Raw genomic sequence first — 57,671 nt, forward strand, 5'->3', positions numbered from 1 at the left:
GATTTGCAAATCGTTTATTGTGTTGTCTCTCGTAACGAAATGCAGCAAATGAAGAAACTCATCAATGACATCGATCCATTTGCCTTTACAACTATTTCAGAAGCCCATGAAATCTTAGGAGAAGGCTTTACTCTAGACTCTAATAAACAGCCTATCGTCAAATAAATTAATCCTAGACAAAAAGACTTCAGAATGAATAATCATTCTGAAGTCTTTTTTTACTCTAAGTTATTCAATAATTGAATCAGAGTTTTAGCTGAGCGCTTGCCTGCTTCTAGGATGAATTCATCAAAAGTGATATTGGCATCATGGCTGGCTGTATCGCTCATTGCGCGAATGACCATAAAAGGCAATCCAAGAGAATGCGCGGCTTGAGCAATGGCTGCTCCCTCCATCTCTACTGCCAAAACATCAGGAAAATGTTGTTTAATTTGGTCAATCTTGTCCTGTCCAGCGATAAAGCTATCTCCCGTCGCAATCAAGCCAACTCGGCTCGTCTGCTGGGTCTTTTCCAGCACTTCTTTCATCTCCTCAACTAAGTAGCGACTGGCTTCATAGTAGAGGGGTTGCCGTGCCATTTGACCGTAGTCATAGCCAAAAGCTGTCACATCTACATCATGGTAGACCAAACGATCTGCCACCACTACATCTCCAATTTCTAGACCTGGAGCCACTGCTCCAGCGGAACCCGTATTGATGACCGCAGTTACCTCAAAGTCATTGGCTAACACAGCCACACTCATGGCTGACATGACTTTGCCGATTCCACTTTCCACTAGGACAACCTCATGATGGCCAATCCGACCAGTATGGTAGACATGCCCTAGGAGCTGGTGTTTCTTTGCCATCTCCAGATGCTCTACCAGCAGCTTCAACTCCTCAGGCATAGCCGCGATAATTCCGATTTTCATGATTCATTCTTTCCTTCTTTACATTAAAAAGAGGGAGAGGAAGCAGAGTTTCATCTTCTCGTTTCCCTCACTCCCCTCTTTATCATAGCCAAATAATGGCCGCAATTAATCCAATCAAGAGAAGCACAATCCAGAATAGGATTTTGTTTAATTTAGCCTGAAAAATACTTCGTTTTTGATTTTCGATTCGACGACTTTTGATAACTGTCGGTTCAACTTCAATCTGTAGAGTATCTTGATTGACAGCTTGCCGTGGAGCAGCATAGCCGAAAGTTCCTTTTCTAGCAATAGAAATGACCTTAGTTTCTTCATCGTCCATCAGCAAGGGACCATCAATATGTTCTCCACGATTGGCCCGCTCAATGATTTCATCTGTTAATAAAGCTTTTCCCATTGATCTACGTTCCTATTTATTCAGATTTTTTTGTTGCCAGTACTGAAGAGCCATGATGGTCTTGGCATCGCAGATGTCACCGCTTTTCAGCAACTGCTCCGCCTCTTCCAGACTGACCTCAAAAAGTTCCAATGTTTCATCTTCGTCTTGGGGACGAGGATTTTCGACCTTTGTTAAATGGCTGGCGCTGTAGAGCTTGATTTTTTCATTGCAAAAACCGATGGCAGAGTAGAAATCATAGACCAACTCCAACTGCCCAGTGTAGCCCGTCTCTTCTTCTAATTCTCGGAGGGCAGCCGCTTGCGGATCTGCATTTTCTCCTAGCTCCAACTTCCCAGCTGGGATCTCATAAGAAGTCGCTTCGATCGCCTTGCGGTACTGCTTGACTAAAATCATCTTATTTTCCGGAGTGATGGCAATCACAGCCACCGCGCCATTATGGAAAATCAAATCCCTTTGGGCTTGACCTTTGCCATCTGGCAGCTCTACCTGGTCCTGAACCACTTTAAAAATCGGTCCCTGATAAATCTCCGTCCGTTGGACGGTTTTTTCTTCAAATTCCATGACTGAACCTACTTATTTTGAGGATGATGAGGAAGTCGCTTAGCGTAATCTTCCTTGTTGATCTGACGGCCACGACCCAAAGCAATGGCATCTGCTGGTACGTCCTTCGTGATGGTAGAACCTGCACCGACCAAGGAATTGTCACCCAGCTCAACTGGAGCAATAATAGTCGAGTTTGAACCAACAAAGACATTGTCACCGATGATAGTCTTGTACTTCTTCTGGCCATCATAATTGACCGTAATCGTTCCCGCACCAAAGTTGACATTAGTACCGACTTCAGAGTTGCCAATGTAGGTCAAATGACCAGCCTTGGTATTTTCGCCGATAGAAGAACCCTTAACTTCAACAAAGTTGCCGACATGGACGTCCTTAGCCAGGCTAGAACCTGGACGAATGTGAGCGTAAGGCCCGACCGTCACTCCATCTGCAACACTAGATTCTTCAATCATAGAGCTGGTGATAACAGCTCTCTCTCCAATTTCTGAATCTACAATATAAGTCCCATTGGTCAGGATCGTCTCTGCCCCAATCTTGGTTTGACCTTTCAGGGTCACATTTGCTTCAATTTGCACTTCAGGTGCGATTTCTACATCTACATCAATATAGGTCGTATCTGGATTGACAAAGCTAACACCGTTAATCATGTGCTGCTGATTAATTCGGCGACGCATAATGCTTTCAGCTGTCGCCAAAGCCACTCGGTCATTGACGCCGAGGCTTTCATCAAAGTCTTTCAGCGTATAAGCACCGACTTTTTCTCCATTTTCACGGAAAATTCCAATCACATCTGTGATATAGTATTCTCCCTGCGCATTGTTGGTATTGATATTCTTGAGGGCCTCAAAGAGACGGGCATTGTCAAAGACATAGGTCCCTGTATTGATTTCCTTGATTTGCTGCTCAAAATCAGAAGCATCTTTTTGCTCAACGATTTTGATCACTTCTCCGTGCTGGTTGCGCACGATCCGGCCATAGCCAAAAGGATTGTCCGCTTCAGCAGTCAGGATTGTCGCAACATTCTTGTGATTGATATGAAAATCAATCAGATTTTTCAGGCTTTCTCCCGTAATCAGGGGAGTGTCACCAGCAATGACTAGCGTCTGACCAGCCAGATTTTCCAAAATAGGCTCAGCCATCATGACCGCATGGCCCGTTCCCAGCTGCTCGGTCTGACGGACAAACTCGGTCTGATCTGCCAAAACTTGCTCGACCAGTTCCGCCTTGTGCCCGATAACAGTGACAGTCTTCTCAGGCTCAATCGCACTAACACTACGGAAAACGTGCTCTAGCATGGAAATTCCTGCCACCTTGTGCAATACTTTTGGTAAATCTGATTTCATGCGAGTACCCTTACCCGCAGCCAAAATAACGGCATAATTTGTCATAAATGAACTCTTTTCTCTAAGATATTACCCTTATTATACCACTAAAAGAGAATTTTTTAAAATGCTAATTGCAGAAGCAAGGAATCGCACTTAGAGAAAAAGGTGAAAGCCATTGACCGAAGCACTGTCCTCAATCCGCAATCCGCTCCATCCAGACCAATTCTTTAAAATCTTCTTGTGGAGCTTAAAAACGTTTTTTCCTTCGTTTATACCAGCTTTTGATAGCGACGAATGACCAGCAAATTGTTCTTCTTAAATACTATATGTCTATTACTTCTATTGTCAAAATTTTGATAGCGATTATACACTTAAAATTGATATACAAAGAGATATTTGCTATAATGACCTAAGGATGAATGTTCACTCCTACCTTATGAAGTGCAGAAAACTCTATAAAGCTACTAGGACAATACTATTATTAGGTGATCCACTTTGGGATGATGCAATCCAAGGACTGTGAGCTCCATTTTATAGTTTTATTGTTTTTAACTAGCCAATTTATAATTTAAAGTTGTAAGGAGATGTTGGTTATGATATTTACTAAAAATCGCAAGAAGAGAGATGAATACTACCAACAGATTGATAGGATCTATAATAACGATAGTATCATCATTAGCTCAAAGTTACGGGAAGAGCTCTTAAGTAGTGCCAAAGGACTACAGAAGGGGGACCAAATTAGTTATTTGGCATTTAAGTTGTACCCTTTTGTATGTGACGAGGTGCTCAAGAATAAGTCCGATGAATTGATCGCATTCAAAAAATACCTTGAAAAAACAAGATGGAAATATTATTGGGGAAGTGTGGTTAGGGCATAAGTTGCAACTGGCACTTTTGAAAGCATTCAAGATGAATATGCAAAACTCTCCCAATATGATAAGACGATAAAACTCATAGATCTCAAAGTAGGGCTGTTAGTCTAGTGACTTACAGTTCACACTAGTTGAGGCTCTGTGAGTTTTTTTCTTGCATAATATTTACAAGCTAGGCATAAAAAAGAGGCTGGGACTCTTTTGTCCCAACCTCCTAAATGTAGGTACTGCTAGCTCACTAAAGTAGGCTAAAACTCCATATAAATTGTTTTGTAACCAGCTATAATCTAAGCTCTCACAGAGATAAATGGTGAACCTTCTGTATTATCTTCAGGCGCTCCGCTCTTTGAACCAAAGATATAATCAACTGAGTACCAACCGTTATTATTAGCATTATAAGGATCATAGACCTGTGTTTGGCCATTTTGATAGCCTCTTAAGACTATCTCATGGGTAACAAAATGGCTGGCAAAGACACTGCTACCAACGGCTGCCATGACATGATGGCCTGCTGCCAAAGCTTCTTTAAGTGCTGCTGATGAATGTAAGACATCTGTTGTCAGTCCCCAGTTCTGTGCCCCTTGGACAATACCCTTACTTGACGTTCCAAATAGACCATTTTTGTTAAAGGAGTCTGTGTGATGATAAAGGAAGTCCGCTACGGTTGTTGGTAAAACAGTTTGACCTGTAATACCAGAAATAGTCATTGCTAATGTGGTAGGAACACAGCCAGTAGCTGCTAAATTATATTTTCCATAATATAAACCAGCCCATCTAGGATCACGTTGTGAATAATATGGCGTATCATAAACTCCTCTGCTGACTGTTGTAGTCGTTCCACCAACGCCTACCAAACTACCATCATTTTGAACATAATAGAGGTGAATATTATATTCTCCCGTAGAATATTTATGGCTAGAGGTGCGTACTAGGGCCTTATAACTACCATCCGCTTGCCTTTGAGCCCGATACCAAACAATGTCATCCTGACCATTGACACTTGACCAAGTTGGCAATTTGACTTCCTTGACTCCTTTTGGACTATAAACATTGGTCACTACAACTTCGAACGTGCCTAATCGAGGATTATTATTTTTAATGGTGATTTGACCCGTTGGCTTAATGTGCTCTGAAGCTACATTCGCTGTTGTCTTCGTGCCTCCGACCCCGACCATACGGCCATCATTCTGAACATAGTAGAGGTGGATATTGTATTCGCCTGTAGAATACTTGTGGTCACGTAGATTGACCTGTGCCTTGTAAGTACCATCGGCTTGCTTGACTGCTGTGTACCAAATAATGTCGTCCTGACCGTTAGCACTTGACCAGGTTGGCAATTTAACTTCCTTGACACCATAAGCATTCTCAACTTCAGAAACCACCACTTCAAAGGTGCCTGTCTGTTGATTGTTGTTCTGGATGGTCAACTTACCTTTTGGGGTGCCTAGAGATACGGTCGTCTTGGTTCCTCCAACTCCGACCAACTGGCCATTATTCCCTACATAATAGAGATGAACATTGTACTCACCTGTAGAATATTTATGGTCGCTCGCCTTAATATTCATCTTGTAGGTACCATCAGCCTGCTTGGCAGCTCGATACCAGATAATATCATCTTGACCATTAGTGCTAGACCAAGTTGGCAGAAGCACTTCACGAACTCCCTCTGGACTGCTCACTCCGCTCACGACAACATCAAAACTACCTGTTGTTGAATTATTATTGGCAATCGTGAGAGTTCCTTTTGGTTTAGCGACAGAAACAGTAGTTGTTGTGCCACTAACCCCAATCATCTGACCATTATCTTGAAGGTAGTAAAGGTGGATATGATACTCACCAGTGGACATCTTATGGTTGCGGGCTTGAATGCTAGCCCTGTATGTGCCATCGGACTGCTTGGTGGCTGTATACCAAACAATATCATCTTGGCCTTTATCACTAGACCAAATCGGCAGATGCACGCTCTTGACGCCAAAAGGACTGACAACATCAGACACAACAACATCGAAGCTGCCCGTATCCGGATTATTGTTCTCAATTTTCAAAGTCCCTTTAGGCTTGGCTGCTAAACTGAACTGGGTGCCTGCTACACCGACTAATTGACCGTCATCTTGGATATAGTAAAGATGAACAGTGTAGTCTCCCAAAGAATATTTGTGATCCCGAGCCTGGATACGAGCCCGATAGGTGCCATCGGACTGCTTGATTGCTGTGTGCCAGACTAGATCATCTTGACCTTTATCGTTAGACCAAGTCGGCAGTTTGACTTCCTTAACACCAAAAGGATTGGAAACGTTAGAGACAACGACATCAAAGCTACCAGTAGCTGGATCGTTGTTTTCAATTTTCAAGGTTCCTTTAGGTTGAGATAGGCTAACTGTTGTTCGAGTACCACCTACACCAACCAGCTGACCATCATCTTGAATATAGTAGAGATGGACATTGTATTCGCCTGTTGATTTCTTATGATTTACTGCTTTGACGGTTGCCCGATAAGTACCATCAGCCTGCTTGACTGCTGTGTACCATATCAGGTCATCACCACCTTTGTCGGTGGACCAGGTTGGTAGCTTGACTTCCTTGACGCCATAAGGACTGGAAACACCAGAAACAACAACATCGAAACTACCTGTATCTGGATTATTGTTTTCAATTTTCAGCGTTCCTTTAGGCTGAGCCTTAGAAACTGTAGTCGTTGTACCACCTACACCGACCAACTGGCCATTATCCTGAACATAATAGAGGTGGATATTGTACTCACCTAGAGAGTTCTTGTGGTGAGAAGCTTTTACTGTGACAGTGTAATTACCATTGGTCTGGTGCTGCGCCTCGTACCAAACTAGATCGTCTTGACCATTGACACTAGACCAAACAGGAACAACAACTTTTTTCACACCATAAGGATTAGAAACCCCTGAGACAACTACATCGAAACTACCTGTGTCTGGATTATTATTGACAATATCAATTTTTCCTTGTGGTTTGCCGATGGTAACAGTTGTTTTTGTACCGCCTACACCGACCAACTGATTATCTTCCAAGAGATAATAGAGATGAACATTGTACTCACCTGTAGAATACTTGTGGTCACGAGCTGTAACGCTAATTTTATAGGTGCCATCCACTTGTCGTTTAGCATCGTACCAGATAATATCATCCTGACCATTCACGCTAGACCAAGTTGGTAGAGCGACTTTTTTGATAGGCTTAGGGGATGAAATGTTGGTTACATGCACATCGAAGGTACCAGCATTTGGATCGACATTTGTAATATTGATAGTTCCTTGAGGCTTGTCATCAACTGCACGAGAAACTCTCGCTTTTGGATCAGATTCTGGCTTTGTTTCTGCCTCTTGTGGCTTATCAGAAGCAGCTGTCACAGATCTAAATGAAGCTCTCCCTGAAGAAATGTTTTCAGAAGGGACTGATGCCAAATCGTTCTTAGGCTGTTCAATTGACGAGTTACCCTCCTTTTCAGAGGAACTTGAAGCGACTTTTTCGTCTTTGCCTAAAGAAGCCTCAGATACACCACTATCTTTCTTTGTCTCAGAATCTACTTCTAAAGGCTTGCTAGCTAGATCAGACTGTTTGCCAGCATCTCGATTGGTCACAGCAACCGAAGGCTCCGTTTGCTGTCTATCATTTGCTGCTTGATTTGTTTCGTCAGCAAAAACGCTATTAGCACTGGCTGCTAATAAAATAGCTGTACTAGCTAGATAAACTAATCCTTTTGTTTTCATACGCTTTCTCCATCCTTTTTAGAGTTGCACACCTTTATTGTAGCATAATAGGACAATGATTACAAATTGGTAACAAATTTGTATCGTTTAACCCGGAACTGATTTGAAACCTATTCTTTCTATTATGTAATTCGTAAACAAAAATAAAAAAGAGCTAGGAAAGACCAAAAAATGATTCATTTTTGATCTTATTCCCATCTCTTCCTCTTTAATGCTCTGTGATGTATTTATAAACTTCTTGGCCTGCTACTGCTCCGTCTCCAACGGCTGTGGTGATTTGGCGTAGGTCTTTCTGACGAACATCACCAATGGCATAAATGCCAGCAATAGCCGTTTTCATATGTTGATCCGTCACAATCCAGCCAGCTTCATCGCAAATACCCAGATCTTTGACAAAGTCGCTAACAGGATCTAAGCCGACATAAACAAAGACGCCACCAAAGTCTGACTCGCTGATTTGTCCCGTTTTTACATTTTCAAAAACCACACTGGTTACCCTACGGTCGTCTCCTTTGATTTCTTTTACAACGGAATCCCAGATAAAGCTGATTTTTTCATTGGCAAAGGCCCGCTCCTGCAAGAGCTTTTGCGCCCGCAATTGGTCACGACGGTGAACAATGGTCACAGACTTTGCAAAGCGCGTGAGGAAAATCGCTTCTTCAACGGCAGAATCGCCGCCTCCGACCACTAAGAGATCTTCATCACGGAAAAAGGCACCATCGCAGACCGCACAGTAGGAAACGCCGCGGCTATTGTATTCTTCCTCGCCAGGAACTCCTAGATGACGATGGTTGGCACCAGGAGCCAAAATCACTGCCTTGGTCTCAAATACTTCATCCTCAGTAATGATTTTCTTATAGTCGCCATGGTCTTCAATTTTTTCAACTTGACCAAACAAATGCTCTACGCCTAGATTTTCTAAGGGTTCAAACATCTTTTCAGCCAGCTCTGGTCCGCTGATACGAGCATAACCGGGATAATTTTCAATCTCCGCAGTATTATTCATCTGGCCGCCGTAAATACCGCGTTCCAGCAAGGCCACTTTTAAATTGCTTCTAGCTGCATAGAGGGCTGCTGTCATTCCCGCAGGACCAGCTCCAATAATCATTGTATCGTACATCATCTTTTTCCTTCCTCTTTGTTGTAACTACTGTTATTCTAACAAACTAGCGCATCTTTTACAAGTATTTAAGCTTTAAGAACAACCAGTAAACCAAAAATCGCAAAAGACAAAATTGGAATCGTCATAATTGTAATCAAAAGAAGATCGTAAATTTGGCTTTGACCTACCGCAAGCGTCCGATCCTTGCGACCGAGCCGCTGCAATAAAAGCCACAAACCATCGGCAAGTCCTACCAGAATCGTCGTATAGATGAGACTTTGGATATAGAGAGAAAAAATCTTAATTAACATGTCAGCTCCTCAATAATCAGTTGCCTTAAAAAGGTTCTAGTCGAAAACAAACCCAGCTGGTCTAGCCAACTGAGCTTTCACTTTTTCTATTATATCAAATATAAGTCCGTTTGTAACTAGCAAAGAATTCTTTGGTTCTAGCTTCCTTGGGATGATTGATAATTTCCTCTGGACTACCTGACTCGATAATATGCCCCTTATCCAAGAAAAGCACCCGATCTGCTACCTGAGAAACAAAAGATATATCGTGGCTGACTAGAATCATGGTTTGTCCTGCTTTAGCGGCGTCGGCAATGGATTTCTCTACCTCACCGACTAGCTCTGGATCAAGGGCTGAGGTTGGCTCATCTAGCAAGAGAACATCTGGCTTCATGGCCAAGGCCCGCGCTAAAGCCACCCGCTGTTTTTGACCGCCTGATAAATGCTTGGGATAATGATTCTCACGATCAGACAGACCCACCTTTGCCAACTCTTCCTTGGCGATTTTAGTCGCTTCTTGGTCAGACAAATTTTTAACTACCAGCAAACCTTCCTTGACATTTTCCAGAGCTGTCCGACGGGAAAATAAATTGAACTGTTGGAAAACCATGGCCAATTTTCGACGCAGAGTCAAGATTTCATCTGGTGAAATAGTTGAAAAATCCACCTTGAAGTTATCAATTTCAATCCTTCCGCTATCTGGTTGCTCCAGATAATTAAGGCTGCGCAGGAAGGTTGATTTACCAGCACCTGAGGAGCCTATTAGAGCAATGACTTCTCCTTTTTGAATTTCCAAACTTAGATTATCCAAGACCTTTTGGCCAGAAAATTCCTTACTTAACTGGGAAATTTTAATCATCAAATCCTACCTCCTTGCGCTTGCTCCATTTTTTCCAGCTTGGCTGGCGCCTTGATATCCATAGCTTTTTCAATCGCACGACCGATTTGCTCAATCACGATATTGACAATCCAGTAAATAATCGAAACGGAAATGAAGCGCTCAAAATAACGATAATCCGACCCACCGATAGCCTGAGCCTTGGCAAAGACTTCTACGACGCCCGCACTAAAGGCCAGAGATGTTCCCTTGGTCAAGCCGATGAGGGAGTTGATCAGAGTCGGTGTTGCCACAACTGCTGCATTAGGAATGATGACCCGCAGATAAACTTGGCGATTGGTCATTCCCAGACTACGAGCTGCTTCGATCTCACCCGGATCTACCGAAAGAATGGCTGCCCGAATCGTCTCGCTGGCATAGGCTGCTTCATTGAAAGCAAAGGCAATAATTGCAAAGACTGAGGCAGGAATAGCATTGATATTAAAAGTCGTCCCATATTTTTGATTGATAGCTTTCAGCAGGAGCGGAATCCCAAAATAAGTCAACATGAGCTGAACTAAAAGGGGCGTCCCACGGAGGAAGCTCACAAAGACAGACTGAATAGGATACAGGATTCTCGTGCGGTTAATCTTGACCACTGCGAAAATCATGGCCAAGATGATGCCGAAAACTGCTCCACCCAGCGTCAACAAAAGTGTAACAGGCAAGGTTTTCAGAATCGCTGGAATGGCATCAAAAACAGCCCGTAGACTAAACAGTTTGCCATCTGGAAGGAGCTTCAAAAGTTCTTCATACCAGTTTGCAGCTAGGATATAAGTTGTAAACATTTTAATTACTTCTCTTTCTCGATAATGCATTATTCTATCATAATTTGGCCCAGATGAAAACTATTTGGCACCAAGAATAGATAATCTTTAAACCTTTAATAGCTAAGTAGAAAATGACAATAAAATAGACCAGTAATCCTAGTCTATCATAGTTTCACTGGTCTTTAAAATATAATTTTTCTATATCTGCCATAGAAAGAATTTATGGCTAAAAAGTCTGGCGCTTAGCCTTGCGTTCTGCTCGACCACGTGCACGATTTTCAGCTCGCTTGGTCTTGCGGCGTTTTTCATTAACTGCCCACTGAATTTTCTTCTTATAGCCTGGTTTGATTTTTTTCTTTTTCTTCTTGACCAGACCAAGCATTTCTGTGTCCAGCTTTTCCTTGGTCTTCTCCCGATTAGCACGGCGATCTCGGTCGTAGGTATCTTGAAATTCGCCATTTTTGATCATCTTAGGAGTAAACTTGATGCCCAATTTTTCTAACTCACGAATATCGGAATCGTCGCTTGGTTGATAAAGGGTAATGGCTGTGCCGGGAAGACCATTTCGTCCAGTCCGACCAACGCGATGGACAAAGAAAGACAAATCCTGCGGAATGGCATCATTGATGACATGGCTGACCCCCTCGATGTCAATCCCCCGAGCCGCCAAGTCCGTCGCTACGATGTATTCAAAGTCTAGATTCTTGACCTGATTCATGATACGCTTGCGCTCCCGCGGTGGGATATCACCGTGAATCTTGGCTACTTTTAGCCCTTGCGCAGTCAGATAGGCCTGCAATTCATCCGCCCGAGTCTTGGTATTGACAAAAATCATCGCCAGATAAGGCTGGAGGAGCTGACTGATCTCATAAATCTGGGCATTCTTATCCCGCCCTTTAGTTGACAGGAGCCAATTATCAATGGTATCGGCAATCACCGTCTTGGTCTTAATCTGTTCCATGACCGGATTAGACAGGTATTTTTTCAAGAAAGGTTGGAGCTTCTGCGGAATAGTGGCCGAGAAAACCAAAAACTGCAGGTCTTTCGGCAAGCGAGCCGCAATCCGGTCGACCGTCTCCAAAAAGCCCATGTCAAGCGTCATATCAGCCTCGTCCACGACAAAGGTATGAGCCTTATGGATAGCCAAATCACCTGACTCAACCAAGTCATAAATCCGCCCCGGTGTTCCAATGACGATATGGGGCTGGCTGGACTCTAGTTTGCCGATTTGGCGAGCCTTGTCAGTCCCGCCGACATAGTTGGCCACTCGAATCTCTTGCTCTGAAAAGCTAGCCAGCTGACGGGCAGCCTGATAGATCTGAGTTGCTAATTCTCGGCTGGGTGCTGTAATCACCGCTTGAACACTGTCAGCCTCTTCGTCCAGCTCTTGGAAGATGGGCAGCAAGAAGGTATGCGTCTTGCCTGATCCTGTCTTAGATTCACCGACCAAGTCTCGGCCAGATAACACCACCGGAATCAGCTTTTCTTGAACCTCTGTCGCCTCCACAAAGTTCAGATCCTTGAGGGCTTCCTGAATATAATCTTTAAAGTTAAATTCTGTAAATTTCATTTTTTCCTCTGTTTACTCTTAATCTTATCTAATTATACCAGAAAAATATCTTTTCTGCTCGGCTCAGGACAAGAAAAGGCGGGCTTACACCCACCTTTCATATCACGAATATAGAATGGCCAAAGTCAGCAAGCTAGCTAAGAGACCTACGCCCCAGAAGAAGAAGTCAACCTTCCATTCGCTCCAAGGCTGACCATGCCCAGAAAAGCCACCCAGTTCAAAGTGGTGATGGACTGGCGTCATACGGAAAATCCGCTTGCCACCCGTTAACTTAAAATAAGTCACCTGCATCATAACAGAAGTTGTCTCAAAGACATAGACGATTCCGATGAGAAGCAAGGTCCACTCTTGGTGCAAGGCAATGGAGAGGGCTGCAAGCATACCACCCAAGGCAAGACTACCCACGTCCCCCATAAAGATTTTAGCTGGCTTATGGTTAAAGACAAAGAAGCCTAGCAAACCACCAATCATGCTGATAATGACAATCAGAAGGTCAAAGCGCTTCTGCTCCAGAGCAATGACTCCGTAAGCCACCAAGCTGATCGCAACGGAGATACTAGCCAAGCCATCAATTCCATCGGTCAGATTGACAGCGTTGGAGAAACCAACCAGCCAAAAGAGGACGAAGAAGATATAGAGGAAGCCCAGCTGCACTGGAATCGTAAAGACATTGAGAGAGTCACCTGCCCCGTGCTGATTGTAGAAGAAGTAAAAGATAACTCCCCCTACCAGCTGTAGAGCTAGTTTCTGCTTAGGATTCAGGCCTTCGTTGATCTTACGGAAGACCTTGAGGAAATCATCCAAAAAGCCAACAATGCCGTAAAGAACCAAGATAAAGAGAATCATAATCAAGCCGTTGGACAGTTGTTGGGAAAGCAAAGCTGTCACAAAACTAGCCAAAACAGAAGCAACCAGAAAGACGGTTCCCCCCATCGTCGGCGTTCCAGCCTTAGCCTGATGCTGCTTGACATCCTCGTGCATTTGCTGGCCTGAAATATGAGCCTTGTGATAAAAACGGATAAAGGCAGGAATCCCAACAAGCGTTAGGATAAAGGTCAGAATTCCTGCAATAATTGCTGTTAACATGCTAGTCTCCCAATGTAACGGTTATTTTTTTCAGTTTTTTCAGGTCTGTATTGACCTTCTCCTTCTGCTTGACAACTTTTGAGCCTTTGCCTTTAAAATTGACTTCCAGCCCTTGCCATTCAGCAAATTGCTCCACATTTTCCTTGGTCCAGCCATACATATCCGGCAAATCTTCAAAGTTATCACTTAAAATCAAAATCTGTTGATTGGCTTTCAATTCTTGTCCTTCTTTTACAGAAACCTTCTTGATTTCACTGCCTGTTCCTAAGATGACTGGCTGTACTAGATTGCGGCGAAGCTCATCAGCCAAGCCTCCTGGGCTGATTTGATTTTTTAACTTCAGTTGCTTGGTCAAACCATCGATAGATGGCATTTTGTAGGTTGTTTCTTTTTCAACCAGTTCCAAAGCAGGGCTATCGCCAGTTAGATTCAAGCTATCTTTAAGTGCCACAGCTTCTTCCAAGACTGGATTAACAACTTCCTGCCAGAAAAGTGGTGAAAATTTCACTTCAGGCTGCTGAACAGTAACATACATAATGAAATCTGGACTTTCAGCCGGCGTCATGGCTACTACGGAGTAAATGTTATTATTCTCCCCTTCCAAATAGCCCTTATCTGTCGCAATTTGGGCTGTTCCGGATTTCACGGCCACATCTTGCCCAGAAACCTTGATAACCGGTTCTCCGCCGATATTCAGTGTTCCATAATAAGGGACCGTTCCAACCTGAATCATATAGTCCCGAGTCGTTTTCGCTGCTTTTCCTGAAACTGGATGACCAACGATTTCTGGCTGGGATTTACGGGCACTACCCGTTCGTGAATCATAAATAGCAGAGATAAATTTCGGCTCTAACATAACACCATCATTTGAAATAGCCGAAAAGGCACGTAACATCTGCACTTGGGTTACCCCAATCCCTTGTCCAAAGGAACTCATAGCAATGGTTACAGCATTGTCTGTAGGCAAGGCACCATATTCTTCATAGCCCATACCAAAACGAGTCGGTAAGCCAAATTTGAACTTCGATAGATAATCGATCCACTTGGCATTGCCCATATCCTGCTCAATGCGTGTCATACCAACGTTACTTGAGAAAATAAAGCCTTGAGCATAGGTCAGGACTTGTCCTGTTGATAACCCCATGTTCACATCCCAGTCGCGGATGGTAGCATCTGCAATCTTATATTCTGAGTTATCGTATGTTCCATTTGGGTTAAAGCTTCCATTATCAATCGCTGAAGCCAAGGTCATAACTTTCATCGTTGAACCAGGCTCATACTGTGTCTGATAGAGGAGGGTATTCCAAGTTTTCAAATGCTCAGCATTCAATCCATCTTTGGTATCCGCATTATAAGTCGGACGCTGGGTCGTTGCTAAAATTTCACCTGTCTTAGCACTGACCAAAGTCGCACTGACAAATTTACCCTTAGCTTTTTCTTGGAAGGCATCCATTCGCGTTTCCAAGTAGGTCTGCAGCTGGGCAGAAAGAGTTGTATAAACATCTTTTCCATCCTCTGTCTTGACAGACACTTCCTCTGAGCCTGGTATGATGTTCCCATTGCGGTCTTTTTCGTAAGTAACAATACCATTCTGACCACCCAAGATACGGTCTAGCGACTCCTCCATACCAGATTTCCCTACAAGCGTTTTATTGCCGTCCTTATCCTCTTGCATCTGAGCTTGACCGATGAATTGCGAAGCAAAGATTCCGTTATTGTAGCTACGGTTGGGGCTGGTTGTGAAGCCGATTCCCTCTATCTTCGCTTCCTCCATGGCCTGACGGATAGAACTCATGGTGCTGTAAGTAATCCCGTTCCCTTGAGAACCAAAAGAAACCTGTTTTAGATCCTTTTGCGAAAGTTGCTGTTTAACATAATCCTTATCCATTTCCAGATATTGGTTGAAAATATCAGCCACCTTATCATACTGGGATTCTTCTACATAGAGGACTTTACCAGAGGCAGACTTATAATTCTTGTCAATGATAGCATAAACGTTATAAGTTGTCGCATCTTCCGCAATAGGTACACCATTTCGGTCATAGATGGTTCCCCGCTTGGCAGCGACGACGACTGTCTTTTGGTGCACTTGCTTGGCACCTTTTGACAAATTAACACCAAATTTCTGATCTGTCCCGATAATGGTCGCAAAATTAATTAAGAAAATGAAAAAAAGAAAGACGGCTAAGGCACTCATGCTTTTTCCCACTCTTCTTCGATTGTATTCGGGTGTCTGTCTGTTTTTTAAAGCATATCGCTGAATGTTTTTTAAAAATCTATTACTCATTGGTTGTACTCACTGTCTTACGATTTCCCTTTTGGAGTTTCATATCCTGAGAGCTAGCCAACTGGGACAGCCTTTCATAACGTGTTAATTCATTCACTTCTTGCTTAATATTATCCAATTCAGCCTGCTCTGACTCAATCTGAGCATTAACTTCAGTCAAATCATGATTGACCTGCAGCAGCTTGGTCTGCATAAACACAATACTGACTGCAAGGATAATCGCTGTTAAAATAATGGAGCCATAGAAGGCTTTTTCGACTCGAGAAAATTTCCGAATCCGTTTTTGAATAGGGTGTTGCTTTCTTTCTGCCATGAAACTTACTCATGCACCTTCCTAGCCACGCGCAACTTCGCAGAATGGGCGCGATTATTGGCTTCTAATTCTTCTTTGCTTGGTAAAATGGGGTTGCGTGAAACTAACTCCAGCTTGGGCTGCAAATCATCTGGAATGAAGGGTAGACCTTTGGGAACATCTACGGTTGAGGCCTCTTTAAACAGTTGCTTGGTCAGGCGATCTTCCAGCGAATGAAAGGTAATCACTGAAATACGACCACCTACAGCCAGCAAGTCAATAGCCTGCTGAATGGATTCATCGGCCGCCCCCAACTCGTCATTTACTTCAATCCGAATGGCCTGAAAAATCTGTTTAGCTGGATGACCTTTTTTCTTCAGTTCCTTAGCAGGTTTAGCCGATTTGATAATCTCCGCCAGCTCTGTCGTCGTTTCGATTGGCTTAATTTCTCTCGCCTGCTCGATCTTACGGGCAATCTGCTTGGAAAACTTATCTTCGCCATATTTGAAAAAAATACGGACTAGGTCGTTATAAGGATAGTGATTCACAACTTGGTAAGCTGTCAAGGCAGCTTCTTGATTCATCCGCATATCCAACGGAGCGTCCTGTTTATATGAAAAACCGCGCTCCCGCTCATCCAGCTGCGGACTAGATACGCCCAAATCATAACAAATTCCATCAATCTTCTCGACCCCTACTTCATTCAAACGAGTCTTGAGATTGCGGAAATTATCCTTGATAAAGGTCACCATGCCCCGCTCAATATAGGGAGCTAGACGTTTTTTTGCATTGTCAATCGCAGTCTGATCCTGGTCAAAGGCATACAAATGTCCCTTGTCTCCCAGCTTACTCAAAAGATACTCGCTATGCCCAGCTCCGCCCAAGGTCGCATCAACATAGAGGCCATCTGGCTGAACATCAAGCTGGTCAATCGTTTCGTGAAGAAGTACAGTAATGTGATGAAATTCTTTTGTCATATCCTATCTATTATATCACATTCATGTATAAAAAAAAATCTAAAAGAATATATCAGCTTTTGATAGGCTACCTTATAGCCTTTGCAAGTCACTTTTAGAAATCTACCACTTAGCTTACCAGCTTCTACCAGTCAGCGAAAAGGCCTTGCGGGCATACCATATTCTGCTATAATCATAACTACCAATGCATTGCGAGTTGGAATTCCTTCACATTCCGAAATTGATTCGTCCCCAAAGGAGATTTATTATGAAACTTGCTTTAAAAAATAGACTATTTGCCTTCATCAGTCTGTCACGGATCTTTAATATCCTAGGCTCTTCTATCTATAATATCGTTTTTATCGTATTTGCTTCTAGCATGCCCCAGCCCAAGTTTGCAGTCGGTATTGCCAACTTTATCGTTCTTGTTCCTACCTTTTTCACAGTCTTTGTCGGTATGCAAGCTGACAAAACCCATCAAAAGGCTCGCTGGCTTATTCATCTAGGTTATTTGCAGGCCTTCCTCTTCATCTTAGTCGCCCTCCTAACCAAGTCTGCCTCCTACCTAGCCTTTGCTACCGTCTGCTTTCTCAATATCTTTTCCGACATTATCAGCGACTATCGCAGTGGCTTACAGATGCCTATCTTACAGAAAAATATAGAAGAGAAAGATTTGATGGAAGCTTACTCTTTCACTCAACTTCTCACTTTTTTGGGAAATTTTGCTGGGCAAGCTCTAGGAGTCTGGCTGCTGAGTATCAGCCAGCAAAATTTCGCTATGGTCGCCCTCATCAACGCCCTCTGCTTCCTACTCTCCTCAAGCACTCTCTATCTGATTCGCCAAAAACTCACCCATGATGCTCCTGCTGTTGCAGAGCAAAAACTTCCTTTCAAGGCTCAGATGAAAGACCTTTACCAGAATGTCCAAATGATTTTTGAACAAGAAAAAATCGGAAACTTCCTGCTAGTGCTGCTTCAAGTCCTCCTCTTAAATGCACTGGCTGGCTCCATCATGGGACTCTACAATCTCTATTTATTGGATCACCCATTTTGGGGGCTGAATCTGAGCCAGTCTCTGCTAGTCATCGAGTCCTGCACAGTGATTGGGATTATCTCTGCCAGTGCCTTCTCAAATGATTATTTTTCCAAGCTCTCTCTGATGAGACTCGTCGTTTGGTGCTCGCTAGCTCTGCTCCTCCTAGGACTCAGCAATTTACTCCAAGCTCCTGCTCTCTTGGGAATTTTCTTTCTTACCTTTCTCATGTATATCTCTGGAAAAATCAATCCTAAAATCAACAGCATGCTGCTGAGTAAACTTCCTCCAGAAGTATTAGCCCAAACCTCCAACTTTCTCACCATGCTCTTTACCTTTTCCATTCCGCTGGGAAGCATGATTTTTACCAGCCTCGGCCTTTGGAATATGGGAAGCGCTTGGTTGGTCTTCTCTCTGCTTGGTGGTGTCTGCCTTCTACTCAGCCTCAAAAATAACTAGAGTAAAAATCGTCACAATTCCATACAAAAAAGAGGCTGGGACAAAAGTCCTAGTCTCTCAATTGTCTTTGGATTGTCAAGCAAGACGCAGTGGTTGAGTGGGCTCTACTACGCTGATTTCATCAGCTTTTACAGCCCTACTCAACTGTGCGGAGGTGGGACGACGAAATCGAATTCTAACGAATGACCGATTTCTGTCCCACTCTCATTACATATTTTTCAATCTTTCTATCCGATCAGAAATTGGTGGGTGAGTGTAAAAGAGCTTTTGCAAGCCACCCTTCTTCTTAGGATCATTGATATAGAGGGCTGCGCTGGCGTCATCTACATGGTGCTCCATGGGCTGGCTATTGTCTAACTTCAGCAGGGCATTGATCATGCCCTTAGGATTGCGGGTCAGCTCAACACTGGAAGCGTCTGCCAGATACTCACGTTGACGGGAAATAGCCAACTGCACCAATGTTGCAGCAAGCGGCGCCAAGAGAAGAGCCAGCAGAGAGACAATCATCAAAACAATTCCTAAGCCATTGTCATTGTCCCGATCGTTTCTTCGACGGCCACCACCGCCAAACCACATCATGCGCCCAGCCATGCTAGACAGCATCGTGACAGCACTTGTGAGTGCCACTGCGATCGTCGAAATGCGAATATCATAATTACGAATGTGACTGACTTCATGCCCCATTACACCTTCAAGCTCTTCACGATTCATGAGGGCAAGCAAGCCAGTTGTTGCAGCCACGGCCGCATTCTCAGGCTTTGAGCCAGTCGCAAAGGCATTGGGCGAGGCATCTTCTACGATGAAGACCCGAGGCATAGGAATCTGTGCCACCATGGCCATATCCTGCACAACGTGATAGAGTTCAGGCGCTTCCTGCTCGGACACTTCCCTCGCACCATTCATCGACATGACAATCTCTGTGGACTGAAAAATCATACTGACAGCATAAATACCACCGATGATAAAGGCGATGGCCATCCCACCAAAGGGAGAATCGAGCCAAAGATAGCCGACAGCTGCCCCAATCAAAGCTAAAAGAGCAAAGAAGGCGACGAGGAGAACCCAAGTGCGCCTTTTATTGCTGGCAATTTGGTCAAACAACATAGTGGCCACCTACCCCAAATCGCTAAAATCCACTTTAGGAACAGCCTTTTCTTCCTCTGGTGTCTTCAAGAAGTCTGCTGCTTTGAAGCCAAACATACCTGCAATGACATTGCTTGGGAAAGTTTCCATTTTGACATTGTAGTTGCTGGTTACTGAATTGTAAAGCTGACGAGAATAAGCAATCTTATTTTCTGTATTTGTCAACTCTTCCTGAAGTTTCAAGTAGTTTGTATTTGCCTTAAGGTCTGGGTAATTTTCAGCAACCGCAAAGATACCAGAAATCGAACGAGTCAGGGCATCACTAGCCTCCATAGCCTGAGCAGGTGATGAGGCAGCAGCTACTTGGTTACGCAGTCGAGTAACATTTTCCAAGGTTGATTTCTCATATTTTCCATAACCTTTGACCGTCTCCAAAAGGTTGGGAATCAGGTCATTTCGGCGCTTGAGCTGGACATCAATCTGACTCCAAGCTTCCTGAGTCTGCATACGGCTTTTAACAAGACCATTGTAAACAGAAATCACGAAAATAGCTACAACTGCCACAACTGCAATAATAATTAAAAACATGGACATAATAAAGATACTCCTTATAATTTGATTGCACCTATTATAACAAAAAAAGCTCAACCTGTCTTTCTTGACATGTCATCTAATAAAATAGCTTTAGCTTGAGTATATCCAAATACAAAAATAGTCAGAAATCTAGAAAAAGCTTCTTCACTTTTCTAGAAAATAAACTCTGGAAATCAGGACAAGTCAGCATCTAATCCTTGGAGACACAGGAAGCTGATAGGCAGCAGCACCTTGCCTCGTTTTATGATATAATAGAATGAATACTGACAAACAAGGATGAAACTATGACACCGCAAGAATTTTACCAGCTACTAAGCCAGCAGGGAATTGAGCTGACCGACCGCCAGAAAGACCAGTTTGAGCGTTATTTTGAACTCTTGGTCGAATGGAACGAAAAAATCAATCTGACAGCTATCACTGAAAAAAATGAAGTCTATCTCAAGCATTTTTATGATTCAATTGCGCCCGTTTTGCAAGGCCTGATTGATAATCAAGAGCTTAAGCTACTGGATATCGGAGCTGGTGCAGGCTTTCCAAGCCTCCCTATGAAAATCATCTGCCCTCAGCTGGATGTGACTATCATTGACTCACTCAACAAACGCATTAATTTCCTCAAACTACTGGCAGAAGAGCTGGAGTTGGACAAGGTTCACTTCTACCATGGTCGTGCAGAAGACTTTGCTCAAGACAAGGCTTTCCGGGCTCAATTTGACCTAGTCACCGCCCGTGCAGTCGCTCGGATGCAGGTCCTATCTGAATTGACCATTCCTTACCTAAAAGTTGGCGGGAAATTGCTGGCGCTCAAGGCTTCCAACGCCCCCGAGGAGCTAGAGGAAGCAAAAAATGCCCTCAATTTACTCTTTAGCAAGGTTCAGGATAACCTTAGCTATGCCCTATCAAACGGTGACCCCCGCTTTATCACAGTGGTTGAAAAGAAGAAAGAAACTCCCAACAAATACCCCCGCAAGGCCGGCATGCCAAATAAAAGACCATTATAAGAAGAAGAGAGTGGGACAGAAATCGGTAATTCGTCAGAATTCGATTTCGTCGTCCCACCTCCGCACAGTTGAGTAGGGCTATAAAAGCTGATAAAATCAGCGTAGTAGAGTCCACTCAACCACTGCGTCTTGCTCGACAATCCAAAGACAATTGAGAGGCTAGGACTTTTGTCCCAGCCTCTTTATGTTTGTTAGACCATACTATTTTTCCACAGCTTCATTATAGATTTGAATCCAAGGAGCAACTTGATTCATGACATCTAAAAACTGTAATAAGTCAATATATTTTTGATCTGTATAAGGCCCAAAAGCCAGACGAATAGCTTTGTTAGAACTCATTGGATTGTAATACAGATACAGGTGATGAACTTTTGCATACTTTGTTTCTTCCACTTCCTCAATCTTAATGGTCACATCAGCCAAGTCAGAAAGCATGAGAAATTGGAAATAAGCATCCGCCCGTATGATGACATCCTTGTAGAGATAGAGGGATAGGCTTTCACGCGCATAACGAGAGTCGCTATAAATTAGTTGAAAATCCTTTTCAAGCTCTGGAAAGTGAGAATAAAGTTCTTGACAGCGTCGCAAACTCTTTTCTCTATTGACTATAGCAAAGCAAGTAAAGAGACCACTCATCCCTATTAGCAAGATGATTGAAATCAGGGTCATTCTTCCCCCGACTTCATCTGTCTGTGACAAAGCAAAGAGCAAAACGAAAGCCCCTAGACCACAAAAAGCAGGAAAAATTAACTCCTTATAAAATTTAACATTTATTTTTTCTTGCACCAATTATCCTCTCAATCCAAACCCAGCTAGTTTTCCACCTCGATCCTAGGCCCAAGGATTATAAAACCGTCCTTGATTGACAACGAAAAGAAGAAGGCTGAGGGCTAGTAGAAGGACAGACACCAGGATTACAAGTTTGTCTAGTTTTCCGAAGGCTTGCTGGGTGTACCAGGTCCGCTTTTTGTTTTTCCCAAAGCGGCGCAACTCCATGGCCGTCGCGATAGTATTGATTCGCTCGAGCGAGCTGAAAATCAGGGGAATGACGATTTGCAGATTGCCCTTGACCCGCTTGCTAAGGGGAGCCTTTTTGGATAATTCTTGCCCACGCGCCTCTTGAGACATCTTGATGAGGTAAAATTCCTCCTGTAAATCCGGAATATAACGCAGGGTCAGACTGACCGCATAGGCAATCTTATAAGAAAGGCCGATTTGATTCAGACTGGAAGCAAATTGACTGGGATGGGTGGTCATGAGAAAGATCACCGCTAGGGGAATCGTTGAGAAATACTTGAGCAAAAGATTCAAGAGATAAAAGAGCTCCTGAAGCGTGAGATTATAAGCTCCCCATCCTGTCCAGATCAGATTCTTGGCTCCATAAATCTCCACCCCATACTGAGGAGCAAAGAGATAGACCATGAGAATATTTAGCGCTGCAAAAGTTCCCGCAAAAGCTAGAACGAAAGAAATGTCTTTCAGCCGAATCTCAGACACTCGAAATAACATCAGGGAAGCTAGAGCTAGAAGAAGGAGAAAACGCGTATCGTAGCTCATCATGGCCGCCACCGAAACCAAGATAAAAAAGATAAGTTTGCTAGCACCAGAAAGAGCATGGAGAAAAGTCCTTCCGGCATGGTAGCCAATCAATTTTTGTTGATTAAACATGACTTTCCTCCTTTTTTCGCATGTAAAATTGAGTCAGATCTAGCGGATCCACTCCCAGCTTCTCAGCCAAGCTAAAAATCGAAGTCTCCTTTAGATTGGCCGCTGCAATCAACTCATGATCGGACAAAACCTGAGCAGGCAACTGGTCTGCTAAAATCTGGCCGTCCACCACCACGATGGCCCGATCCGAATAATCCAACATGAGCTGCATATCATGGGTAATCATGATAATCGTGTGTCCCTGCTGGTTTAGCTCATCGAGAAAGTCCATCATCTCTGTATAATGGCGCTGATCCTGACCAGCTGTCGGCTCATCCAAAAGGATAATCTCTGGATTTAGCACCAAGATAGAAGCAATGGTTACCCGCTTCTTCTGACCAAAAGATAGGGCTGAAATCGGCCAACTGCGGAATTCATGGAGACCGCAAGTTTTGAGAACAGCATGAACTCTTTCTTCAATCTCTGCTTCTGCCAAACCACGCAACTGCAGTCCCAGAGCCACTTCATCAAAAATCATGGTGGTCGAAATCATCTGATTAGGATTTTGCAGGACATAGCCAATCCGCTCTGCCCGCTCCTTGATCGAGTCTCCCTTGATATCCTGTCCTTGCCAACGATACTCCCCTTCTGTATCAATAAAACGACAGAGAGCCTTGGCTAGCGTAGACTTGCCAGCACCATTTTTCCCAACGATGGCTATCCGCTCACCCTTGAAAATCTTCAGACTGATATCCCGCAAAATAGGTCTGTCGCTCTGATAAGCAAAGGAAACACGGTCGAATTCTAAAAGGGCCTCGTGCCTACTGTCAACCTGCTCTGTTTTAGGTTCGGTCAGACTCTGCGAAAGTTCTACAAGTTCCAGCTTGGTCAAATCAGCCAGATGAGCTGCGCTTGCCACATCAAAACCAAGCTGCCGTAAGGCCGTGATATAGAGAGGTTCTCGAATCCCATTTTCTGCTAAGAGGTCCGTCTTGAGCAGATCATCCGGCGCACCGTTAAAAAGGATTTGCCCATCATTGACAAGGACAACTCGGTCAACAGGTCGATAAAGTACATCTTCCAAGCGGTGCTCGATGATGATGGTCGTGGTCGCAGCTTCTCTATGAATCTGATCAATCAAGTCAATCGTGTCCTGACCAGACTTGGGATCGAGATTGGCCAAAGGCTCATCAAACAGCAAAATTGGACTCTCATCGATCAAGACACCCGCCAGACTGACCCGCTGCTTCTGTCCGCCAGACAAGTCTTGAGGGCGGTGATCCAAAAGCTGCTCTAGGTCTAGCTGCTTGGCCCAACGCAGGACTTTCTCCCGCATCAAAGACAAGTCCACCATATCATTTTCTAAGGCAAAGGCCAGATCCTCTGCCACACTGAGTCCGATAAACTGACCATCCGTGTCCTGCAAGACCGTACTAACAAGATTTGACTTGTCATAAATGCTAGTATCAAAGGCTGGCTGCCCCTTAATCAAGAGTTGCCCACTGGCCTGACCCTTGTAAATATTAGGAATAATACCGTTAAGACACTGCCCCAGGGTTGACTTACCAGAGCCAGACGGCCCAATAAGCAGCACCTTTTCCCCTTCATAAATGGTCAGATTAATATGCTTCAAAGTCGGCTCCGACTGAGCCTGGTATTGAAAACTAAAATCTTCAAATTGAATAATTGGTTTTTTCATGTTTTTCTATAAGGCCAGAGCGATCTGAATCGCCAGATTGGCCACCTTGTCTTTCTCGTCTAAGTCCGCATGATTAGCCAGGTTGCGCATATCCCAAGCCTCCTCAGACAGATGATCCGCCGCATAAAAGAACTGGCAAACTTGAACGCCACGAAAGGCCGCTAGAGCCGCTACAGCCGAGCACTCCATATCCACACAGATAGCTCCTGCCTCTTTTCGCCTGCGCAGCTTGTCCGCAGTCTCTCGGTAAATGCCGTCTGTCGTCCAGACCTTGCCCAAGCTATGAGAAATCCCTCGCTGTTCAAGGAAATTTACGAGAAAATCCTGCGAGCCGACATTGACTGCTATCTCCGAACTAGCCGGCTGGTAATGATAGCTAGTCCCCTCATCACGCAAGGCTGCTGTCGGAATAATGACGGATGTTGCTTTGATATCCTCGTCCAGCACACCACAAGTCCCAAAGAGAACCAGTCTTTTCATACCAAAAGCAATCAAATCCTCCAGAATAGCCACACAAGCAGAGGCCCCAACTGGAGCGTTGAAAAGAGCTAGCTCCTGACCATCCGCAAAGACCCGATAGATAGGAATTTCAATGTTGGCCATAGATGTCGTCGTAATCAACTCATGATCAAAATCCGCCAACATTCGGGCAAAGGTCTCCCGAGCAAAGCAGGACACTGCCGTCTGCGGAAAGCCTTCAATAGGCTCTATCAAATCCTCTGGATTGATGATGGCCTTACGGTTTTGATCAAACTCTTCAAGAATCATCGACTTGTTTTGTCCCTTTCTTTAGCATGAAATAGCCAGCTAGCGTCCACTGACTCTATCCTACTATTGTATCATAAAAAGGCTGTCTACTGACTATCACCAGCATATTTTCTAGCTAGCCAAGGATATAGGCAGACTCTATAGCAAGGATGGGTTCAAGCGCATTTTAAAACAAAAAAGATTGGGATAAAGCAACTGCCCCCCAAGCGCTAGATTAATATCTAGCTATCGGAGGGCATTCAATCTGAATGATAGTTTTCACATAAAAAGATTATTCATCCATAAATGGAAGCTAAACTGGCTGAGTCCAGTCTTGCCATGAACAAAGACTACAAAACAAACTCCTGGCAATCTTCAAAGAGAGCTTTCATTTGGGCAAAAGTCATAGCAGGAACAAGAACTTTCTCAGCATCAAATAACTGTGTCATATTTTCAGGAAGCTTGTCCAAAAAATCTGAATATGAAATTCTCTTGTAAATAAAGAATTTCTCTAGATTATCTGGGTCTGCATCATCACATCCGACCAGATTACAGCACCAGCTAAGTTTTGATTCATCAATATATTCAGTATCTTCTGGTGCGAGAGTAGGTACGAGAGGAAGGATTGTATCAACACCAGCAGTTAGCGTATAGGTTCCTAAAATTTTTTCACTCTGCTCACTTCCATAAAATTTACTTTGAGCGTCATAGGCACCAATATACTGTCGAGTGGTGAAAAAATCACTATAACTCTGAGCAGGATTATCTGCCTTCAAGAAACCTTCCACCAGATGTGGACTCAGGGCAAGCGTTCTCCGAATACCATCTTGATACACAAGCTCATAGCCTGATTTTAGAAAGTCCTCCAAGCCAAAAACTATGTCCTCTTGATAAGGGTAGTCCCAGACACTTGAACTGCTATATTCTCTACCATGTTCATCACGGATGCTTGTCCCCAAACGACTTGATAACTTAGAAATCAAAGTGAGGGCCTGAGACCAATCAGCAAGTGTTGAAGGAGTCAGAATCCGCACATTGTAAGTTTGTTGAGTCTTATCATATTCTAAGTCAATATAACGGCCTGACTTTGCAGGAACCCAGCATTTCAATAGAGCAAGCTTATCTAGTCCAAGGTACATAAACTCTTTCTGTATAGGGTGGGGTTCCAGTCCATCAACAAATCCAAGCAATTCACTGATTTTTAAAACTTTCTGAAATCCTAGAAACCCCCGTTTATTTGGAATAGAAAATGTAATACTCATAAAATAATGCCCCTACCATATTTTAACTATATTATAGCATAAATTGCTATGGGGAAAATTAGAATGTGAAACAAGCTTTTCCATTTTTAATTCTTCATTTTGACATGGCAGTACAAATTACACAATCACTAAAAAAACAATCCGATCTCCTCAGATTGCTCTTTATTTACTAGAAAAAGGGTCTTGGTCAGCCTTGTTTTGCCACACGTATTCTGCTTTTTTAGCCAATTCTTCTGCCAAGTCCTGACCCCAGAAATTAGCCACAAAGCCTAAGGACATATCCATACCAGCCGAGACACCTGACGAAGTGTAGAACTTCCCATCTACGACCCAGCGTGCTTGGTCTTGCCAAAGGACTTCTCTATCATGTGAAGCGACCCAAGACAAGGCAAGCTTGTTGCTAGTGGCTTTACGCCCCTTGAGTTGACCAATCTGAGCTAAAAGAGCTGCTCCTGTACAAATACTTAAGACCAACTCAGCTTGCTGGACAGCCTTTTCTAGCGAAGATAGGAAAATCTTATCCTCCACCATCTTTCTGACACCTTGACCACCAGGCAATAAGAGAAGAGAATTGGGAGGTAAGCTTTTAAAATTATCCGTCATGATTTGAAAACCTTGCCGACTAGAAATCAGACCACCATCAAGGGAGACATATTTCGTCTCTACATTGGGTAAAGTAGCTAAAAACTCTACTGGCCCCATCAAATCTAGGGTCTCAAAATCATCAAAGAGAAATGAAACCATCGTAATTGGTTGCTCTATTTTTAACATTGATCTCCTCTCATTTTCCATTGGTTCATAGCAGTCACTTATTCTACTTTCGATAACGCCCCAGTAGGAATAAAAGTACCACCAAACCAATAACAAAGAAGACGATCCCTAGAATCAGCTTAATTATAAAACCTACAAAATAGAATAAAAAGATTAAACCTAAAATAAATAGAAATAATAGAATTCCCATAAGATCACCTCTGGCTACTATTATACCTAAAATAACGAGATTGGGATAGTTTTTGCTTATTCTTAGCATATCATAGTAAGGCAAAACTTATTTTTTATACCAACAAGTCTGATAATCTTCTAGACTCTCAATTAACGGGATATCTAGTGCAAAAGTATATAAACATTTGTATTAAAAAAGAAGACAAGCCTGCTGAATCAAAATTTAGCTAGACTTTCTTCTTTATTATTTCTTTATTAAGTTTCAGACGATTGGCTCAACTCCTGATTGTAGGCCAAAGCTAGCTTGATCCAGTAAGACAGTTCCTTTTGTCCCTCGCTATCTAAATCAATATAGCCATGATAAAGCCTATTCTTCATCACTGTGACACTGGCACCATTTTTAGGCAGGACCTGCTTTTCCATTTCCTTACCGATGCGGACCATGACAAGCTCTTGACCTCTCGAACTCACAGTAACGGTCATCTTACCTCGGACCATAAAAGCCAAACCACCAAACATCTTCTTCTCTTCTACCTCTTCTTCAAAAACATGAGGAGAAAGTTCAGTAGCTAAAATGGCACGGACTTGCTGGGCTAAGGATTCACTATAAGCCATCCTTCTACCTCATTTCATCACATCCCAGCCGATACCAAAACGGTCAATCAAGCGGCCATAAAACTCTGCGAAAGCTTGTTCCTCTAAAGGATAGAGAATTTGTCCACCTTCAGCAAGCTTGGCAAAAAGCTCATTGGCTTCTTCTCTACTATCTGGGCTCAGAACCAACCATTGATTAGGCTGATGATTGCTAGGAATAGATAGGTCATTAAAAACACCTACATCCTCACCATTCAGGGTCAAGTTTTCTGTATCTAAAGCAATCCAGGCAAGCTTATCCCGTTTTTCTGCAGGAAGGTCTGCTGGATCCATCATCTCACTGGCTCGGACAAGTCCCTTTATCTCTGTCTGAAAAAGATCTGCATAGAAACGAAAAGCTTCTTCGGCCTGACCATTAAAACTTAAAAACACGTCTAATTTCATTATTGTTCCTCCAATTTTTTATATCTGAGAATAAATCTCTAGTATCAGTTTATCAATTAGGATAAAAATTTTCTTATTCTCAATTGCGCTTGTTTGGCTAGGGAACGCATGATTAAAACTGGAAGATTAACTGTAATTGGTGGATCACTGGGCAAGGGCCTGCGCATGCTGATTTCCTCTTGATAGATGTTATCGCCTGAAAAAGTGAGAGGCTCATCGCTGCCCCAGCGAAAGTTATGCTTCAAGACATAATTTTTAGACAGGCGTAAATCCTCCAGCAATTCACAGGCCAAAAGATAGTAGTGACCATCGGGTACATTTTCAAAAGTAAACTCTCTCTCCTGACTTAGTGCTACTCCGATAACTGGCTCTTCTTTAGGTATGCGGGTTTTAAAAAGCCCGACACAGCTGATACGAGGTTCATACCCCTCAGGATAAGATAGCGCCACAGTCAAGCGATTGCCACTTTTACAGTCGGGATCCTGATGCAACAAAACTCCCTTCTCATCCAGCTGTTTGATCATAAAATCATAAGCCTTGGTTGATTCCTGATAATATTTTTTAGGCGAAAGTCCAGTATGCCGCTTAAAAGTATTGGAAAAACTGCCTAGACTATCATAACCAGCTTCCATAGAGGTCTCAGTCACATTTTGCCGACCTTCCACAATCTTCTGAATTCCTTTTTCCATCTTAAGAGCTTCCATATATTGCTTGATAGAAAATCCCATCTTTTTCTTGAAAGTTCTGGATAGATGGGAAGGACTATAGTGGAAATGCTGAGCCAAATCGGTCAGACTCAGCTCTTCATCTGCATGCTGACGCAGATAGGCTGCCACTTCTTCCATGATAGCTTTAGACATAGACTTGCTCCTTTCCCATTTTTTTAAGCCCATTATATCACATCAAAAAGAAAGGACAAAAAATCAAAACTCTATAAAGAAAAGCTAAGCTACAAATAAATAATGAAAAAACTTTAGACGCTTGAAACATCTAAAGTTTTTATCTTCATGATTCAATTACTGAGCTACCAATGTTTCCAAGCTTTCTCCAATCGCAGCCAAACGCTCCATCACTTCTGCTTGGCTCAGGCCGTTTTCAGCCACATAGCGGTTGCGAGGGTGAACGCGGCATTCATGAGAACAGCCACGGAGGTACTTGTCTTCATTTTCTTCTGAAGTCAGGATGCGGCGGTTACACTCTGGATTGCCACAGTTGACATAGCGCTCGCAAGGAGTACCGTCAAACCAGTCTTTCCCAATCACAACTGGATCAACATGGTTGATATCAACGGAGATACGCTCATCAAAGACATACATCTTGCCGTCCCACAGCTCACCTTGAACTTCAGGATCCTTGCCGTAAGTCGCGATACCGCCATGAAGCTGACCAACATCTTTGTAGCCTTCACGGACCATCCAGCCTGAGAATTTCTCACAGCGAACGCCACCTGTACAGTAAACCACGACACGCTTGTCCATGAATTTTTCCTTGTTGTCACGGACCCATTGCGGCAATTCGCGGAAGTTTCGGATGTCTGGGCGAATAGCTCCACGGAAGTGTCCTAGGTCGTACTCATAATCGTTACGTGTGTCAAGGACAACGGTATCTTCGTCAAGAAGGGCTTCTTTGAACTCTTTTGGAGACAAGTAAGCTCCTGTCGTCTCCAACGGGTTGATGTCGTTGTCAAAGTCATTGTCTTCCAAGCCCAAGTGCACGATTTCTTTCTTGTAGCGAACAAACATTTTCTTGAAAGCTTGCTCATTTTCTTCGTCAATCTTGAACCAAAGGTCTTCCATGCCTGGAAGGCTGTGAACGTAATCCATGTATTTTTGAGTGGTTTCATAATCACCAGAAACCGTTCCATTGATTCCTTCATCTGCCACCAAGATACGGCCTTTCAGACCGATAGATTTACAGAAGGCCAGATGATCAGCTGCAAATTTCTCAGCATTCTCAATCGGAACATATTTGTAGTAAAGTAGGACGCGAATATCTTTTGCCATAAGATTTCAACTCTCTTTTCTCTATAAAATTTTCTGAATTTTTAATTCATCTATTTATTATAACCTGATTGAAAAAACTGGGCAAAAAATTTGTTTGGAAAATAGCAGACCTAGAATCTCTACGTAGAAAAGCAGGTTAGCTCTCTTTCTCCAATTCTTCCAAATACTTCTCAAAGCGCTTCTTCTGCCACTTGCTGAGGCTCTCTAAGAAAATATTGACCAGCAGCATCAAGGGAAAGTGAATGCAAAATGTAACCAAAATGACCAAAAGAAACATGGGGTGAAAAATACTATTATGATAAATAGCATGATTGAGCTGAAAATTCTGGCAAGCAATCAAAAGAGTCAGAAATACTGTCGCAGCCAGCCCCCCCAGATGGTCAGACTGAAACTATTGTAATAATTAGCCCCCAGATACTGAGCTCGACACATGAAATAAAAGCTAGTGATGAGAATCGAAAGCAAGAAAGGCTGATAATGAACGACTCCCCCATTCATAGCTACAGAACCCATATATAAAGCTAAACTGCCACATAGCATGAGACTGAAACTCTCCATACCAGCTTTGTTGACAAGCTGCTCTTCCCGTTCGTCTAAGATTTGACGTTTAATAAGTTGCATTTTCATATCAAGCTCCTATACTTCTACTCCAAAAATAGTAATTAACAACATAAGAATGGCAGGAAGTCCGTTATTTATCATGTGAACTACAATACTGACTTCCAAGCGCCGAGTTCGACAAGCCAGCAAGGTCAAAATCACAGAAGCACCACCATAAATCACAAAAGACATGATATTGGTTGGACCATGAAAAATCGCAAAGAGTAGTCCGCCTATGATATAACCCCAGCTTTCATAGCCTTTAAAGATTTTGAGAGGAATGATGCCACGGAAAATAATTTCTTCTGCGATAGGCGCCAAAACTCCAAGCATGATGGACAATAAAATGATATTTCCTCTTCGGAACTCCTCCATCAAAGATGCCTGATTAGCCGTCGTCACCTCTCCATGTAACCACCGGAGTAGTACCGTCCCAAGGACAGATATGAGCAACATGCTTAAGAGGCCTAGAGCAATTCGCTTCCCATCTCCTTTTTGAAAAATTTTTCCAGATGGAGATAGGATGCCAGTTTTCTTTGCTACCACGACAAATACCAGTAAAATGAGGATTATCAGCAAAAGCCCAAGACCAATGGTCCATTGTTTGGGAAATTGATAAGTTATTGCTAGCTGCTGAAACAGCAGAGGGAGTATATACAAGCCCAAGGCTAAAAAAGCGCAGCCAACCCAGATCAATCGTTTCCACCAAGTCATTCTTCATCCTCCAATTCCTGATCGAGCTTTGCCTGACCTTTGCCGTTTAGGTAAAGACTGATCTTGTCCATCGTCAAACTTCCAAGCACAAACAGTAGCATTGCAAGAGCTAGCTTGAGCAGATACAAAATGCTCAACATGCTAGCCAGATTTTCTCGCTGACCAAAGAAATCAATGCCTATAAGGATGAGAACAAAGACAAGTCCACCGCCAAAACGCTCTGGCCATTTTTCCTCTCTCACCATATCACCAACATCAATGCCTAAGCTTACGCGACGAAGCAAGGCATATAGACCTACTAAGGTAAGCAAAATACCTTCTGGCAGATAGGCCAGCAAGCTTAGACGGAGGATATAGGCTTTGAAAAATACAGAGATAGCTAAGAAGAGAAACATTCCTAGTACTAACTCTCCTGCAACTTTGCCGTCCAATTTTTCTGTTCGTTCATCTTTTATAACAGGCTGCTTCTTCATTTTTTACTCCCTTTCTCATTTATAAGTTAAAGATTCATTAATTCTAATTCTCATCATTTTCTAGTTCTTGGTCCAATAAAACCTGTCTCTTCTGATAAAAATAATCGACCAACTGATCAAATATACTAGAAAAGGCAGTTATCAAAGCTACAATAAAAATAAATTGCAAGATTGGATGATGGCGAAAGAATGGTCGAAGAGCTGAATTTCCACTCCACATCTGAACAGCCACGATTACAATCGCTAAGATAGCTCCGTTGACCAAACGACTTCTGAGTGTCCGAATACCACTAGTCTGATTGTAGCGTCTGATATCAAGTCCCAACTGCCAGCTACGAATTCCGGCATAAATTTCCATACCCAAAATAATCAGAATTTCTGGTAAGTAGCCTTCTACTGGCACATGCCAAATTAGGATTTTGATAAAAATAGAAATAAGGAGTAAAATGATTGCAAAAAAATGCAACTTCATTTCCTAATTTTCGCTCAAGTTGTAAAGTCCGCTCGTCTGTATAGACTTTTTGTGGTTTGTCCTTCATTTTCTTTCTCACTTTCTTCCTATTCTTCCCAAAACAACTGATCCAGCGTTTTATTGAGGCATTTGCAAATGGCCAAGCATAGACTAAGACTGGGATTGTACTTGCCTGCCTCAATCAGGCCAATGGTCTGACGGGTCACACCGATAGCATCAGCCAAGTCGCCTTGAGTCATGTCATGCTCAGCCCTTGCCATTTTTAACTTAAGATTTTTTGCCATGGCCACCATCCTTATCGTCATTCTTTTGCCCGTCTATGGCGTAGAAAGCAGAGCCAAGGGCGGCATTAGCACAAGCGATTATGATAAAGGTTTGATCTTTCTGAATCATGCCAACAACTAGTAGAACTATCGCCAATACAAGACAAATAAGTAGTGTAAGCAGATTATTCCCTTTCTTATTCATATTTGCGCTCCTTTCGTCTTCATAAATCCATTATACAATATATTTTAAATAATGCAATATATAAATTACATTTTGTTTTTTATTTTGTACAAAAAAAGATTGGGACTTTCCCAATCTTGTAATATCTAGTTTGATTAATCTTTCTTAAGGCTACCTGAGCGAGTCTGAGTACGAGCGTAGGCTAGTAAGAGCAAGGTTCCTGCTACAGCAACTGTCACTCCATTGGACAGAGTTGCTACAAAGCCTTGCACAAAGACCTTATTGACCGGCTCGCTATAAATCAAGATATCACCAATCGGAGCGACCAAGAGCCAGACAAAAGCATTGGCCAAAAGCTGGAAGATATTGAAGTTGACGATGTCTTTCACTTCAAAAACACCTTCTGCTGCACGAATGCGATTTTTAAACAAACCGAGAATGAAACCAAAGAAGGCACTAGCGATAATCCATGACCACCAGAGACCGTAGCCAGCCATAGCGTCTTTGATAACGTGGCCAATCAAGCCCATCAGGAAGCCAACAAAGGGGCCAAAAACGACACTGAAGAGAGCCTGAACCGCATATTGCAGCTGAATACTGGTATTTGGGACAGGTGTTGGAATGCTAATCATTCCGATAACTACAAAAAGTGCAGCTCCAATCCCCGTTGCAACAACTTCTTTAATAGTAAACTTTGTATCTAACAATTTCTTTTTCATAATGTTCTCCTTTAATTTTCTATACGTTTAATCTCAATATGCCATTGAGCACCAACACCAACATTATAGGCCTTGGCAAAGGAACCTTGGTTGATAGCCAAGCCCACCCGATAGAGGGAATTGATGTACAAAATCGGCTGACCAATACGGACATCCGCAAAGGACTTGCCATAGGTCACTTGGTTTTGATAAACCAGCATATCATTGTTGTAAATAGTAACTTCGAAACGGTCGCCAAAGTTTGGCTCCAAGGTGCAGAACTCCTCGCGCGTAATCGAAGTCCAAAGGGAACCAAAGCGAACATCCAAAATGTCAATAGCTCCACTGACCAAATTATCCGCTAGTCTCGTCTCCACAACAGGGATTTCGACAATTTCTTCGACACTCAACTCTGGGCCAACTTCCTCAAAACTGATATGGCCGCTAGCCAGCTTTGCACCTGTGTAGGCATAGACATCTCGCCCATGAAAGGTATAAGAATGCTCGGTATTCTTGCGGCGATTTTCCACTTCTGAAATCTCACGAATAGCTACAATACCGACATGCTTTTTGATAAAGGACAGAGTACCATTATCAGGTGTCACGATATATTGATTTTTACTGGTCTTAGCAACCACGCTTTTCCGCTTGGAACCCACTCCCGGATCCACGACTGAAACAAAAGTTGTTCCCTCTGGCCAATAATCTACCGTTTGAAAGAGACGATAACTACCCTCAAAAATATTGTAAGGGGTGATATCATGGGTCAAATGATGGATTTTCAGCGTTGGTGATTCCTCCAAAGCCACTCCAATCATAGCCGACACTGCTCCATCTACCAGACCGAAGTCCGACTGCAGCACTAATATGTTGTTCATCTTATTCCTCCCAGGCCTTGAGCCTGATATTCTCCAAGTCTTCTAATCTTACCAAAATTAGGCTCTTTTCGCTAGAGCTGGAGGCATAGAATTTTTTTATAACCGTCTATTTCTCAAAGATATAGCATGCAAGCTAGTTTTTTTCTGGATCAAACTTATGCCAGAACAATTCCTTGAGCAAGCTAGGATAGGAAAATCCAGCAACTTTCATCTGGCTTGACTTTTTATGACTGAGAGGCAGCTTTTGCACTGCGCTTTTTTACCAGATATTGGCCCAGCAGGCCACCGATTAAAGCACCTGCCACTACCATCACGATAAAACTAGCGATGGTCGGAAAATCCAATGGTAGCAAAATCCGATTGATGTATTCTGCTGTCTTACCACGCGCTACCAAGCTATCAATATAAGCCTGACGTGCTAGCCACATGAGGATAATAGGCCCTGAATTGACAAAAGAGAAACAAACAAAGGAAATCAGATTCAAGAATTTATTTTCGTATTTGCCCAAGCCTGCAATCGTGTCCGCCAAGAGACCGAACACCAAACCCGGCAAACCAGCAATCATAAAATGACCAGACAGGAGGAAAAAGCCTCCCATTATTAGGCCTACTAAGCTGATTGCTCCAAATTTTTTAATCTTGCTTTGCAGGCACATATAAACGCTTCCACCAAAAACTGCGGCAAATACTGGAGCATAAAGCATATTGCCAGCATTGTCAAAAAAGTGGCCTACTAGTACTCCTAGTCCGACACAGAGAAAGTAGAGCAGAGCAAAGACTCCCGTCCATTTCAACTCTTTAAGTGTTAACAATGTCATCATCGATTCCTTTCTAATTCTGAAGTCAAAACTTCATAAAACTATTGATAGCTATATCCTTGATAAGTGAAAATGTGCATTTCATACCTTGGCATCCTTCCTGCAGGAGGAAGTTTTAGCAAGGTTTGTAGATCTAGCATCCTTGATATACTTGCTTCCCTCGGCATGGGCAAAATCCAGCACTGCCAAGAAGTAATTTATTATGCTATTTTTCTATACTTGGCTTTATTTATTATAGCATTATGAAAATAGAATGTAAATTAAATTTTCAGACTTTTCAAAGGATGATAGCCGACAAAAGGAGGCTGGGACAAAAGTCCTAGCCTCTCAATTGTCTTTGGATTGTCGAGCAAGACGCAGTGGTTGAGCGGGCTCTATTACGCTGATTTCATCAGCTTTTACAGCCCTACTCAACTGTGCGGAGGTGGGACGACGAAATCGAATTCTAACGAATTACCGATTTCTGTCCCACTCTCGTCTAGCGATGGCTGATTTTTCTGGTTAAGAAATCGCCCAAAAACTGGATAAAGAAGATAAGAAGTAAGAGCAAAACAGTCGCTAAAATGGTCACATCTTGGTTGAAACGTTGATAACCATAGGCAATCGCTACATTTCCAAGGCCACCTGCACCGATCGCTCCCGCCATAGCTGTTTCGCCGACTAGCGAGATTAGGGTCACTGTTGTCACCCGAATCAAGTCTGGTAAGCCTTCACGCAGGTAAACGCCGATGATATCCCATGAGTTAGCTCCAACCGCCTGCGCTGCTTCAATCACACCGCGATCTAATTCTGACAGAACCACCTGCACCTGACGGGCAAAGAAAGGGAAGACCGCCAAAGATAGTGGCACCAAAGCTGCTGTTGGACCAATCCCTGTTCCCACAATCATCCGTGTGAAAGGATTGATCAAAGCTAGGAGAATGATAAAGGGAATTGCCCGAAAGATGGACGTGACCTTGTCCAAGATGAAAAAAGCTGTTTTATTTTCTAAAATACCACCTGGCGCTGTCAATACAAGGAAAAGTCCAGCGATCAANCCTAGAATCCCACCGATCAGGAAGGAAATAATTGTCATATAAAGGGTCAGATAAATCGCTGTGCCCCAGCCAGCCTGACCAGCCCAGCCCATTTTATAGACGTTAGGCAAAAATGTTTTAATCAAGTCTATCAATCTAAATTCCTCCCTTAAGCACCTTTAATTCTACGCCAGCAGCTTGTAAATTGCTTTGAGCAGACGCAAGATTTTCTGCATTTCCTGACAAAATGACTACCATCTCCCCGACAGGCACATTGTCTAAAATCTCAATGTTAGCATGTAAAATATTGGCTGAAACTTGATACTGCTTGTAGATATCGTTGATAATGGCTGTATCTGTCACCGTACCAGCATACTTCAAATGCGCCAATACAGAATCTGCTGGCAGATCTTGCACAATCTTCTGTTGATTGATTTTAACCATCGCTTCAGTGATGCCTGTTGCCGTTGTGATAAAGTCTTGGGTCAATTCATTCTGTGGATTGGTAAAGATATCCAAAACCGAGCCTTCCTCGATCAATTTCCCATTCTGCATAACAGCTACACGATTGGCAATATCTTTGACAATCTGCATTTCGTGCGTGATCAGTACAATCGTCAGCCCCAGCTTTTGGTTCAAATCCTGAAGCAAGGCTAAAATTTGCTTGGTTGTTTTAGGATCCAATGCCGAAGTCGCTTCATCTGAAATCAAGATTTTCGGGTCATTGGCCAAGGCTCTAGCAATCGCCACGCGCTGCTTCTGCCCACCAGACAGTTGAGACGGATAATTATCCGCTCGATCTTCCAGACCAACCAGTTCTAAAAGTTTGCGAACCTTCTCCTCTTTTTCAGCAGCAGACAAAGTTGAGTGCTTCAAGGCAAATGCGACATTTTCCTTGGCCGTCATCTGAGCCATCAGATTGAAATGCTGGAAAATCATGCCAATATCCTTGCGCTTTTCCCGCAGTTGAGCCGCATTCAGCTGGACAGTCTCCTTGTCGTATAGGACTGTCCCATCCACAGTGATGCGACCAGCAGAGGGCTTCTGCAAAAGATTAATAACCCGCACCAGAGTGGACTTTCCGGCACCAGAATAACCCACGATACCGTAAATATCCCCCTGATTGATATGAATGGTCACATCTTCAACTGCCTTGATGACACGATTTTTCTGCGTGAAAGTGACATCAATACGGTCTAATTTGATAATTTCATTGCTCATAACTTCTGATTAACTCCTTGATTAATTCAATATGGGTATAATAATCGGCAATCTTGACATTTTCATCGCCACCATGATCTCGACTGTTGGCATTTCCCAAGCCAAAGGCAGCCATCGGAACTTCCAAAGCCTCAAAGACTGTATGCATAGGCCCTGTTCCTGCCGATGTTGGAAGCACTGAGATGCCTTCTGGATAAAAATCCTTGGCCAGTTCAATCACATTCAGGATAGAAGGGGCACTCATATCGCTACGATAGCTCATTTCTCCCAATGTATAAGTTAATTCTATCTTATCATAGCCATTTTTGTCCAGTTGCTTGCGAATCTTGTCCAAGACATCATGGGGCTCCAAGCCTGGTACCAAGCGTACTTCCATCTTGGCAGATGCATATGCTGGGAGGATGGTTTTGACTCCTTGTCCCTGATAGCCCGAACCGAAGCCTTCAATGTTAATGGCTGGCTCAAAATAGAAGCGACGCAGAAATTCCTGCCTTTCCTCCTTCAAGACTGGAAGCTGGAGGCCGTAAATTTCCTTCAACTCTTCTGGTGTCTTCAGAGCGTACTGGGCAATCAAAGCCAGCTCTCGCTCATTGGGCTCCTCTACTTGTTCATAGATGCCCTCCACTAAGATTCGACCGTCCACACTACGCAGGCTAGAGATAGCATCCATCAAGTACCAAGAAGCTGAATTAATGACACCGCCATAGCTAGAATGGATATCGACTTCTGCACTGCGAACAGACATATCAAAGGTGACAATGCCCTTATTCCCACCAGAAATCTCCAACTGACCTAGATTATTACGCGTGCCCTGCTCCCAGACCAGCAAATCTGCTCCCCGCAAATGTTTCTTATGCTTGGCCAGATATTTATCCAAGTCTGTTGAAGCCGACTCCTCTGCTCCCTCCATCATGAAGATGATATTGACTGGCAGCGAACCATGCTCTCGGATATACTTACGTACCGCTGTCAAACGCGCAGTAATGTGCCCTTTGTCATCATCGACCCCGCGACCATACATAACACCGTAGTGGACTGACAGAGTAAAGGGGTCGTTGGTCCAAGGCTGGTCATTATCGGCCGGAACCGTATCATAGTGGTGATAGAAAATGATAGTCTTGGCCTCAGGATTGTCCGACTGAAACTCTGCCAATACAAAGGGAGCCGTGTAACTGTCATCAATCATCACTTTAGCACCCGCGGCAGTGAAAATTTCTCCCAGATAGGTAGCTACCTCCTTGAGCCCAATTTGCTGGGCAAAGATAGACTTTTTAGAAATCAAGGTCCGCAACACCTCAAAATAGTGCTGGGCTACCTCATCATTTTCAAACTTTTTAATTTGTTCACTCTCAGTTGAGAAAGGCATGTGTAACTCCTACTAATCGCATCTCTTTAAAGATTATCTGCTATGATTCACGAAAGAGCAAAGACTTGCTGTCATGTAAGTCTTTGACTCCGCGTTTTAATATTGCTAAATTATCTTCGCTGATAAAAACTCTAACTAATAGCAGATAAAGGGCTGGAGAAATCCATTCCCCGCCCTTTCTATCTTCAATTATTTTCTATAAAATCTTACCAAACTGGTTGATCCATACCATCTGAAGACTCTTCAATGACTTTTTTAACTTCGTCAGTATGGTAAGCCTTGATGATTTTCTTGATGGCGTCTGCCTTGTCAGATTTTTCCCAATCTTTCTTAGCAGCAATCAGGTTGTACCACAGTTTAGAATTTTCATCTGTCTTTTCTTTGTAAAGAGCGCTCTTGTAGTCAATACCAGCTTCACGAACGAAGGTATTGTTGACAACCGCTGCATCTACAGAAGTAAGAGAAGCTGCTGTTTGAGAAGCATCCAATTCAGAAATTTTCAAGTTTTTCTTATTTTCTTTGATGTTAGCAACAGTCGCAAGTTTAGTTGAATCCACGTCCAACTTAATCAAACCAGCTGCTTGAAGAAGGTTCAAAGCACGGCTTTCATTTGTTGGGTCATTTGGCACAGCAATGCTTCCGTTTTCTGGAATGTCTTTCACATCGGTATATTTGTTTTTGCCATCTTTAGTCCCAGAGTAAAGACGGATTGGTGCGATATAAGTATCTGCTACAGACACCAAATCAGCATTGTTTTCTTTATTCCAGTTTTTCAAGTAGTAGTAATGCTGGAAGGCATTGATATCTACATCACCGTCGCGAACTGCTTGGTTAGGTTGAGAATAGTCTGTAAATTGGGTGAACTCCAATTTAACACCTGCTTTATCCTTATCAAGGATTTCCTGAACCTTGTTCCAGCGCGCTTCCTCTGTATCACTGAGGCTCATCACACCAACTTTTACAGTCACTGTTGCATTGTCTGCTGACTTAGCGTTTTTTGATGTTGAAGACGAGCAAGCTGCCAAACCAAATGCTGCTACAGCTAAGAGCGCTGTTGCACCAAACCATTTTTTCAATTTCATGAGATAATCTCCTTATAAAATATATTTTTTTCTAATGAAAGGGTTGTAAGTTATTTCCGATTGCCTAGGGCAAAGAAAATCAGAACTTACTTGATATCCTTGGCATCTGGCAAATAAGTACCGCCAAAGAATTCTTTTGATAATTTTTCAAGTGTGCCATCCTCATAGAGTTCCTTGATCCGCTTGTTCATGAAGGTTTGAAGCTCTTCTTGTCCTGAAGCAAGGATTGGATAGACATACGGTTGTTGGTCACTTGGAAGTTCAATCACTTCGACATTATCCAGACCTTGGTCTTTGATGATGGTATCCACCGTGATACGTTCAAAGATCTTGTAGTCTGAGCGGCCATCATTCAAATTAGCCAAGATTTGCTGGATTGTACCATCTGTGTAGTTGATGGTTGTTGGATTTGAACTGTGTTCTTCATTGTACTTTTCCAGTTGTTTGGCTGTTGAAGTACCTTGAACAACCTCAGTGGACTTGCCTCCGATATCGTCCAGCGACTTGATATTCACTCCTTTACGAACCACCAAGACGGTTGGGTTTTTAGCGTAAGGGTTGGTATAGAGGTATTTACCAGCACGGTCTTCTGAATAACTGATGTTATTGGCACCAATTTGGTAGCGGTCACTATCCAAGCCAGAGAAAACAGAAGCCCATTTGGTCTTGTTGAAGTTGACTTCGTACTTATCTGAACCTTTGAAGATTTCACGAAGCACTTCAATTTCGTAACCAGTTAGTTTTCCGTCCTTATCTTCATAAGAGAAAGGCTTAGTTGTTCCAACCGTTCCGACTTCAATCGTCTTTTTCTTTGTAGCACTATCTTTACTTGCAGAAGACGAGCAGGCCACAAGCAGCCCAACTGCAAGACTTCCTACCACAGCAGTGGCAGTGTATTTCAATATTTTTTTAATATTCATATCTCTATCTCCTCCTAAAGAGCATGTTTCTATCATACCAAAAGTCGAAAATCCTGACCATTATATATTTTTTATCAAGGTGATAGATTTTCTTTATCACTGATTCGATTATTCAAACTATTTGAAAAGATCGAAATCTTGTTTTTCTATGATAACAAAAGAAGAGAAGCTTGCCTAGTTCTTATTTCCTATGAAAGACTATAGTTATTTCTTATAGTGCTTGAGGAGAAAGAGGGCGTTTTCGACATAGTAAGGCACAGAGACCTGAAAGGCTGCATCGTCAATCGTCATGCTATCATGGTGCAGGTCAGGCGCATCTGCTGCACCATTTGAGCCGATAAAAGCAAAGACACCAGGGATTCTTTCTTGATAAAAGGCAAAGTCTTCGCCAGCTGAAGATGGCTGAGCAGTCAATAGCTCCCCGATGTTCTGGGAGTTTTCAAAAATAAGCTCGGCCAATTCTGGATCATTATAGGTCACTGGCGGAGTCTGATCCCAGACAATAGTGACCTTAGCACCGAAATTCTCCGCCGTATGCTCCACAATACGGATAAAATCTGCTTTCAAACGCTTTTGCAAATCAAGGTTAAAACAACGAATCGTGCCTTCAAAGAAGCCATTTTGCGGCAGAACATTCCAAGTCGCCCCAGCCTCAATGTGGGTCACAGACAAAACAACTGGCTCAAAGGGCGAGACAGTCCGAGAAACCAGAGCTTGGAGATTTTGAATCATGCTGGTCAGAGTCAGCACCGTATCTACTCCCAAATCTGGCCGAGCCGCATGGCTACTGACTCCCTCCACAGTCACCTTGAACTTTTCCACACCTGCCATCATGGCTCCCGGCTTCAAGGCTATTTGTCCAGCTTTTAACTGGGGCATATTGTGAAAACCGATAATCGCAACTACATCGTCCAGCAAACCCGTAGCCAGAACTTGACTGGCTCCTTGAGAGGTCTCCTCAGCTGGCTGAAAAATCAGGCGAATGGTTCCCTGTAAATCTTCTTCCATAGCCTTGAGCAACTCTGCCGCTCCCAGAAGACTAGTCTGATGAAAATCATGACCGCAGGCATGCATGACACCAGGATTTTGGCTAGCGTAAGGCAGACCGGTCTGCTCTAAAATGGGCAGGGCATCAATATCTGCTCTCAAGGCGATAACTGGTTCTCCCTGACCGATTTCGGCAATCAAGCCCGTCTCTAGGCCAGAGTCCAAGATTTTTATCCCCAAGTCTTGCAAATAACGGCTTAGAAAGGCCGTTGTTTCATACTCTTGGCCAGACAGCTCTGGATGCTGATGAAGATAATGACGCGTTTTTACTAATTTATCATAGAATTGTTTCATGGCAGGCTCCTTTACTCTACATATCTATTCTCCAGTATAACACAAAGCTAGACTAGGAAACAAAATAAAATAGAGAGCAGAATGAAGCATCTGCCCTCTCATCTTGCTATTAGGATATATCGCCTTCAAAAGCTCTGACGATGGATTCATAAGAATAATCACGCTCTAGAACCCATTTGCCATCTGTTTTGACGAATTTCAACTGATAATCGCGTTCTGGCGTAAGAAGAGGACGTGAATCCATTCCAGCCATCATATCATTAGCATAGCTCTTATCGGTAGCTTTGTAGACGTCACTCAGACTTCCATATTCAGAACGATGCTTATCATAAAAATCTTGACGGTAGGTATACATGGTTTTTTTTAGACTGACCGTTCTCGGTTTGATCTTGATAACGATTGAATTTGGCATGTACTGGGCTACTGTGTAATCAATTTCTGAGCGTTTGGCATTACTTTTCACATAGGCATCAATGAAAGCGTTGATTTCATCATCACTAAAGGGATAATCATGCAATTTACGTGTGAAATCTGCTGCAAAAGCTGCTCTATAATCTTTTTTATCTTGCTCCAAATCGCCACCTAAGACCAAATCGCCTTTGTCTTTGGAGGATTTTGTCTTTGCTTCTCCTCCCAAGAAAACAGCATTGAGGTAATCAGAAGCTAATTTCTTTGATTCGTCAACGTGATTAGGATATTTCGCAGGATCAACCTTTAGTTTGATGGCTTCTACTTTTTCATCCGAGCTATAGGTTTTCTTCTCATAGTGAAGTTCATATTTCTTGCCATCTTCAACCTTAAAGACCAGATTACCAGAAAGAGTCTTTCCTTCCGCTAAATCTTCATAGCTCAGTGTTTTAAAATTTTCTTTGTCGTCATAGACTCCGACTGGCTGGATCTTTTCTCCCTCTGAATCATAAAAACCAATGTCTGAGGAGGAAATCATAATCTTATCATTTGTTTTATTTTTAATTTCCAAAGATAAGGCCAAGTATTTTGCATCAGCTGATCCGTTGCTTGGCATAATAAACTGACCTTCTTTAATCTGGATATCAACCTGCCCATTGCTGGCTGATTTTTTAACAGTCTTCTCCTGACTTGGCTTACCAGAATGTTTTTTATTTGGACTTGGAAGCAAAGCACAAGCAGTCAAGCTCACACCTGCCACAAGCAAGGCTGTGTATTTAAATACTTTTTTCATCATTGTCTCCTTAATTTCTTAATACTGTGACTTTTCTATTTTATCATACTTGGCTAAACTGGTAAATACCGTTTGAAATTATAAATATATAAAAATGTACCTTCGCAATTGCTAGAATGACTAAGCAGCTCAAAAAACTTGAAAAGTGAAGGCTTAAATAAAATATGCAAAACGCCTATCGCCCATATAAAGAATTGCTTACAAAAAAAGAGAGTGGGACAGAGATCGGTAATTCGTTAGAATTCGATTTCGTCGTCCCACCTCCGCATAGTTGAGTAGGCCTGTAAAAGCTGATGAAATCAGCGTAGTAGAGCCCACTCAACCATTGCGTCTTGCTCGACAATCCAAAGAAAATTGAGAGGCTAGGACTTTTGTCCCAGCCTCCATTATCTTCGATCCAACTGAGATTATAGAAAGTAAAATAAGCAGATCAAATCTCTACTCTATAATAATATTTCTATGGAAAAAGCCACTTGATATGAGGAGCAAGTTGAGAAATTTCTTGATGAAGTTCATTGAAGCTAGCATTTTTCACATCATCCAAGTCCAAAGAGACCGCACTCTCCTCTTGATTTTTGGGATAGAAATATAAAATCCGACCGGTCGGTCCTGAGCTAGATCGATAGATATCGTATTCAATTTGCTCAATCTCCTGCCACAAGAAGTACTTCTCTCTTTTAGCAGATAAGCCTCTCAGCCTTATTCCCATTTCATCCATCTCTAAAATCGGTGGTTTATGATTCGAAATATAGCCTAGAACGATCATAAAAATAGCGGTTATGCCCATTCCCCAATAGAGCGGATTGAGCATATTGTTGCTTTCTTCAGTAGTCTGCCTGCTTCTTTGGTCTTCTTTGCTGGTAGGACTCCTATGAACCAGTTGATTAGCACTATTTTGACTTGTTGACTCAAGAGAAGCCTGATCCATAGATACAAAAGCCATGATAAAAAAGATAGCAAAGAGTAAGAGAAAGCCTATGGCATAAAATGTTGCTCCATCGCGCTGGTATACTTTCATTCTATTCCTATCCTTTCCAGGTACATTTCCTATATGAGAATTCCTTCCAAATGATCCAATTCGTGCTGGCAGATTTGCGCTGGAAAATCCTCTAACGTGATGGTCTTCTTTAGCCAATTCTGATCCAGATATTCGACCGTGATTTTCTGGTAACGAATGGTTGACCGACTGCCTGTTAAGGATAGACAGCCCTCTTCCGTTTCATAAGCTCCTGATTTCTGAATGAGAATTGGATTAAACATGACCATGGGCAACATACCATACATAAAAATAATCACCCGCTTTTGGGAACCAATCATATTGGCAGCAAGACCGACACAAGACTCTCTATGAGCCAACAAGGTATCCTGCAAGTCCTGAGCCAAAAATAGATCAACTTTCGTGGCAGGAACTGATTTTTGCTGTAAAAAGAAAGGATCTTTCACAATTGCTTTTTGCATCTTTCACCTCAAATGGAAGAGGCTGGATTCCCTATCTCAGCCTCCTTCGTTTATTTGAACACTCTCAACGCCTTGTTTACTTATTTTGCATAGCGTTCGCTAATATCTTTTGCGAGGACAAAATTTCCTAGTGTGGCTGAACCATTTCCTGCGACAGCCGGTGTGACAATGTAGTCACGCACATCTGGCACTGGCAGGTAGCCATTGAGCAGGACAGTGAATTTCTCACGAACACGGTCCAGCATGTGCTGCTGTGCCATCACACCACCACCAAAGACAATAACATCTGGACGGAAAGTCACCGTTGCTTGAATAGCTGCCTGCGCAATATAGTAAGCCTGAATATCCCAGACAGAATTATTGAGCTCAATATTTTCACCACGCACACCAGTCCGCGCTTCTAAGCTAGGACCAGCTGCTAAGCCTTCCAAACATCCCTTGTGGAAAGGACAAACGCCATTAAAGCCTTTTTCTTCATCCATCGGGTGCTTAGCCACATAGTAGTGACCCATTTCTGGGTGGCCTGTCCCCCCAACAAATTCACCACGTTGGATAGCACCAGCGCCAATTCCCGTTCCAATCGTATAATAAACCAGATTTTCAATGCGACCGCCAGCATTATTGCGGGCTACAACTTCACCATAGGCAGAGCTGTTGACATCTGTCGTAAAGTAAATAGGCACATTCAAAGCACGACGAAGCGCTCCTACGATGTCTACATTTGCCCAATGTGGTTTTGGAGTTGTCGTAATGTAGCCATATGTTTTTGAATTAGGGTCAATATCAATTGGACCGAAAGAGCCCACTGCCAGACCTGCTAAATTATCAAAACGAGAGAAAAACTCAACCGTTTTATCTAACGTCTCAATCGGCGTGGTCGTAGGAAATTGTGTCTTTTCTACAACATTAAAATTTTCATCACCCACAGCACAGATAAACTTCGTTCCACCAGCTTCTAAACTTCCGTACAATTTTGTCATTTCAAACACCTCTTGTATTCTTTATACTCCATTATAGCATATTTCCATATTGGAAATGGCTCTATATTTTAGATTTTCCTCTGTAAATCTTAGCACTCAAGTAAAAAACGAACAAACATAAGTTGTTCGTTTTCCTTTGTTGACTTTCTCTAGCTAAGATTAAGCTTTCACTTCAATAATCGCATCGCCTTTAGCAACCGTTCCTTCTGTTACTGGAGTCACAGAAGCGTAGTCAGCTGTGTTAGTCACGATAACCATAGTCGTGTCATCCAGACCAGCTGCTGCGATTTTAGCTGAATCAAAAGTTCCAATAATATCGCCAGCTTTGACTTTAGAACCTTGAGAAACTTTTTGATCAAATCCTTCGCCATTCATAGACACTGTGTCAATACCAACGTGGATCAGGATTTCAGCACCATTAGCTGTCTTCAAACCATAAGCATGGCCTGTCGCAAAAGCAATTGTCACTTCTGCATCGGCTGGGGCATAAACAACACCTTCAGTTGGTTTAATCGCAATCCCTTGACCCATTGCACCACTTGCAAAGACTGGATCATTAACATCAGCTAAAGCAACTGCACTACCAACGATTGGAGAAATGATTGTTTCATCTTGGAGAGCCGCTGGAACATTACCAGTTGTTTCTTCTTTGACCAGACGCTCTGTAGTAGCATTCGTAGCAACTTCAGCTTCATCTTCGTAACCAAACATGTAAGTAAGGGCAAAACCAAGAGCAAATGATACAGCTACCATGAAGAGATATTGGAAGAGTTGTCCATTACCAATGTAAAGCATTGTACCTGGGATGATGGTGATACCATTACCAGTACCAGCAAGGCCAAGGATAGAAGCCAAGCCACCACCGACAGCACCAGCGATCAATGAAAGGAAGAATGGTTTGCGGTAACGCAAGTTAACCCCGAAGATAGCAGGCTCTGTAATACCAAGGAAGGCAGAAAGAGCAGCTGGGAAGGCAAGAGTTTTAAGTTTAGGATTTTTAGTTTTGACACCAACAGCAACGGTTGCAGCACCTTGAGCTGTCATAGCAGCTGTGATGATTGCGTTGAATGGGTTAGCATGGTCAGCTGCAAGCAATTGCACTTCAAGCAAGTTGAAGATATGGTGTACACCTGATACGACAATCAATTGGTGAACTCCACCGATCAGCAAACCACCTAGACCGAATGGCAAACCAAGAATAGCTTTTGTACCAATAAGGATGTAGTTTTCAACAACGTGGAATACTGGTCCAATCACGAAAAGTCCAAGAATTGACATCACCAAAAGGGTTACAAATGGTGTGACCAAAAGATCCAAGACATCTGGAACAACCTTACGGACAGCTTTTTCAAACTTAGCTCCGACAACCCCGATAATGAAGGCTGGAAGAACAGAACCTTGCAAACCAACGACTGGGATGAAGCCGAAGAATTTCATTGCAGTCACTTCACCACCAGAAGCAACAGCCCAAGCATTTGGAAGTGAGCCTGAAACAAGCATCATACCAAGAACGATACCAACGGCTGGATTTCCACCGAATACACGGAAGGTTGACCAAACCACCAAACCTGGTAGGATAATGAAGGCTGTATCTGTTAAGATTTGAGTATAGGTCGTTACATCATCTGGAAGTGTCATACCAAGGGCAGTTAACAGCCCACGAACACCCATGAAGAGACCAGTTGCTACGATAACTGGGATGATTGGTACAAATACGTCACCGAATGTACGGATGGCGCGTTGGAACCAATTCCCTTGCTTAGCAGCTTCTGCTTTCATGTCATCTTTTGATGAAGTCGGCAAACCTAAGGCTACAACTTCGTCATAAATCTTATTAACCGTACCTGTACCAAAGATGATTTGGTATTGGCCTGAGTTAAAGAAAGCTCCCTGAACTTTTTCTAGGTTCTCGACAGTATTTTTGTCGATTTTACCTTCATCTTTAACCATGACGCGCAGACGAGTCGCACAGTGGGCTACACTGTTAACGTTCTCACGTCCACCCAAGGCTTCGATGACCTTTTTTGCAATTTCAGTATTAGTCATTTGCAAAAATCTCCTTATAAAAATATTGTAAAACTTTTTGAAAGCGATTTTATCACCTTTACGAATATTATTTTACCATGATTCAGAAATATGTCAAGCGTTTTACAGAAAAAATATTTTTTTACTGTTAAATGTTGATTTTTCAGCAGAAAACGTTTACTATAGTAATAAGAAATAATATGATTTGGAGGACAAAAGATTGGCTTGGACGACTGAAAAACGCTACAAACGCTATGAAGACTGGACTCAGGAAGAGGTACAGCAGATCAAAGAAAACATCGCTAAATCTCCTTGGCGGGCTAACTACCATGTGGAGCCTCAGACAGGTCTGCTCAATGACCCCAATGGCTTTTCTTACTTTGACGGCAAGTGGGTGGTGTTTTATCAAAACTTTCCTTTCGGGGCAGCACACGGTCTCAAATGCTGGGTTCAGATGGAAAGCGATGACCTAGTCCACTTCACCGAAACTGGCCTTCGAGTGCTGCCAGATACTGCTCTGGACAGCCACGGCGCCTACTCTGGCTCTGCCATGCAGTTTGATGACAAGCTCTTTCTCTTCTACACTGGCAATGTCCGTGATGAGAACTGGGTGCGTCACCCTTATCAAATCGGTGCCTTGTTAGACAAATCAGGCAAGCTCGAAAAAATTGACAAGGTTTTGATTGAACAACCTACTGAGGCTACTGACCACTTCCGCGATCCACAGATTTTCAACTACAAAGGGCAATCCTATGCTATTGTCGGTGGGCAAAATCTAGACAAGCAAGGCTATGTCAAGCTTTACAAGGCTGTTGATAACGACTATACCAACTGGGAAGCCGTCGGTGATTTGGACTTTGCCAATGACAAGACAGCCTACATGATGGAGTGTCCAAACCTTGTCTTTATCAATGACCGGCCAGTCCTGCTCTACTGCCCTCAAGGCTTGTCCAAGGAGGTGCTGGATTATGACAATATTTATCCAAATATGTATAAAATAGGTCAATCGTTTGACACAAACAAAGCTGCTATGATTGATCCTAGCCCTATCCAAAATCTGGACTACGGTTTCGACTGCTACGCGACCCAAGCCTTTAACGCACCTGACGGCCGTGCACTCGCTGTCAGCTGGCTAGGCTTGCCTGATGTGGAATACCCTTCTGACCGCTTCGACCATCAAGGAACCTTCTCACTCGTCAAGGAATTGACCCTGAAAGACGGCAAGCTCTACCAATACCCAGTCCCAGCCATCAAGAATTTACGAGCAGAGGCTCAGCCTTTCGCTGCTTTGGCAGAAAGCAAGAACAGCTATGAACTAGAGCTGAATCTTGCTGCAGACACTGAGCATGAAATCGTCCTCTTTGCAGACAAGGATGGCAAAGGCCTACGCATCAATTTTGACCTCAAGGCTGGGCAAGTGACAGTTGATCGTAGTCAGGCGGGTGAGCCATTTGCACTGGACTTTGGAACTATCCGAAGCTGTAATATTAGCAAAGAAGCCACAAGTGCTACTATCTTCATCGATAAATCAATTTTTGAAATTTTCATCAATAAAGGAGAGAAAGTATTTTCCGGTCGTGTCTTCCCGAGAGAAGACCAAACAGGTATTGCTATTACTAATGGCAATCCAACCGGTACTTACTATGAATTAGATTATGGTCGCAAAGCTAACTGATGTAGCAAAACTAGCAGGAGTCAGCCCCACAACTGTTTCCCGCGTCATCAACAGAAAAGGCTACTTGTCTGACAAAACGATTTCGAAGGTTGAGGCGGCCATGCGAGAATTGGCCTACAAACCTAACAATCTGGCACGTAGCCTCCAAGGAAAATCAGCCAAGCTAATCGGGCTCATCTTCCCCAATATCAGCAATGTCTTTTATGCAGAATTGATTGGCAAGCTAGAGCACGAGCTCTTTAAACAAGGCTATAAAACCATTATCTGCAATAGCGAGCACGACTCTGACAAGGAGCGTGAATACCTTGAGATGCTGGAGGCTAATCAGGTGGACGGCATTATTTCCGGTAGCCACAATCTAGGCATCGAAGACTACAATCGCGTGACTGCTCCTATCATTTCCTTTGACCGTAACCTTTCACCAGATATTCCAGTTGTCTCCTCAGACAACTATGGTGGTGGAGTGCTGGCTGCTCAGACCTTGGTCAAGGCTGGCGCTCAAAACATCATCATGATCACCGGCAATGACAACTCCAACTCGCCGACCGGCCTGCGCCATGCTGGTTTCGCCTCTGTCCTGCCGGACGCTCCTATCATCAATGTGTCCAGCGACTTTTCTCCAGTCCGAAAGGAAATGGAAATCAAACACATTTTGACCCACAAGAAGCCAGATGCTATCTTCGCTTCAGATGATTTGACAGCTATTCTAGTCATGAAAGTCGCTCAGGAGCTAGACATCCAGATTCCTGAAGATTTAAAAATCATCGGCTACGACGGCACCTACTTTGTGGAGAACTACTACCCTCAGCTGGCAACCATTAAGCAACCGCTGAAAGAGATTGCCAAACTTCTGGTCGATTTACTGCTACAAAAAATTGACAAGCAAGAAGTCACAACAACGGGCTACTTCCTGCCGGTGAACCTCTTGCCAGGCAAGAGTGTGTAATTTTCATTCAATCCCTACTAAATAAGAAAATGGAGTTTGGGACAAAAAGATTTCAATTTTTAAAAGTCTTAATTATTAAGCCCTTAAAATCTATAATTAAATGCGAAAAGCGAACAAAACAGAATTCTGATTACCAGAAAACTAGTTTTGTTCGCTTTTTATATTTGAGGTCGGACTTTTGTCCCAAACTCCTCAATTGTCTTTGGATTGTCGAGCAAGACGCAGTGGTTGAGTGGGCTCTACTAGGCTGATTTCATCAGCTTTTACAGCCCTACTCAACTGTGCGGAGGTGGGACGACGAAATCGAATTCTAACGAATTACCGATTTCTGTCCCACTCTCACTTTATTGCTTCTTTCTAAAAGTGAACAAGCCAGCCAAGAAGGCAAGAGAACCACCTAAAATCGCCAGCAGGGAAGTTTCTGTGCCCGTTTTCGGCAAGACTTTTTCTGTCGAAGCTGTCACACTAGGACTTACTTTGTCCTGCTGTGGCTCTGCAGCAAGTGGCTTTTGACTCTCTGACGATAGAGATGTAGATGGAACTTGAACAAGCTTATTGGACAAGCTAGGACTAGGGTTTTGTTCTTTTTGAAGCTCCTTAACGCTGCCTTGAGACGGTTTTTGCTGGGTGTCTTTACTTGTATCTTGAGGCTTTTCTTCTTGAGCTGGACTCGCCTTTTTAATCCGCAAAATTGTCGCTGTCAGCGGAGCTAGGGTCAAGCCATTGCTGTTTCTGGTGACACCAGCTGGATTCGAAATAGCTGTAATTCCTGCGCTATTGCCATCAGCCACAACCTCTGCACCTGCTAGATGTTTGTAGGTTTCACCAAAGTTGAAGTTTCGCTCCTTTTTGTCTGCATTGACAAAGACTGCATAAATATCGCCATTTGAAGCAACCACTTGGTAGCCGAGAACAAGATCCTCTTTCTCAACGCCATCCTTGCCAGGCTGGGTAATGAGAGTCACATTTTGATCTACTTCATCTTTGGAACTGCGAGTGAAGGCGTCCGTTGATTTCCGCAGACTAATCAAGCCCTTCATATAGGCACGGCTCTTGGCATTTTCTGGGAATTTCTCCGAATCAGTCGCCTTGGTCCAATCAAAATGATTGACCGCGTCGCTCGAATCATAAGAATCATGAATGAAATACGGATATTCAAACGGCGTGCCGTCCTCATTGGTCAACAAATGCGCTTTGTTTGGGACCTTGTCTTCGGAAACAGGATATTTATAGGCAGGATCGCGGAATTGCTTGGTTCGGCCGTATTCTTGTCCAGAGTGGATAAATGGTGTTCCTTGCGAAGTCAGCATCATCAGATTTCCCAGGCGCAGACGGCGATGGATCTCTTGATTATTGGCAGCGACTGCTGGATCTTTCTTGATTGACTGGGCAATGATATCAAAGAGGGTCAGATTATCATGGGCTGCAATGTATTGGATCACATCCCCTGGGCTATCTGCCTCAAAATTGGTTGGCTGTGCCTTGATATTCTTGAAAACATCTTCTACATTTCGTTTACCACCAGTGATAAAGGCTGGTGTTCCCTCATTTGGATAACCTGATTTCAAGGTGTTGCGAATATCATCTGAGAAGACCGCCACCGTGTCTGTTGACTTCATCCAAGTTTGGTCAGCAGGCTGGACTGCTTTATTTTCATCACCTGCATAAGTCTTCCAGCCCTCACCCAGCATAATGAGATTTGGATTGAGCTTTTTAGCTTCTTCAAAAGCTTTTTGAATGGACTCTGCATCATGGTCTCCCATCATATCAAAGCGGAAACCATCTACCTTGTACTGCTCTGTCAGATACTTGATCGAATCCACCAAGACCCGTCTGCTCATATAGTGAGTAGTCCCCAAGCGGCCGCCACCAAAGCTGGTTCTCGGTGTACCATCCGCGTCCATAAAGTGGTAGTAGTTGGGCTCCAAGTCCTCAAAGATAGAGGTCTTGGCTGTGTGATTATAGACCACATCCATGATAACGCCCATGCCACGCTTATGAATTTCATTGACAAGATTTTTGAATTCCTCAATGCGCTTAGCTGGGTCTGTCGGTGTGCTCGAATACATACCTGTCAGCGAGAAGTAGTTTTGCGGGTCATAGCCCCAGTTATAGTTGCTGTTGCTGGAAGCATACTTGTCCATGCGCTCAGCATTTTTCAGCTCATTTACAAAGTAATAACTCAGAACTGGCAAGAGCTGAACATGAGTCACTCCTAGTTCTTTCAAATAATCCAATTTCTCAATGAAAGCTGAGAAGGTTCCAAATTGAGATTTCAAATCCTTTGAAATAGCTGGATCTGAAGTGAAATCACGGACATGTGCCTCATAAATCAAGGCATCTTCCCGCTTCTTGAAGTTCGGAATAGTAGCATAGGTCAGATCTTTCGGTCCATATTCACTTGGATCTACAAAGGCTGCCTTGGCAATCTTGTAGGCATCCCCCTTGTCCGCATCTTCATTGTTCCAAGCTGCTAAAGACTTGGCATATGGGTCTAGCACAAGAACTTTTTTACCACCACGGCTAATTTCATAATGATAGAAATATCCACGATAGTCAGAAAGACCTAGCCCGCTCTCAGGCGTCAAGCTACTAGTCCATGTGCCAGACTCCTCCTTCTGCATAGCTATGCGCCCAAGAACCTTGTTCTGATCTTTTTTGTCATAGACCACCAAATCGACTTGGTCCGCACTTGGTGACCAGAAGGTCAGATCCACTTGTTTGCCCGCTTGAGAAACACGCGCGCCCAAATCACCATCATACTTGTAAAGGCTGTCCTTCAACTGCCAGTTCATGCTGGTTTTGAATTGGTCATTGCCATATTTGATAAGGTAAGGTGACTGAGCTTGATTAAAATCACCGATTAATTTTGCGCTTTTATTCTTAGAGTCCAGAACCACATCTTTAACAGTGACTTCTCCACCATCTTTGTTGGTAATTTTTAGGTTTTTCAGAATATCTTCTTTTTTAGCATTTTCTAAGGTAGAGAAAGTCGCCTCAATTTCTGTCAGGCTAACATGCTGGGCTCCTGTCATGCGGATATCATTGACAAAGTATGGGTTGGTATAAACCGTTGGATCCGCATCACGCAAGAAAATCTGGCTAGTTTTACCCAAATTTGCGAAATTATAATCCTGTTTTTGAATCTTCACATCATCTCCTGACTTACTTTCATCTAAAAGCAGGAAACCAATCATCTTTGCAGCCTCTTTCAAAGGAACATCTACGTAGCGACCGTATTTCCCAGTCTTTTCAAAGTCCACGCCATCAGGCCAATTTTGACCTGGACGTTGCACATCTCCCCAGAGCCAGAGGGATTTCTTATCATACTGACCATCTGTACGATAATAATTGATGCGAAGCATTCCTTCTTTCAAAGGCTCGGAGGTATGAGGATTATAGTCTTTGTCAAACCAAACTTCATTCATCTGAGGGCTCAGCAGCTCAACTGTCTTATCACCTGTAATGTTTTGACCTGCCGTATTGTTGATTAAGAGACTAACCTTGCTTCTTTTCTCTGCCATCTTGACATCAAGGTAATAGCCATAATCATCTTTTTTAGCTGTCGCAAAACTAGTCGCACCAGTCGGCCAACCTCCCTTTTGACCAGAAGGCGTTTCAACATCATCCCAAGTCCATAAGCCTAAGCTATCCAGATTTTCGGATGGCAGATTTTTGAAATGGAAACGCATATGGCCATCTGCGATAGCATCCTTGGTCGATGTCTCCGACTGACTAGTTGACGCTGGCTTTTCTTTCTCGTCAGATACAACTGTTTCCTTTGCTTCTTTACCAGCTGCTTCTGGGGTCGCACTAGATTCTGCACCCTCTGTCGGCTGAGCAGCTTGATTTACTACTGCTTCAGGCTGGGCGCTTTTCTCAATATTGACTTTTTGTTTGCTTTCTTTTTGCGCTGAACTATCCACTTCCTCAGTTTTGGCTTCAACCTCTGGCTTAGGCAAAGCTTCTGAATTAGCAGCTGATACTGCTTCCGTTGCTGGGCTAGTCGTAGCCTTTGTCTCATCTGCTTTGGCTAACTGGGCACCTCCAAAGAGAAAGCCAGATGCAATCACGACAGATGCTACTCCGACTTTTAAGCGACGAATCCCAAAATAATGACGCTTTTCACTGGTCCGAGACTGTAGATGATAGTTTCTTTTCATAAATAAAAAAACTCCTTTATTTTTTCCTATAGAAAATACGTATGCAAACGTTTTCTGTATTTATTATACAGATTCTCTATCGAAATGTAAAGGTTTTCATAGACCATTTTTTTATTCCAAAGCTTTATGTATGATTTCAGATTCCTTTTATAGGAAATCCACTGGCTCTCTCTTTGTTGTTTAAGATAATGAAACGAAATATTTCTTTAGACTCATCAAAAAAAGAGTGGGACAGAAATCGGTCATTCGTTAGAATTCGATTTCGTCGTCCCGCCTCCGCACAGTTGAGTAGGGCTGTAAAAGCTGATGAGATCAGCGTAGTAGAGCCTACTCAACCACTGCGTCTTGCTCGACAATCCAAAGACAATTGAGAGGCTAGGACTTTTGTCCCAGACTCTTCTTTTAAAGTCTTTTTAATGTCGTTCAATCCCTGATTGCCTTTTGGTGTTAGAATCACTAGCGCTTTCCTTAGGCTATCACCTGCATTTCAATAGCACTGTCCGTTTTTTTAGAAAGATAAGATTTTCCCAAACTTTAAAGAAAATCGAACTAATCTATATAGAAAAATCTTCTATAAATTCGAGCAATTGTTAAAACAATGATTAAAAATATAGCTATTATAGACAATACTATTTTCCCAAAACTTACTTCCGAACGAATTATAAAAATGTGAAAGAGAGGTGCCAATCCTACACCTATAGCAATTAGATAACTAGCAAAGTTTATTGCACCAAGACCTGCAAAAAAATGTTTCATTTTTAATACCTAACTTTTTACCTTTCATTTTATAGTGACTCTCTCTAAATCAGTTTTATTGTTTACTTCTAACCTTTTCAAAGAAATTTGATAGTAAATGTACTCCACTGAGGGCTATTACTATATCAATTGGTAAGAAATGGTAATCCCATATAAAATGAGACAAAATCAATGATAGAAATAAAATACAATCCATATAACTATTCTTGAAATGTTCTGCGATTTTATGATATAGAAATGCAATAATAACTGAAATCAAAATAATCGCCATACTTGTCCTCTTGTAATCTGCAAATAATCCATATATTTACCTGCTCTAAGCTCTTCCTCTTCTTGGAATTTTTCAAGTACCTTAAAGCTTTTAACAATACAATCTATTAGATACTTCCTGTTTCCTATTATAGCAATTATTATTTAATCCATAAAGTTTATATGTAGAAATAGCATATAAAAACAGACAGGAACTTTTTCAACATTATCAAGTTTACTAGCAATTTAAATTTCCCCACGTAGCCGTATTCAATCCAAAGATCCCCCTCAAAAACTCTCTTCTGAAGAATTGCTCTTCAGGCGATTTTCTCTTATATCTTTCTTTTCTTACTTAGACTGACTAGACCATTCCTCATCTCTAAAAAACCTAGTAAAAATCGTAAGAAACGAAAGCGATTCATCCTATAAATAGAGATGAAAAGCACATTCGAGGTCTAGCTTGCCATGAATCTATAGGAAAAGTAAGCAGCCAAGGCCTAGATTCCCATGAATCTATAGGAAAAGTGAGCAGGCGAGGCCTAATTTACCATGATTTTATAGGAGAAGTGAACATCCGAGACCTAGATTGCCATGAATCTATAGGAAAAGTGACCAACCGAGGCCTAGGTTACCACGAATCTATAGGAAAAGTGAGCAACCGAGGTCTAGGTTGCCATTAACCTATAGCAAGCTAGACTAGTCCAGCCATAGACCTACAGAAACTTTCTTATGATTTGTCAGCGACTGCAACTATCAAAAACCAAAAAAGCTGAGACAGTCGTCTCAGTCTTTTTCTTCTGTTATAAATTGACTCAAAATCCCATTGATAAACTTACTTGATTTTTCATCAGAAAATTGCTTGGAAAGTTCAATGGCTTCATTGACCGCTACTCGCTCGGGAGTATCGAACTCTGTCATTTCAAAGATGCCTAATCGCAGGATATTCTTTTCCACCAAAGTTAGACGCTCAACTGTCCAGCCTGCTTTCAAGTGCTGGGCGATTTTCTTATCTAACTCTTCCTTGGACTGGAGCACTCCTGTGACCAAATTGAGTAGAAATGCTGGGATATTGACCTCAGCATCCGTCTCTTCTTCGTCCTTATCATAGGTATAGGCAAAGCGGCAAGCCTCAATGGCATCACCCTCATACTCCAGACTCATCAAAGCCTGAAAAGCCCGCTGACGTAGCTCTCTTCTAGATTCTAACAAAACATCAGTCATTGAGGAAATCCTCATCAAATAGATCTTTCAAATCTGGTTTTGGTGATTTTTCTGGAACAATGCCTGCCACATGGATATTGACAGCAGACAGCTCCACTTCAGCCATATCGCTTACAGCACTCTTGACTGCTTTTTGGATTGCAACTGCAACTGTTGGCACACTAATACCGTACTCCAGATAGAGGTAGATATCAACTGATATGTCGCCACTTTCATCCGTATGCAGCGCAACACCGCGTCCAAGCGTACGCATAGAAAGGCTATCTGACATGCTTTTATTTGCAAAAGAATGAACGCCCTCTACCTTAGCCGTAGCAATGGCAATAATTTTTTCCAAGACTCGTGGCGCAATAACGATTTCGCCTAATTGTTCGTTTGCCATAAGAATTCCTTTCTATATGAAAGATTGA

54 protein-coding genes and 3 pseudogenes (1 of these 57 only partly in view) are annotated in these 57,671 nt (G+C 42.8%); 5 read left to right on the forward strand and 52 right to left on the reverse strand.

Annotated features, from left to right (window positions below; all coding sequences use genetic code 11):
• On the forward strand, positions 1-165 hold the 3' portion of the coding sequence (locus D8792_RS00265; protein WP_125372440.1) for a YitT family protein. Its footprint begins 723 nt before the window's first position; the window shows 165 of its 888 coding nt (coding positions 724-888); the start codon falls outside the window, past its left edge; its stop codon occupies positions 163-165.
• A 53-nt stretch (positions 166-218) separates the two neighbouring features.
• Here D8792_RS00265 and D8792_RS00270 read toward each other — a convergent pair whose 3' ends face one another.
• The 14 genes from D8792_RS00270 to rsmH form a co-directional block, all read right to left on the reverse strand.
• A complete protein-coding gene (locus tag D8792_RS00270) occupies positions 219-911 on the reverse strand; it encodes a 5'-methylthioadenosine/adenosylhomocysteine nucleosidase (protein ID WP_125372441.1) in 693 nt (230 codons plus the stop codon).
• Positions 912-993: 82 nt separating this feature from the next.
• Complete coding sequence (macP, locus tag D8792_RS00275; protein ID WP_045500835.1) at positions 994-1,305, reverse strand: cell wall synthase accessory phosphoprotein MacP; 312 nt, start codon at positions 1,303-1,305, stop codon at positions 994-996.
• 12 nt (positions 1,306-1,317) lie between these two features.
• Complete coding sequence (locus D8792_RS00280) at positions 1,318-1,869, reverse strand: NUDIX hydrolase (protein WP_125372442.1); 552 nt, start codon at positions 1,867-1,869, stop codon at positions 1,318-1,320.
• Between the two features lie 8 nt (positions 1,870-1,877).
• Positions 1,878-3,257 (reverse strand): bifunctional UDP-N-acetylglucosamine diphosphorylase/glucosamine-1-phosphate N-acetyltransferase GlmU, encoded by a 1,380-nt coding sequence (gene glmU, locus D8792_RS00285; protein ID WP_125372443.1) that lies wholly within the window; start codon positions 3,255-3,257, stop codon positions 1,878-1,880.
• Between the two features lie 1,096 nt (positions 3,258-4,353).
• A complete protein-coding gene (locus tag D8792_RS00295; RefSeq protein WP_125372445.1) occupies positions 4,354-7,806 on the reverse strand; it encodes a GBS Bsp-like repeat-containing protein in 3,453 nt (1,150 codons plus the stop codon).
• Between the two features lie 208 nt (positions 7,807-8,014).
• Positions 8,015-8,926, reverse strand: a complete 912-nt coding sequence (trxB, locus tag D8792_RS00300; protein WP_125372657.1) for a thioredoxin-disulfide reductase — start codon at positions 8,924-8,926, stop codon at positions 8,015-8,017.
• A gap of 68 nt (positions 8,927-8,994) precedes the next feature.
• The gene (locus D8792_RS00305) at positions 8,995-9,219 is read right to left on the reverse strand and encodes a DUF4059 family protein (protein WP_045500825.1); all 225 of its coding nucleotides are present in this window, start codon (positions 9,217-9,219) and stop codon (positions 8,995-8,997) included.
• A gap of 94 nt (positions 9,220-9,313) precedes the next feature.
• Entirely contained in the window at positions 9,314-10,057 is a 744-nt protein-coding gene (locus tag D8792_RS00310) for an amino acid ABC transporter ATP-binding protein (protein ID WP_015605309.1), read from the reverse strand.
• A complete protein-coding gene (locus D8792_RS00315; RefSeq protein WP_125372446.1) occupies positions 10,057-10,863 on the reverse strand; it encodes an amino acid ABC transporter permease in 807 nt (268 codons plus the stop codon). Before D8792_RS00315 ends, D8792_RS00310 begins: the two co-directional genes overlap by 1 nt.
• 208 nt (positions 10,864-11,071) lie before the next feature.
• Complete coding sequence (locus tag D8792_RS00320) at positions 11,072-12,415, reverse strand: DEAD/DEAH box helicase (protein WP_048792218.1); 1,344 nt, start codon at positions 12,413-12,415, stop codon at positions 11,072-11,074.
• Between the two features lie 102 nt (positions 12,416-12,517).
• Complete coding sequence (gene mraY / locus D8792_RS00325) at positions 12,518-13,501, reverse strand: phospho-N-acetylmuramoyl-pentapeptide-transferase (protein WP_125372447.1); 984 nt, start codon at positions 13,499-13,501, stop codon at positions 12,518-12,520.
• Between the two features lies 1 nt (position 13,502).
• Positions 13,503-15,788 (reverse strand): penicillin-binding protein PBP2X, encoded by a 2,286-nt coding sequence (gene pbp2x / locus D8792_RS00330; RefSeq protein ID WP_125372448.1) that lies wholly within the window; start codon positions 15,786-15,788, stop codon positions 13,503-13,505.
• Positions 15,781-16,101 carry a cell division protein FtsL gene (gene ftsL / locus D8792_RS00335; protein WP_005591835.1) on the reverse strand — a complete coding sequence of 107 codons (321 nt, stop codon included), beginning with the start codon at positions 16,099-16,101 and terminating at the stop codon, positions 15,781-15,783. Before ftsL ends, pbp2x begins: the two co-directional genes overlap by 8 nt.
• A 5-nt stretch (positions 16,102-16,106) precedes the next feature.
• On the reverse strand, positions 16,107-17,057 hold the full coding sequence (gene rsmH / locus D8792_RS00340) for a 16S rRNA (cytosine(1402)-N(4))-methyltransferase RsmH (RefSeq protein ID WP_125372449.1): 951 nt from the start codon (positions 17,055-17,057) through the stop codon (positions 16,107-16,109).
• 247 nt (positions 17,058-17,304) lie between these two features.
• On the opposite strand from rsmH, the gene D8792_RS00345 reads away from it, so the two are divergent.
• Entirely contained in the window at positions 17,305-18,528 is a 1,224-nt protein-coding gene (locus D8792_RS00345) for an MFS transporter (protein ID WP_125372450.1), read from the forward strand.
• A 207-nt stretch (positions 18,529-18,735) separates the two neighbouring features.
• On the opposite strand, the gene htpX is transcribed toward D8792_RS00345, so the two are convergent.
• Together htpX and D8792_RS00360 are read right to left on the reverse strand one after the other, a co-directional pair.
• Positions 18,736-19,632 carry a zinc metalloprotease HtpX gene (gene htpX, locus D8792_RS00355; RefSeq protein ID WP_125372056.1) on the reverse strand — a complete coding sequence of 299 codons (897 nt, stop codon included), beginning with the start codon at positions 19,630-19,632 and terminating at the stop codon, positions 18,736-18,738.
• A 9-nt stretch (positions 19,633-19,641) separates the two neighbouring features.
• The gene (locus D8792_RS00360) at positions 19,642-20,199 is read right to left on the reverse strand and encodes a LemA family protein (RefSeq protein ID WP_045500951.1); all 558 of its coding nucleotides are present in this window, start codon (positions 20,197-20,199) and stop codon (positions 19,642-19,644) included.
• A 290-nt stretch (positions 20,200-20,489) separates the two neighbouring features.
• Here D8792_RS00360 and rsmG point away from each other — a divergent pair, with 290 nt between their 5' ends.
• Positions 20,490-21,203, forward strand: coding sequence for a 16S rRNA (guanine(527)-N(7))-methyltransferase RsmG (rsmG, locus tag D8792_RS00365; protein WP_125372451.1), 714 nt, complete (start codon positions 20,490-20,492; stop codon positions 21,201-21,203).
• Positions 21,204-21,404: 201 nt separating this feature from the next.
• On the opposite strand, the gene D8792_RS00375 is transcribed toward rsmG, so the two are convergent.
• The 31 genes and pseudogenes from D8792_RS00375 to D8792_RS00530 form a co-directional block, all read right to left on the reverse strand.
• A complete protein-coding gene (locus D8792_RS00375; RefSeq protein WP_125372453.1) occupies positions 21,405-21,989 on the reverse strand; it encodes a hypothetical protein in 585 nt (194 codons plus the stop codon).
• Between the two features lie 45 nt (positions 21,990-22,034).
• Complete coding sequence (locus D8792_RS00380) at positions 22,035-22,871, reverse strand: energy-coupling factor transporter transmembrane component T family protein (protein ID WP_125372454.1); 837 nt, start codon at positions 22,869-22,871, stop codon at positions 22,035-22,037.
• A pseudogene (locus D8792_RS11825) lies at positions 22,864-23,667 on the reverse strand (energy-coupling factor ABC transporter ATP-binding protein); the annotation flags it as partial. The pseudogene D8792_RS11825 and the gene D8792_RS00380, both read right to left, overlap by 8 nt.
• A 27-nt stretch (positions 23,668-23,694) precedes the next feature.
• Positions 23,695-24,549 (reverse strand): annotated as a pseudogene (locus tag D8792_RS11830) (ATP-binding cassette domain-containing protein); the annotation flags it as partial.
• Positions 24,550-24,555: 6 nt separating this feature from the next.
• The gene (locus tag D8792_RS00390) at positions 24,556-25,317 is read right to left on the reverse strand and encodes a nucleoside phosphorylase (RefSeq protein WP_125372456.1); all 762 of its coding nucleotides are present in this window, start codon (positions 25,315-25,317) and stop codon (positions 24,556-24,558) included.
• A gap of 329 nt (positions 25,318-25,646) precedes the next feature.
• The gene (locus D8792_RS00395) at positions 25,647-26,558 is read right to left on the reverse strand and encodes a DUF4299 family protein (protein ID WP_125372457.1); all 912 of its coding nucleotides are present in this window, start codon (positions 26,556-26,558) and stop codon (positions 25,647-25,649) included.
• A 162-nt stretch (positions 26,559-26,720) separates the two neighbouring features.
• Positions 26,721-27,329: a DJ-1/PfpI family protein gene (locus tag D8792_RS00400; protein ID WP_005592293.1), complete on the reverse strand. Its 609-nt coding sequence runs from the start codon at positions 27,327-27,329 to the stop codon at positions 26,721-26,723.
• 426 nt (positions 27,330-27,755) lie between these two features.
• A complete protein-coding gene (locus D8792_RS00405; protein ID WP_125372458.1) occupies positions 27,756-28,115 on the reverse strand; it encodes a TfoX/Sxy family protein in 360 nt (119 codons plus the stop codon).
• Between the two features lie 9 nt (positions 28,116-28,124).
• Positions 28,125-28,538, reverse strand: a complete 414-nt coding sequence (locus tag D8792_RS00410; RefSeq protein WP_125372459.1) for a VOC family protein — start codon at positions 28,536-28,538, stop codon at positions 28,125-28,127.
• Between the two features lie 56 nt (positions 28,539-28,594).
• Positions 28,595-29,398: a helix-turn-helix transcriptional regulator gene (locus D8792_RS00415; protein ID WP_125372460.1), complete on the reverse strand. Its 804-nt coding sequence runs from the start codon at positions 29,396-29,398 to the stop codon at positions 28,595-28,597.
• A gap of 156 nt (positions 29,399-29,554) precedes the next feature.
• Complete coding sequence (gene trhO, locus D8792_RS00420; RefSeq protein ID WP_002915762.1) at positions 29,555-30,541, reverse strand: oxygen-dependent tRNA uridine(34) hydroxylase TrhO; 987 nt, start codon at positions 30,539-30,541, stop codon at positions 29,555-29,557.
• Between the two features lie 136 nt (positions 30,542-30,677).
• Positions 30,678-31,168 (reverse strand): annotated as a pseudogene (locus D8792_RS00425) (DUF6773 family protein).
• A gap of 9 nt (positions 31,169-31,177) precedes the next feature.
• Positions 31,178-31,855, reverse strand: coding sequence for a CPBP family intramembrane glutamic endopeptidase (locus D8792_RS00430; protein WP_125372461.1), 678 nt, complete (start codon positions 31,853-31,855; stop codon positions 31,178-31,180).
• Positions 31,852-32,328, reverse strand: a complete 477-nt coding sequence (locus tag D8792_RS00435) for a DUF6773 family protein (RefSeq protein ID WP_125372462.1) — start codon at positions 32,326-32,328, stop codon at positions 31,852-31,854. The genes D8792_RS00430 and D8792_RS00435 overlap by 4 nt, the downstream gene beginning before the upstream one ends.
• Positions 32,329-32,371: 43 nt before the next feature.
• Positions 32,372-32,800 (reverse strand): DUF6773 family protein, encoded by a 429-nt coding sequence (locus tag D8792_RS00440; protein ID WP_260470113.1) that lies wholly within the window; start codon positions 32,798-32,800, stop codon positions 32,372-32,374.
• A gap of 86 nt (positions 32,801-32,886) precedes the next feature.
• The gene (locus D8792_RS00445) at positions 32,887-33,084 is read right to left on the reverse strand and encodes a helix-turn-helix transcriptional regulator (protein ID WP_062200490.1); all 198 of its coding nucleotides are present in this window, start codon (positions 33,082-33,084) and stop codon (positions 32,887-32,889) included.
• Positions 33,068-33,268: a potassium transporter gene (locus tag D8792_RS00450; RefSeq protein WP_125372463.1), complete on the reverse strand. Its 201-nt coding sequence runs from the start codon at positions 33,266-33,268 to the stop codon at positions 33,068-33,070. Before D8792_RS00450 ends, D8792_RS00445 begins: the two co-directional genes overlap by 17 nt.
• A 134-nt stretch (positions 33,269-33,402) precedes the next feature.
• Positions 33,403-33,966 (reverse strand): ECF-type riboflavin transporter substrate-binding protein, encoded by a 564-nt coding sequence (locus D8792_RS00455; RefSeq protein ID WP_061910022.1) that lies wholly within the window; start codon positions 33,964-33,966, stop codon positions 33,403-33,405.
• 11 nt (positions 33,967-33,977) lie between these two features.
• Positions 33,978-34,823 carry an SAM hydrolase/SAM-dependent halogenase family protein gene (locus tag D8792_RS00460; protein WP_015605665.1) on the reverse strand — a complete coding sequence of 282 codons (846 nt, stop codon included), beginning with the start codon at positions 34,821-34,823 and terminating at the stop codon, positions 33,978-33,980.
• Positions 34,824-35,047: 224 nt separating this feature from the next.
• Entirely contained in the window at positions 35,048-35,641 is a 594-nt protein-coding gene (locus D8792_RS00465; protein ID WP_125372464.1) for an MptD family putative ECF transporter S component, read from the reverse strand.
• A 478-nt stretch (positions 35,642-36,119) separates the two neighbouring features.
• Positions 36,120-36,812 carry a methionine ABC transporter permease gene (locus tag D8792_RS00475; protein WP_005591809.1) on the reverse strand — a complete coding sequence of 231 codons (693 nt, stop codon included), beginning with the start codon at positions 36,810-36,812 and terminating at the stop codon, positions 36,120-36,122.
• Position 36,813: 1 nt separating this feature from the next.
• On the reverse strand, positions 36,814-37,878 hold the full coding sequence (locus D8792_RS00480; protein ID WP_005591808.1) for a methionine ABC transporter ATP-binding protein: 1,065 nt from the start codon (positions 37,876-37,878) through the stop codon (positions 36,814-36,816).
• Positions 37,868-39,244, reverse strand: a complete 1,377-nt coding sequence (locus tag D8792_RS00485) for a M20/M25/M40 family metallo-hydrolase (RefSeq protein WP_125372465.1) — start codon at positions 39,242-39,244, stop codon at positions 37,868-37,870. The genes D8792_RS00480 and D8792_RS00485 overlap by 11 nt, the downstream gene beginning before the upstream one ends.
• Before the next feature lie 206 nt (positions 39,245-39,450).
• Positions 39,451-40,326 carry a MetQ/NlpA family ABC transporter substrate-binding protein gene (locus D8792_RS00490; RefSeq protein WP_125372466.1) on the reverse strand — a complete coding sequence of 292 codons (876 nt, stop codon included), beginning with the start codon at positions 40,324-40,326 and terminating at the stop codon, positions 39,451-39,453.
• 86 nt (positions 40,327-40,412) lie between these two features.
• On the reverse strand, positions 40,413-41,246 hold the full coding sequence (locus D8792_RS00495; RefSeq protein WP_005592302.1) for an amino acid ABC transporter substrate-binding protein: 834 nt from the start codon (positions 41,244-41,246) through the stop codon (positions 40,413-40,415).
• 204 nt (positions 41,247-41,450) lie between these two features.
• Complete coding sequence (locus D8792_RS00500; protein WP_125372467.1) at positions 41,451-42,587, reverse strand: amidohydrolase; 1,137 nt, start codon at positions 42,585-42,587, stop codon at positions 41,451-41,453.
• A gap of 109 nt (positions 42,588-42,696) precedes the next feature.
• Complete coding sequence (locus D8792_RS00505; RefSeq protein WP_185758372.1) at positions 42,697-43,791, reverse strand: DUF4352 domain-containing protein; 1,095 nt, start codon at positions 43,789-43,791, stop codon at positions 42,697-42,699.
• A 454-nt stretch (positions 43,792-44,245) separates the two neighbouring features.
• The gene (locus D8792_RS00515; protein ID WP_125372469.1) at positions 44,246-44,806 is read right to left on the reverse strand and encodes a hypothetical protein; all 561 of its coding nucleotides are present in this window, start codon (positions 44,804-44,806) and stop codon (positions 44,246-44,248) included.
• Between the two features lie 29 nt (positions 44,807-44,835).
• Positions 44,836-45,246 (reverse strand): peptide deformylase, encoded by a 411-nt coding sequence (locus tag D8792_RS00520; protein ID WP_125372470.1) that lies wholly within the window; start codon positions 45,244-45,246, stop codon positions 44,836-44,838.
• Positions 45,247-45,326: 80 nt separating this feature from the next.
• Positions 45,327-46,226, reverse strand: coding sequence for a fructokinase ScrK (gene scrK / locus D8792_RS00525; protein WP_005591797.1), 900 nt, complete (start codon positions 46,224-46,226; stop codon positions 45,327-45,329).
• 159 nt (positions 46,227-46,385) lie between these two features.
• Complete coding sequence (locus D8792_RS00530) at positions 46,386-48,272, reverse strand: sucrose-specific PTS transporter subunit IIBC (RefSeq protein ID WP_125372471.1); 1,887 nt, start codon at positions 48,270-48,272, stop codon at positions 46,386-46,388.
• A 199-nt stretch (positions 48,273-48,471) separates the two neighbouring features.
• On the opposite strand from D8792_RS00530, the gene D8792_RS00540 reads away from it, so the two are divergent.
• Positions 48,472-49,926: a sucrose-6-phosphate hydrolase gene (locus D8792_RS00540; protein ID WP_125372472.1), complete on the forward strand. Its 1,455-nt coding sequence runs from the start codon at positions 48,472-48,474 to the stop codon at positions 49,924-49,926.
• Entirely contained in the window at positions 49,907-50,872 is a 966-nt protein-coding gene (locus tag D8792_RS00545) for a LacI family DNA-binding transcriptional regulator (protein ID WP_125372473.1), read from the forward strand. The genes D8792_RS00540 and D8792_RS00545 overlap by 20 nt, the downstream gene beginning before the upstream one ends.
• A 344-nt stretch (positions 50,873-51,216) precedes the next feature.
• Here the strand turns inward: D8792_RS00545 and D8792_RS00555 are convergent, their stop codons facing one another.
• From D8792_RS00555 to D8792_RS00580, 5 genes are all read right to left on the reverse strand, one after another.
• On the reverse strand, positions 51,217-55,035 hold the full coding sequence (locus D8792_RS00555; RefSeq protein WP_125372474.1) for a pullulanase: 3,819 nt from the start codon (positions 55,033-55,035) through the stop codon (positions 51,217-51,219).
• A gap of 549 nt (positions 55,036-55,584) precedes the next feature.
• Positions 55,585-55,791 carry a hypothetical protein gene (locus tag D8792_RS00565; RefSeq protein ID WP_125372475.1) on the reverse strand — a complete coding sequence of 69 codons (207 nt, stop codon included), beginning with the start codon at positions 55,789-55,791 and terminating at the stop codon, positions 55,585-55,587.
• 55 nt (positions 55,792-55,846) lie between these two features.
• Positions 55,847-56,062, reverse strand: a complete 216-nt coding sequence (locus tag D8792_RS11615) for a hypothetical protein (protein WP_125372476.1) — start codon at positions 56,060-56,062, stop codon at positions 55,847-55,849.
• Positions 56,063-56,823: 761 nt separating this feature from the next.
• Positions 56,824-57,261 (reverse strand): transcription antitermination factor NusB, encoded by a 438-nt coding sequence (gene nusB / locus D8792_RS00575; RefSeq protein WP_005591788.1) that lies wholly within the window; start codon positions 57,259-57,261, stop codon positions 56,824-56,826.
• Positions 57,254-57,643, reverse strand: a complete 390-nt coding sequence (locus tag D8792_RS00580; RefSeq protein ID WP_005591787.1) for an Asp23/Gls24 family envelope stress response protein — start codon at positions 57,641-57,643, stop codon at positions 57,254-57,256. Before D8792_RS00580 ends, nusB begins: the two co-directional genes overlap by 8 nt.
• Positions 57,644-57,671: the final 28 nt, after the last annotated feature.

The organism is Streptococcus cristatus (genome assembly GCF_003943505.1).
GTDB classification, from domain to species: domain Bacteria; phylum Bacillota; class Bacilli; order Lactobacillales; family Streptococcaceae; genus Streptococcus; species Streptococcus cristatus_E.

Coding starts and splice junctions, on each gene's coding strand:
- scrK (WP_005591797.1), bottom strand. CDS start 46,226: ATGACAAAATTGTACGGAAGTTTAGAAGCTGGTGGAACGAAGTTTATC.
- D8792_RS00395 (WP_125372457.1), bottom strand. CDS start 26,558: ATGAGTATTACATTTTCTATTCCAAATAAACGGGGGTTTCTAGGATTT.
- rsmG (WP_125372451.1), top strand. CDS start 20,490: ATGACACCGCAAGAATTTTACCAGCTACTAAGCCAGCAGGGAATTGAG.
- ftsL (WP_005591835.1), bottom strand. CDS start 16,101: ATGGCAGAAAGAAAGCAACACCCTATTCAAAAACGGATTCGGAAATTT.
- D8792_RS00545 (WP_125372473.1), top strand. CDS start 49,907: ATGGTCGCAAAGCTAACTGATGTAGCAAAACTAGCAGGAGTCAGCCCC.
- pbp2x (WP_125372448.1), bottom strand. CDS start 15,788: ATGAGTAATAGATTTTTAAAAAACATTCAGCGATATGCTTTAAAAAAC.
- D8792_RS00320 (WP_048792218.1), bottom strand. CDS start 12,415: ATGAAATTTACAGAATTTAACTTTAAAGATTATATTCAGGAAGCCCTC.
- D8792_RS00450 (WP_125372463.1), bottom strand. CDS start 33,268: ATGAATAAGAAAGGGAATAATCTGCTTACACTACTTATTTGTCTTGTA.
- trhO (WP_002915762.1), bottom strand. CDS start 30,541: ATGGCAAAAGATATTCGCGTCCTACTTTACTACAAATATGTTCCGATT.
- D8792_RS00480 (WP_005591808.1), bottom strand. CDS start 37,878: ATGAGCAATGAAATTATCAAATTAGACCGTATTGATGTCACTTTCACG.
- D8792_RS00280 (WP_125372442.1), bottom strand. CDS start 1,869: ATGGAATTTGAAGAAAAAACCGTCCAACGGACGGAGATTTATCAGGGA.
- D8792_RS00455 (WP_061910022.1), bottom strand. CDS start 33,966: ATGAAAAAGAAATTGTTAGATACAAAGTTTACTATTAAAGAAGTTGTT.
- macP (WP_045500835.1), bottom strand. CDS start 1,305: ATGGGAAAAGCTTTATTAACAGATGAAATCATTGAGCGGGCCAATCGT.
- D8792_RS00515 (WP_125372469.1), bottom strand. CDS start 44,806: ATGAAAGTATACCAGCGCGATGGAGCAACATTTTATGCCATAGGCTTT.
- D8792_RS00485 (WP_125372465.1), bottom strand. CDS start 39,244: ATGCCTTTCTCAACTGAGAGTGAACAAATTAAAAAGTTTGAAAATGAT.
- D8792_RS00530 (WP_125372471.1), bottom strand. CDS start 48,272: ATGACTAATACTGAAATTGCAAAAAAGGTCATCGAAGCCTTGGGTGGA.
- D8792_RS00415 (WP_125372460.1), bottom strand. CDS start 29,398: ATGTCTAAAGCTATCATGGAAGAAGTGGCAGCCTATCTGCGTCAGCAT.
- D8792_RS00520 (WP_125372470.1), bottom strand. CDS start 45,246: ATGCAAAAAGCAATTGTGAAAGATCCTTTCTTTTTACAGCAAAAATCA.
- D8792_RS00390 (WP_125372456.1), bottom strand. CDS start 25,317: ATGATTCTTGAAGAGTTTGATCAAAACCGTAAGGCCATCATCAATCCA.
- D8792_RS00405 (WP_125372458.1), bottom strand. CDS start 28,115: ATGGCTTATAGTGAATCCTTAGCCCAGCAAGTCCGTGCCATTTTAGCT.
- D8792_RS00495 (WP_005592302.1), bottom strand. CDS start 41,246: ATGAATATTAAAAAAATATTGAAATACACTGCCACTGCTGTGGTAGGA.
- glmU (WP_125372443.1), bottom strand. CDS start 3,257: ATGACAAATTATGCCGTTATTTTGGCTGCGGGTAAGGGTACTCGCATG.
- D8792_RS00435 (WP_125372462.1), bottom strand. CDS start 32,328: ATGAAGAAGCAGCCTGTTATAAAAGATGAACGAACAGAAAAATTGGAC.
- D8792_RS00315 (WP_125372446.1), bottom strand. CDS start 10,863: ATGTTTACAACTTATATCCTAGCTGCAAACTGGTATGAAGAACTTTTG.
- D8792_RS00410 (WP_125372459.1), bottom strand. CDS start 28,538: ATGAAATTAGACGTGTTTTTAAGTTTTAATGGTCAGGCCGAAGAAGCT.
- D8792_RS00270 (WP_125372441.1), bottom strand. CDS start 911: ATGAAAATCGGAATTATCGCGGCTATGCCTGAGGAGTTGAAGCTGCTG.
- D8792_RS00490 (WP_125372466.1), bottom strand. CDS start 40,326: ATGAAATTGAAAAAATGGTTTGGTGCAACAGCGCTCTTAGCTGTAGCA.
- htpX (WP_125372056.1), bottom strand. CDS start 19,632: ATGTTGTTTGACCAAATTGCCAGCAATAAAAGGCGCACTTGGGTTCTC.
- D8792_RS00305 (WP_045500825.1), bottom strand. CDS start 9,219: ATGTTAATTAAGATTTTTTCTCTCTATATCCAAAGTCTCATCTATACG.
- D8792_RS00465 (WP_125372464.1), bottom strand. CDS start 35,641: ATGACATTGTTAACACTTAAAGAGTTGAAATGGACGGGAGTCTTTGCT.
- D8792_RS00360 (WP_045500951.1), bottom strand. CDS start 20,199: ATGTTTTTAATTATTATTGCAGTTGTGGCAGTTGTAGCTATTTTCGTG.
- D8792_RS00460 (WP_015605665.1), bottom strand. CDS start 34,823: ATGAACAACATATTAGTGCTGCAGTCGGACTTCGGTCTGGTAGATGGA.
- D8792_RS00445 (WP_062200490.1), bottom strand. CDS start 33,084: ATGGCAAAAAATCTTAAGTTAAAAATGGCAAGGGCTGAGCATGACATG.
- D8792_RS00400 (WP_005592293.1), bottom strand. CDS start 27,329: ATGTTAAAAATAGAGCAACCAATTACGATGGTTTCATTTCTCTTTGAT.
- mraY (WP_125372447.1), bottom strand. CDS start 13,501: ATGTTAACAGCAATTATTGCAGGAATTCTGACCTTTATCCTAACGCTT.
- D8792_RS00345 (WP_125372450.1), top strand. CDS start 17,305: ATGAAACTTGCTTTAAAAAATAGACTATTTGCCTTCATCAGTCTGTCA.
- rsmH (WP_125372449.1), bottom strand. CDS start 17,057: ATGACAAAAGAATTTCATCACATTACTGTACTTCTTCACGAAACGATT.
- D8792_RS00310 (WP_015605309.1), bottom strand. CDS start 10,057: ATGATTAAAATTTCCCAGTTAAGTAAGGAATTTTCTGGCCAAAAGGTC.
- D8792_RS00500 (WP_125372467.1), bottom strand. CDS start 42,587: ATGAAACAATTCTATGATAAATTAGTAAAAACGCGTCATTATCTTCAT.
- D8792_RS00440 (WP_260470113.1), bottom strand. CDS start 32,800: ATGAAGTTGCATTTTTTTGCAATCATTTTACTCCTTATTTCTATTTTT.
- D8792_RS00505 (WP_185758372.1), bottom strand. CDS start 43,791: ATGATGAAAAAAGTATTTAAATACACAGCCTTGCTTGTGGCAGGTGTG.
- D8792_RS00565 (WP_125372475.1), bottom strand. CDS start 55,791: ATGAAACATTTTTTTGCAGGTCTTGGTGCAATAAACTTTGCTAGTTAT.
- D8792_RS00580 (WP_005591787.1), bottom strand. CDS start 57,643: ATGGCAAACGAACAATTAGGCGAAATCGTTATTGCGCCACGAGTCTTG.
- D8792_RS00295 (WP_125372445.1), bottom strand. CDS start 7,806: ATGAAAACAAAAGGATTAGTTTATCTAGCTAGTACAGCTATTTTATTA.
- trxB (WP_125372657.1), bottom strand. CDS start 8,926: ATGTACGATACAATGATTATTGGAGCTGGTCCTGCGGGAATGACAGCA.
- D8792_RS00430 (WP_125372461.1), bottom strand. CDS start 31,855: ATGACTTGGTGGAAACGATTGATCTGGGTTGGCTGCGCTTTTTTAGCC.
- D8792_RS00555 (WP_125372474.1), bottom strand. CDS start 55,035: ATGAAAAGAAACTATCATCTACAGTCTCGGACCAGTGAAAAGCGTCAT.
- D8792_RS11615 (WP_125372476.1), bottom strand. CDS start 56,062: ATGGCGATTATTTTGATTTCAGTTATTATTGCATTTCTATATCATAAA.
- nusB (WP_005591788.1), bottom strand. CDS start 57,261: ATGACTGATGTTTTGTTAGAATCTAGAAGAGAGCTACGTCAGCGGGCT.
- D8792_RS00380 (WP_125372454.1), bottom strand. CDS start 22,871: ATGTTTAATCAACAAAAATTGATTGGCTACCATGCCGGAAGGACTTTT.